The sequence below is a fragment of the Microbacterium sp. FG3 genome (genome assembly GCF_057809335.1).
Genome location: NZ_JBMDJT010000006.1, coordinates 54,972 through 104,906, shown reverse-complemented (window position 1 = coordinate 104,906; position 49,935 = coordinate 54,972). Strand labels below are relative to the sequence as shown.

Below are 49,935 nucleotides of genomic sequence, written 5' to 3'. Positions count from 1 at the left end.
TGCCGTCGTGATCCCAGACCCTCGTGCCCTCGCCGCCCGCGACCTCGGTGATGCCGTTGCTCATTCGCCGCCCTCGGTCGGGGTCACCTCGAGCGGCGTGTACGACTCGCCGCGCACGTCGATCCCCTCCTCCTCGAGCTCGGCGATCGCCTGCTCGATGTAGGTGTTGTCGTAGGCCGTCGCGGGCGGCTCCTCCGTGATGAGACGGGCGCCCTGCTCATTGACGGCACGGAGGGCGCCCTCCACCGTCGCGTCCCACGCGGCCGGATCGATGTATCCGATGCCGTTCTCGGCGGGCCAGATCAGCTTGTTCGTCTCGTTCGCCATCCACGTCTCGTGCCCGATCGGCCAGGCGGAGCCGGCGTCCACCGTGAGCTGCGCCGCCTCCTCGGCGTTGTCGCGGGCGTAGGCCCAGCCCTTGATCACGGCGCGCAGGAAGGCGACCGTCGTCTCGGCGTACTCCTCGTCGCTCTCGAGCCGCTCGGTGTCTGCCCAGATCGCGTCCTGCAGCATCGCCCCCTCGGTGTCCTCGTACGCGATGACGTTGAAGTCCTCGGGCTGGTAGAGCTCCCCCGTGTCCGGGTTCACCGTCTCGAGGAGCAGCGCGTACTCGTTGTACGTCATCGCCTGCGCGGCGTCGATGTCGCCCTGCAGGAACGCGTTCATGTCGAAGGACTGGGTGATGATCTCGACGCTCGACGCGTCGAGGCCCTCGGCCGCCATCGCCGCGAAGATCTCCCATTCGTTGCCGAAGCCCCAGGAGCCGATGCGACGGCCCTCGAAGTCGGCGACGGAGTCGATGCCGGAGTCCGCCCACGCGATCTGGAGGGTGCCCGAGCGCTGGAAGATCTGCGCGACGTTGGTGACGTCGGCGCCCTGCTCGATGGATCCGAGCACCTTCGGCACCCACGCGATCGCGTAGTCGACGTCGCCGGCGACGAGCGCGTCCTGCGGAACGATGTCGCCGCCCGACTCGACGATCTCGACGTCGAGGCCCTCCTCTTCGAAGAAGCCCTGCTCGAGCGCGGCGTAGTAGCCGGCGAACTGCGCCTGCGCGAGCCACTGCAGCTGCAGGGTCACGGGCGTCAGCTCCTCGCCGTCGCCCCCGCCAGCGGCCTCATCCGGCCCCGACGCGCAGCCGGAGAGGATGAGCGATGCGGCCGCACCGATCGAGGCGAAGGCGAGCAGACGACGTCGGGTCGAGGCTCTGTGGGAAGCGGGTGTGCTGTGGTTCATGGTGTTCCTTCCGAGATGGTTCTCTGCGAGAGAGGCGGGTGATGCTCGGTTGGTGCGGTGGTGCTTTCGCCGGTGGCGAAGATTCAGTGCCGGTGACGGCGCGCGAGCCGTTCGAGGCCGCTGGTGACGAGATAGAACAGCACGCCCAGCAGGATGGCGCCGACGACGAATGCCCAGCTCCGCGCGTACGCGCTCTGCGCGGCGTAGGTCGAGATGAGGCCGCCGAGGCCGCCGCGCGGGCCTCCGAAGTACTCGGCGACGAGCGCCGAGATCACGGACAGCGAGCTCGCGACGCGCAGTCCGGTGAGGATGTGCGGGGTCGCGGTCGGCAGCGTCACCGTGCGGAAGGCCTGCACGGGTGTGGCGGCGAAGACGTGCATCAGGTCGCGGTGCAGCGGAAGCGCCTGCCGCAGCCCGCGCAGGGTCCCCAGGAACACGGGTGTGAACGCGGCGATGCCCGCGATCACCTGGCGCCCCAGCTGACTGTCGGCGCCGAACATGGTGTTCAGGACCGGCGCCAGCGCGACGATCGGCACGACCGCGAGAGCGGCCACGAGGGGCGCCGTCATGCCGTCTATCGCGCGGCTGGCCGCGGCCAGGGCGGCCAGCAGCACGGCCACGAGCGAGCCGGCGACGAGGCCGAGCAGCGCGTTCAGCCCCGTGACGCGCGCGCCCTCGAGCACCGAGGGGAGGAACGCCGCGAACTCACCCGCGATGGCTCCGGGGCTGGGCAGCAGGTAGTCGTCGACGCCCACGACGCTGACGAGCAGCTGCCACACGCCGAGCACGGCCAGCCCCAGCGCCACGGGAGCGGCGACCACACCCCACCGCGCGGCGCCGCCCGCCGCCCGGATCCGGGGAGCGTCGGTCACGGATGCCGTCATCGCGTCTCCACTCCGCGCGCCAGCGCCCCCGGGCGCCCCTCACCCGCGTGCAGCGCCTCGCGCACGGCGGTGATCATCTCGAAGTAGCCCTCGTCCTCGCGCAGCTCTTCGGTGCGGTCGGACGTGCCGACCAGCCGCATCGAGACGACGTCGCTGATGCGGCCGGGGCGAGGCGACATCACCACGACGCGGTCGGAAAGGTACACCGCCTCGGGGATCGAGTGCGTCACGAACACCACGGCCGCGCTCGTCTCGGCGCAGATGCGCAGCAGCTCCGACTGCATGCGCTCGCGGGTCATCTCGTCGAGCGCCCCGAAGGGCTCGTCCATGAGCAGCAGCCGCGGCTTCTCGGCGAGCGCGCGGGCGATCGCCACGCGCTGCTGCATGCCGCCGGAGAGCTGGTCGGGGTGGCGGTCGGCGAAGTCCGCCAGGCCGACCATCTCGAGCAGTTCCGCGACACGCTCGCGGCGGTCCGATGCGCTCCAGCCGTGCAGCTGCAGCGGCAGTCCGATGTTGTCGGCGACGGTGCGCCACGGCAGCAGGCCCGCCTGCTGGAACGCGATGCCGTAGTCCTGATCGATGCGAGCCCTCGCCGCCGGCTTGCCGAACAGCTCCACGGATCCGTTCGTGGGCTGATCGAGATCGGCGATCAGCCGCAGCAGCGTGGACTTGCCGCATCCCGATGGCCCGATCAGCGAGACGAACTCGCCCGGCGCGATGGCGAGGTCCACCCCGCTGAGGGCGTGCACCGTGCCCGAGCGGGTGGCGAAGATCTTGTCGACGCCGGCGATCGCGACCGCCGACGTCCCAGGGTGCTGTTCGGTCGTCATCGGGACGACACCTCCACGCGTCGATAGTCCTTGAGGAGCCAGCCGGCGAGCGCGACCGAGCCGGCGGCGAGGAGGCCCAGTGCCACGGCACCGAAGATGGGTGCCCAGGCCTTGGGCGGATCGGACGAGGCCTGACCCGCGAACTGGACCACCATGCGGCCGACGCCGTCGCGCGCGCCGGTCGAGACCTCGGCGACGACGGCCCCCACGATGGCGTTCGCCGCCGCGAGGCGCAGCGCCGTGAGCAGGTGCGGGACGGCGGCGGGCAGGCGCAGCGCGAGCAGCGTGCGCCACCACCCGACGCCGTATGTCCGCATCAGCTCGAGATGGATCCGGTCGGGGGCGTCGAGCCCGCTCAGCGCCCCCACGGCCACCGGGAAGAACGCCAGATAGCTCGCGATGAGGGCCACGCTCATCCAGTCCTGCCACTCGAACGCGCCGATCTCGATGCGCGAGCCCCACGCACGCACGAGCGGCGCGAAGGCGATGAGGGGAACCGTCTGGCTGAGCACGATCCACGGCAGCAGCGCCCAGCGCGCCACGCGGAAGGCGAGCATCAGCAGCGCGAACCCCATGCCGACCACGACGCCGACGGCAAGACCAGCGGCCGCGGTGCCGAGCGTCACGAACGACGCCTGCGCGACCGCCCACCACAGCGCGTCGGCCGTGGCGGCCCGCGTCTCGCCGGCGAACAGTCGCGCCACCATGTCCCACACGTGGGGCATCGCGAGGTCGATCGCCCGCGGCAGCACCCGCACGCCGCCGATCACGACGCCGTCTTCCGGCCCGGTCAGCCGGTAGAGCTCCCACAGCGCGGCAAGCAGGATGATCCCGCCCGCGCCCCACGCCCACGCGCGGGCGCCGCGCCCGCGGTGGACACGCGCAGAACTCGTCGACACGGCGCTCATACCTTGGCCAGCACCCTCTCCCGCATGGCCGGGATCACCGTCTCGCCGTAGGCCCGGATCGTCTCCTCCTTGTTGTCGTGCTGGAGGTATCCGGCGAACTGGTGCACGCCGACCTCGCGGAGCTGCTCGAGCTTCTCGATGTGCTGCTCCGGCGTGCCCAGCACGCAGAATCGGTCGACGATCTCGTCGGGCACGAAGTCGACGTGGTCGTTGCCGGCCCTGCCGTGCGAGTTGTAGTCGTATCCCTCGCGCTTGTCGATGTAGTCGGTCAGCGCCTGCGGCACGGCCCCGTCGGCGCCGTAGCGGCGCACCACCTCGGCCACATGATTGCCGACCATCCCGCCGAACCAGCGGGTCTGGTTGCGCATGTGCTCGATGTCGTCGCCGATGTAGAACGGCGCGGCGACGCAGAAGGTGATCGCGTCGGGATCGCGGCCCGCCCGCTCGGCCGCCTCGCGCACCGCCGTGATCATCCACTTCGCGATGTCGACGTCGGCCAGCTGCAGGATGTACCCGTCTCCCACCTCGCCGGTCAGCTGCAGCGCCTTGGGCCCGTACGCGGCGACCCACATCTCGAGCTCGCTGCCGACGGACCATGGGAAGCGCAGCGTCGCGCCGTTGTGCTGCACCGCGCGGGAGCTCGCGAGCTCGCGGATGACGTGGATCGCCTCGCGCAGCTCCTGCAGCGAGGAGGGCCGCCCGTTCAGCACGCGCACCGCACTGTCGCCCCGCCCGATGCCGCACACCGTGCGGTTGCCGAACATCTCGTTGAGGGTCGCGTAGAGGGAGGCCGTCACCGTCCAGTCGCGGGTGGCGGGGTTGGTGACGAAGGGCCCCACCTTCACCTTGCGCGTGGCGGCCAGGATCTGGCTGAACACGACGTAGGGCTCCTGCCACAGCAGGTGGGAGTCGAAGGTCCAGACGTGGCTGAAGCCGTGGTTCTCCGCCTGGACGGCGAGGTCGACCACGCGCGACGCGGGCGGGTCGTTCTGCAGGACGATTCCGAAATCCATGTGTGTCGCCTCCGCTCAGCTCAGGTACTGGCTCAGGCCGCGCTTGATGTACCGGCCGTGACCCTTGCGGCCGATGTAGCCCCTGTCATCGACGATCACCTGGCCGCGCGACATGACGAGGTCCACATGGCCGTCGATCTCGAAGCCCTCCCAGGCCGAGTAGTCCATGTTCATGTGGTGCGTCTTGCCCACGCCGATCGAGGTGTGGCCATCGGGGTCGTAGACGACGATGTCGGCGTCGGCGCCGGGCTGGATGACGCCCTTGCGCCCGTACATCCCGAACATCCGCGCCGGCGTGGTCGAGGTGATCTCGACCCAGCGCTCCAGCGTGATCCGCCCCTCCACGACGCCCTGGTACATCAGGTCCATGCGGTGCTCGACGCTTCCGATGCCGTTCGGGATCTTCGCGAAGTTCCCGATCCCCATCTCCTTCTGCTCCTTCATGCAGAACGGGCAGTGGTCGGTCGAGACCATCTGGATGTCGTTCGTGCGCAGGCTGCGCCACATGGCGTCCTGGTGGCCGTCGTGGTGCGACCGCAACGGGGTGGAGCACACCCACTTGGCGCCCTCCAGCTCCCCCCACTCCGCGCTCTTCGCGGCCAGCTGCTCCTCGAGCGACAGGTAGAGGTACTGAGGGCAGGTCTCGCCGAACACGTTGTAGCCCGCGTCCCGCGCCGCGGCGATCTGCTCCACGGCCTGCTTCGCGCTCACGTGGACGACGTACAGTGGCGCGCCGGTGAGCCGCGAGATCATGATCACGCGGTGCGTCGCCTCCTCCTCCGTCTCCCAGGGACGAGTGAGGCCGTGCCACTCGGGTCCGGTGTGCCCGGCCTCGAGCGCCTGCTGCTGCAGCACGTCGATGATCGAGCCGTTCTCCGCGTGCATCATCATCATGGCGCCGTTCTCGGCGCCCTTCTGGAACGCGCGGAGGATCTGGCCGTCGTCCGAGAGGAACACGCCCTTGTAGGCCGTGAACAGCTTGAAGCTCGTCACGCCCTCGGCCACCAGCTCGTCCATGGCGTGCAGCGAGGACGTCTGCACGTCGGAGAGGATCTGATGGAAGCCGTAGTCGATCGCGCACTCCCCCGCGGCCTTCTCCTGCCACGCCTGGTACTGATCGAGGATGTTCTGGTCGGGGTACTGCACGACGAAGTCGACGATGCTCGTCGTCCCTCCCCATGCCGCCGCACGCGTGCCGGTCTCGAACGTGTCGCTCGCGAAGGTGCCGCCGAAGGGCATCTCCATGTGCGTGTGTGCGTCGATCCCGCCGGGGATGACGTACTTGCCCGTCGCGTCGATGACCCTGTCGACCGTGTGCGTCAGATCCGCCCCGACGATCTGAGACCCGGGCTCCAGCACCGCGACGATCCGCTCGCCGTCGACCAGCACGTCGGCGAGGCCGCGGCCGGTGGCGCTGACCACCGTTCCACCGGTGATGAGTGTCGTGCTCATGCGTTGCTCCTGTCAGGTGTCGGCTGCCTGGCCCGCGGCTCTCAGGGAGCGGGGATCGCGGTGTACGAGTCGGGGCGGCGGTCGCGGTAGAACTGCCAGCTGTCGCGCGCCTCGCGGATGAGCCCGAAGTCCAGGTCGCGCACGAGCAGCTCTTCGTGCTCGGACGATCCGTAGTCGCCCACGAGGTTGCCGCGCGGGTCGACGAACTGGCTCCTGCCGTAGAAGTCGACGGCGAGGTCGCCGTACTCGTTGTCCTCGCGACCGACGCGGTTCGGCGCCGCCACGAAGTAGCCGTTCGCGGCCGCGGCGGCCGGCTGCTCGATCTCCCACAGCCGGTTCGACAGGCCGGGCTTGGTCGCGTTGGGGTTGAACACGATGTCGGCGCCGTTCAGGCCCAGCTCCCGCCATCCCTCGGGGAAGTGGCGGTCGTAGCAGATGTACATGCCGACCTTGCCGATGGCCGTCTCGAAGACCGGGTAGCCGAGGTTGCCGGGACGGAAGTAGAACTTCTCCCAGAACTTCTCGACGTGCGGGATGTGGTGCTTGCGGTATTTGCCGAGCACCGTCCCGTCGGCGTCGACCAGAACGCTCGTGTTGTAGTACACGCCGGCCATGGCCTCTTCGTAGATCGGCAGGACCGTCACGATGCCGAGCTCCTTGGCCAGATCCGCGAAGCGCTGCACGATCGGCCCGTCGGCGGGCTCGGCATAGCGGTAGTACTTCTGATCCTGCGTGATGCCGAAGTACGGACCGTAGAACAGCTCCTGGAAGCCGATCGCCTGCGCGCCCTGGGCGGCGGCGTCGCGAGCGAACTGCTCGTGCTTGTCGAGCATGGACGCCTTGTCGCCCGTCCAGGTGGTCTGGCTGATCGCGACGCGAACTGTGGTCATCTCGGCTCCTCCGCGGTGTGACGCCGTCTGCCGGCTCGTGATTGCGTCACTGTCGCGCTTGGACATTTCTCTGAGATTTCGCTTTCCACCTCCCCCGTAAATTCGCGGTCCTGCCCGTGCAGCGCGGCCGCGTGCCGCTGCAGGATCGACACATGACACCCGTCGCCACGGCAGGAACGCTCGCGCAGCGCATCGAGAGCCCCACGCCGTCCGGGATCGCCGCCTCGCTCGCGCGGCTCGTCGCGGACGGCACGCTCGCCCCCGGCGACCGCCTGCCGACGGTGCGCGAGGTCGCGAGGTCGCTGGGAGTGAGCCCGGCGACCGTGTCGACCGCGTGGCGCGCCCTCTCGGGGGCGGGGACGATCGTCTCCCGCGGGCGCGCGGGGACCTTCATCCGCGCCACGACCGCGCGCGAGGTCGCCCCGCACACGCGCCGCCTCGCCGGACACGTCCACGCCACGCGGCTCGATCTCTCGCGGGGCACGCCCGACCCGCTGCTGCTGCCGCAGCTCGCTCGCGCCTTCACGCGTGCCGCACCGCAGGCGGTGACCGCCAGCTACCACGACGTCCCGCTGCTGCCACGGCTCGAGCGCCTGCTGCGCGAGCGGTGGCCGATCGAGGGGCACGCGCTGACCGTCGTCAGCGGCGCTCTCGACGGCATCGACCGCTCGCTGCAGCAGCTGACGCGCTTCGGCGACCGGGTGGTCGTCGAGCAGCCGACGTTCCCGCCGTTCTACGACCTGCTCGACGCACACGATCTGGGGATCGTGCCGGTCGCGGTCGACGAGCAGGGTGTGGTGCCGGCGGCGCTCGCCGACGCGATGTCGGTCGGGCCCCGCGTGCTCCTGCTGCAGCCCCGTGCGCACAACCCCACCGGCGTGTCCATGACCGCCGATCGCGCCCAGGAGCTCGCGGAGGTCATCCGTCGTTCCCCGCGGGGACGGAACATCACGGTGATCGAGGACGATCATTCGGGCTCGATCGCGCAGGCGGAGTCCGTCACGCTCGGCCGGCATCTGCCCGATCAGACCGTGCTCGTGCGATCGTTCTCGAAGTCGCACGGGCCCGATCTGCGCATCGCGGCGCTGAGCGGGCCGGCCGCGCTGATCGCCCGCATCGAGGGCCGTCGCACGCTCGGCCCCTGGTGGGTGCCGCGCCTCATCCAGCATGCGCTCGCCGAGCTGCTCACGGATGGCGAGTCGATCGCGGAGGTCGCGCGGGCACGGTCCGCGTACGCCTCACGGCAGCGGCGCTTCGCGGACGCGCTGGGCGATGTCGGGCGGACGACCATCGCCGACGGCATCAATGCGTGGGTGCCCGTCGACGACGAGAGGGCCGCGATCGTCGGCCTCGCCGCGCAGGGCATTCGCGTCGCGGCGGGAAGCGCGTTCTTCCGCGACCAGATCACGACGACGACCGACGGCCGTGACCGCATCCGCGTCACCGTGGGGATGATCACGACCGACGTCGAGGCGGTCGCTCAGGCGGTGTCGAGGGCGTCGGCCTCGGCGCCGGCGACCTCGTCGTAGTCGCCGTGCCACCGCTCGGGTCGGGGGCCGAGCAGCAGGATCCCGGCGCCCACCGCGGCCTCGAGGCCCACGGCGAGCGCGAGGGCACCCGGCTCCGGTCCCGCCTCCGCCAGGCGCCCCGGGCCCATGGCGCCGGACGCGGCCGCGGCCAGCGCCGCGGCGGCCGCCCCCGACAGCACCGCGATCCCGAGCGCCACGACCAGGCGCGGCAGCACGGGCTCGGGGGCGCGCGCTCCGGCGCCGCCCTCCTCGGCCGCGGCGGCGTCGAGCTCGACGACGAAGCGTGCGCGAGCCGCCCATCCCGCGATCGCGCCGAGCGCCACGGGGATGAGGGCGGCGAGCAGCAGCGGCGCCGCGCCGTGCTCGGGCAGCAGCCCGAAGATCGGCAGCGCGGGGACGACACCGAGATCCGTGCTCACGGGAGAGACGGTCGTGCCGGCGCCGACCGCGAAGCCGGGCCCGGCGATCCAGGACGCCGCCCAGACGAGCGCCGTCGGCAGGTAGGCGAGGTGGGCGAGGGTGAGGCCCGTGGCACCGAGCGCGTCCACGTGCGCCGCCTCGAAGAGCGAGACCACCTCGCCGCCACGGAGAACGACCGACAGTGCCAGCGCGACACCGGCGGCACCGAGGAGCCCCACGACGACGATCGCCGCCCCGCGGACCGCGAGCGCGGGCACCTCGCGCCACGCCACGGCGAGCCCGTCCAGCACGTCGTGCACGCGATCGATCGGTCCGCCGTCGCCCTCCCGCCAGGCCTCGGCGATGACGCCGCCGAGCGCGCCGGCGGCGTAGAGCAGCGTGGGCCAGAGCACCGCGGGGGCCGGGTGCACGACCGCCACGGGGTTGTCGGAGGTGAGCAGCACGATCGCCGCGATGAGCGCCGTGGTCGCCGCCCCCGCGACCGTGCCGGTGATCCAGGCGCCCGCCGCCACCGCGCGGCCCCCCGAGCGGGCGGCGAAGAGCACGACGAACCCGGCGAAGGCGAGGGGCGCGAGCGAGACCGCGAACGACGCGGCCTCCTGCGGCAGCGACGCGGCGGCGAGGAACTCGTCGCCGAGGGTCAGCTCGACGGGCACGAGCATGCCCAGCTGCCAGATGCGCGCGGTCGCCGGCCACAGCGCCTGCCAGTCGGCGCCGCCGCCGAACGAGAAGATCCACAGGAGCGTGAGGGGCGCGAGCACGACGCCGACGGCGACGGCCGCCGCGACGGCGGCGTCGATCGCGGCGAGCAGGGCGACGAGGAGGCGATGCATGGGCGCTACCGAGCCTAGGTCGCCCGGCCTCCGATCCCCTGCGCCCATGCCGGGAACGGTCCGGGCCGGTGTCAGTCCTCGGTGGGCTCGAGCAAGAAGACGGCGATCCTGCGATCCGTCTTCTTCTGGTACTCGGCGTAGTCGGGCCACACGGCGACCGCGCGCTCCCACCACTCGTCGTACTCGGCGCCGTCGAGCTCGCGCGCGAGGTAGTCGCGCTTGACCGCGCCGTCCTGCAGCTCGACGTGCGGGTTCGCGCGCAGGTTGAAGTACCACTGCGGCGGCTCCGGGGCCCCGCCCTTCGACGCCACGACGGCGTAGCGGCCCTCGTGCTCGACCCGCATGAGCGCGGTCTTGCGCAGGCCGCCGCTCTTGGCACCCACGGTCGTCAGCACGATGACCGGCACCCCGCGCAGCGTGTTCGCCTCGGCACCGTTCGTCGCTTCGTATGTCTCGGCCTGCGTGCGAGCCCATTCGGCGGTGCTCGGCAGGTACTCACCCTTCAGCGGCATGACTCCAGCGTAGGACGAATGCGAGGCACCCGATTCCTCCCCGCCGGACGGAGGCCCCAGCCTGACCTCATGACGGGCACCTATCGGCTCACTCCCCTGCGGCGACGGATCGACCGGATCATGGCCGCGCTCGGGCGGCGCGGACTCGCGCCCGGTGGCGTGGCATCGCTCACCGTCGCCGGCCGCGCCACGGGCGAGCCGCGCACCGTGCCCGTGACGCCGATCCTCGTGAACGGGCGCCGGTACCTCGTCGCGCCGTACGGACCGGTCGGGTGGGTCCACAACCTGCGCGCGGCCGGGGAGGCGACGCTGCACCGCGGCTCGCGCGTCGAGCGCGTCCGCGCCGAGGAGCTCGACACCCGCGCCGCGGCCCCCGTGCTGAAGGCGTACGTGCGCCAGGTGCCGATCGTCCGCCCGCACGTGGCGGCGGCTCCGGCCGCCGACCTCGCGGCGTTCGAGGAGATCGCGCCGGCTCACCCGGTGTTCGCGATCACGCCCGTCGGCTGACCCGGCGCGAGCGCGAGCGCGGGCACCGCCCCCCGGACGCGACGAAGGCCCCGCCCGGATCGGGCGAGGCCTTCGTGCGAGTGAGACTTACAGCGACTGCATGATCTCGCGCATGAGCGCGGCGGTCTCGCTGGGGGTCTTGCCGACCTTGACGCCGGCGGCCTCGAGGGCCTCCTTCTTCGCGGCGGCGGTACCGGCCGAGCCCGAGACGATCGCGCCGGCGTGGCCCATCGTCTTGCCCTCGGGGGCCGTGAAGCCCGCGACGTAGCCGACGACCGGCTTGGTGACGTTGGCCTTGATGTACTCGGCCGCGCGCTCCTCGGCGTCGCCGCCGATCTCGCCGATCATGACGATCGCCTTGGTCTCGGGGTCGTTCTCGAACGCCTCGAGCGCGTCGATGTGCGTCGTGCCGATGACCGGGTCGCCGCCGATGCCGATGGCGGTCGAGAAGCCGAAGTCCTTCAGCTCGAACATCATCTGGTAGGTCAGCGTGCCCGACTTCGACACGAGGCCGATGGGGCCCTTGCCCGTGATGTTGGCCGGCGTGATGCCCGCGAGCGCCTCGCCCGGCGTGATGATGCCGGGGCAGTTCGGCCCGATGATGCGCGTCTTGTTGCCCTTGGCCTTGGCGTGCGCCCAGGCCTCGGCGGTGTCGCCGACGGGCACGCCCTCGGTGATGACAACGAGCAGCGGGATCTCGGCGTCGATGGCCTCGATCATCGCGGCCTTCGTGAAGGCCGGCGGCACGAAGGCGACCGACACGTCGGCGCCCGTCTGCTCCATGGCCTCCTTGACCGATCCGAAGACCGGCAGCTCGACCTCGCCGACGCCCGGCTTCTCGTGCGTCACGGTGGTGCCGGCCTTGCGCGCGTTCACGCCGCCGACGATGTTGGTGCCCGCCTTGAGCATGAGCGCCGTGTGCTTGGTGCCCTCGCCGCCGGTGATGCCCTGGACGATGACCTTGGAGTCCTTGTTGAGGTAGATCGACATCTGTCTAGTCCTTTTCGATCCGGGGGCTCAGGCGTTCGCCAGCTCGGCGGCCTTGTCGGCGCCCTCGTCCATGCCTGCGGCGAGGGTGACGAGCGGGTGGTTCGCGGCGGCGAGGATGGCGCGGCCCTCCTCGACCTGGTTGCCGTCGAGGCGCACGACGAGCGGCTTGGTGGCCGCGTCGCCGAGGATCTCGAGGGCCTTCACGATGCCCTCCGCGACGGCCACGCACGAGGTGATGCCGCCGAAGACGTTCACGAACACGCTCTTGACCTGCTCGTCGCCGAGGATGACGTCGAGGCCGTTGGCCATGACCTGCGCGTTCGCGCCGCCGCCGATGTCGAGGAAGTTGGCCGGCTTCACGCCGCCGTGCTTCTCGCCCGCGTAGGCGACGACGTCGAGGGTCGACATGACCAGCCCCGCGCCGTTGCCGATGATGCCCACCTGACCGTCGAGCTTGACGTAGTTGAGGCCGTTCGCCTTGGCCTTGGCCTCGAGCGGATCGGCGGCGCCCTTGTCCTCGAGCTCCTCGTGCTCGGGGTGGCGCACCTCGGTGCCGTTGTCGTCGAGGGTGACCTTGCCGTCGAGGGCGATGATGTCACCGGCGCCGGTGCGGACGAGCGGGTTCACCTCGACGAGCGTGGCGTCCTCGCCCTTGTACACGTCGTAGAGCTTGACGAAGACGTCCGAGACCTTCTCGACGAGGTCCTCGGGGAAGTCCGCGGCGCGGGCGATCTCGACGGCCTTGGCCTTGTCGATGCCCTGCAGCGGGTCGACCTCGACCCGCGCGAGCGCCTCGGGCTTCTCGACGGCGAGCTGCTCGATCTCCATGCCGCCCTCGACGCTGCACAGCGACAGGTACGAGCGGTTCGCGCGGTCCAGCAGCACCGAGAAGTAGAACTCCTCGGCGATGTCGGCGCCCTGGGCGACCATGACGCGCTTGACGACGTGGCCCTTGATGTCGAGGCCGAGGATCGCCTTGGCCGCCTCGTACGCCTCATCGGGGGTCTTCGCGACCTTGACGCCGCCCGCCTTGCCGCGACCGCCGGTCTTCACCTGGGCCTTGACGACGACCACTCCGCCGATCTTCTCCGCCGCTGCCTTCACCTCCTCGGGGGTGTCGGCGACGATGCCGGCGAGCACCGGCACCTCGTACTTCTCGAAAAGGTCTCGAGCCTGGTACTCGTAGAGATCCACGTTGCAATCCTTATGTGGGCGACAGGGCCAGAGGCGTGGAAAACGTCTCGACGTCGAGCGAACTCGACCAAGACCCCAGCGTACTATCCCGCCGCGACGCGCCCGAACCCGCGAACCAGCCGCAGACACCGCGGCGACACGACGAACGCACCCGTCCCCGTGGGGCGCGGGTGCGTTCGGAGGGTCTGCGTCAGCGCTGTTCCTTGGCGCCGGAGCGCGCGTGGATGGGCAGCGCCATGGCGGCGCACACGAGCAGGATGCCGAGCGCGAAGACGACGGCCTGGAACGAGGGCACCATGAACGCGACGGCGAACGCCGCGAAGCCGGCGAGGAAGAGGATGCAGCTGATCAGGAACATCGCGCGCCTTTCTGGAAGTCTCCGACGATCCTACCGTGCGCGCGCAGGGGCATCCGGCTGTCGGATTCGCACAAACGGCGTGCGCGCGCCCACGCCGCGCCCTACCGTGTGGGCATGCCTGCGACGGGTGGAATGCCCTGCACCGACCGAACGGAGTGAGCAACGTGGCCACCGAGCTTCCCGGCGACCGTACCGAGCCGTACGACGTCACCTCTCCCCTCGACACCGACTACTACGCCGTCTTCGCCGACGTCTCCGGCGCGGATCGCGACGCGTGGGAGCGCGCGCGCACGCTCGTCGGCGAGTACTCGGATCGGATGGCGCAGGCGTGGGATCGCGCCGAGTACCCCGTGGAGGTGCTGCCGCGGATGGGCGAGCTGCACCTGCTCGGCGACGGCGTGGAGCACCCCGACCTCACGCCGATGTCGCCGCTCGCGGCCGGCCTGGTGAACATGGAGCTCTCGCGCGGCGACGGCTCGCTCGGCACGATCCTCGCGGTGCAGGGCGGCCTGGCCCTGCGCACCCTCGTCTTCTACGGCAGCGACGTGCAGAAGGACCGCTGGCTGCGCCCGCTGGCCACCGGAGGGGTGCTCGGGTCCTTCGCGCTCACCGAGCCGGTGCACGGATCCGACTCCACGTCGCTCGAGACGGTGGCGCGACGCGACGGCGGCGACTGGGTGATCTCGGGCGCGAAGAAGTGGATCGGCAACGGCGCCTCGGGCGGCATCACGTTCGTGTGGGCGCGGATCGACGACGAGACCGATACCGACCACGGCCAGGTCGGCTGCTTCCTCGTGGAGCAGGACGCGCCCGGCTACACCGGCACGGTGATCGAGGGCAAGGTCTCGCTGCGCGCGATCCACCAGGCGCACATCCGCCTCGACGGCGTGCGGGTGCCGGGCGATGCCCGCCTGCCCGGTGCGCACTCGTTCAAGGACACCTCGCGCGTGCTGTTCGCCACCCGATCCGGCGTGGCCTGGTCGGCGCTCGGCCACGCCACGGCGTGCTTCGAGACCGCGCTGGCGTACTCGACGCAGCGCGAGCAGTTCGGCAAGCCGCTCGCGCGGTTCCAGATGGTGCAGGAGCGCCTCACGCAGATGCTGGCCGAGCTCACGGCCATGCAGCTGTACTGCCGCCGCCTGGCCGACGTCGAGGCGTCCGGCGCCCTGCGGCCCACCCAGGCGTCGCTGGCGAAGTACCACAACACCCGCGCTGCGCGCCGGATCGCGCAGACCGCCCGCGACGTGCTGGGCGGCAACGGCATCCTGCTCGAGAACCGCGTCATCCAGCACATGGCCGACATCGAGGCGATCCACACCTACGAGGGCACCGAGAGCGTGCAGGCCCTGCTGATCGGCCGCGACCTCACGGGCATGGGCGCCTTCGCCTGACCGACCCGGCGCCCCTGGTCACGGGGCATCGCCGGCGGCAGGATGGGCGCATGCCCCACGACATCCCCGCGCCGATGCTCGCCAAGGCCGTGCCGGCGATCCCGGATCCGGCGAAGCACCCCGGCGGCCTGCTGTTCGAGCCGAAGTGGGACGGGTTCCTTCACTGAACCCGGGAAGGCCCGGTTGGACGTCAAGTGTGCGGCTCCGGGCGGAAGATCTCTTCCCAGGTGGTACCGAAGTCACGTGTCGTGACCACGCCACGTTGGTCGACGAGGGCGATCTCGTCGCCCGGCGTGACGGTGAGGGCCTGGGCGACACCTTCGTACTCGCCTCCGGTGGCCCACTCGCCGCTGGGGAGCTGGTAGACGAGTGTGTTGTCGAAGCTGGTGCCGACCAGTAGCCCCAGGCTGTTCGTCGCGATCAGAACCATCCGCGGCGCAGTCTCGTCGAGCTCGAACGTCGCACCCGCGTCACGGCTGACATAGAGCCCTTCGGGAGTGGTCGCGTAGACGGTGTCGGAATCGTCGGGGTCGGCGAGCATGTCGCGTGCGTCGACGCCGACTCCGTCGTTCCAGGTGCGCCCGCCGTCGTCGGAGCGGTAGACGATGCCGAAGTTGTTCGCGTAGATGCGATTCGGATCGGATTCGCTGATGGCGAGGTCGTGGAAGTCGGCCTCACCGGTGAATGCGACGTTCGTCCAGGTGCGGGCGTTGTCGTCGGAGCGGATGAGGCCGAGATTCTGGCCGGCGAAGTGGTCGGGGCTGTTCGGCCCGGGGTGTCCGGAGGCATAGAGCTGACCGTCGACGGCGGTGAACCCCATGGCGTCGAAGTCGTTGCCGGCGACCGGTCCGCTGAGCTCCGCCGAGCGGGTGAGGGCGTCGAGTTGGTAGATGCCGCCGTGGCTGGCGATGAGCAGACCGCCCGTCTCGGGGTCGGAGGCGAGCCCGTGGATGTGCTCGAGGGCCACCTTGGTGTCGTGGTCGGGGTCCTCGGCTCGGATCAGAGCGCAGCCGGTGAAGAGGGGCGCAGTCAGGGCGAGGGCGGCGAAGGCGGCCAGGCGCCGTCGGGGAATGGCGGGGGTGAAAGGCATGGGAGATCTCCGGAATGGTTTGGGCAGGGCGAAGCCGGTGACCACCCGGACGGGGTGGCCACCGGCGCGGCGGGTGCTCACAGCTGGGCGAGCAGCTCCTGCATCTCGGTGATCTCGGCGGTCTGGTCCTCGACGATCTTCTGCGCGAGGGCGACGGCGTCGGGGTTCTGGCCGTTGTCGATCTGGGCCTGAGCCATGTCGATCGCGCCCTGGTGGTGCATGATCATCTGCTCCAGGAACAGGCTCGATGCGCTTTCGCCGTCGGCTTCCTCGAGGGCGGCCATGTCCTCTTCGGACATCATGCCGCCGCCGTGGTCCATCCCACCCATGTCGGTGTCCTGGCCCCAGTCTTCGAGCCACTGGTTCATGGTCTCGATCTCCGGGCCCTGAGCGGCCTTGATGCGCTCGGCAAGCGCGACGACGTCCGGGTGAACCCCGTCCTTGGCCAGCAGAGTGTCGGACATCTCGATGGCCTGCTGGTGGTGCATGACCATCTCCATCGCGAACGTCACGTCCGCGTCGTTGAACACCGCGCCACTGGCCTCAGCGGAGGCGCTGGGCGAGCTGCTGGTGCCGCTGCCGTGGTCCATGCCTTCCATATCGGAGCCACCGGTGTCGCTGCAACCGGTCAGGACGAGCGCGGTCGCGAGGATGCCGGCGTGGAATGCAATCGTGCGGATCTTCATGAGGGTCTGTCTCCTAAGTCGTTGTTGAGGGGCGTGCCGAAGCACGGGATCTGCGACAGCAGATGACCCTCAGGTGCGACTGATGGAGAGGACGTTCAGATCGGGAGGAACCGGCGGCGCCTCCGTGAGCGTCGCCGTGGCATGTGGCGGCGCCTGAGCGCGCGCAATGGTGACGACCCGGCCGGGGCGAATGGCGAGGACGATGCTGACGGCGAGCAGGGCGAGCACGCACGCCATGAACGCCATCGCGTCCATGCCGCCCCCGCAGTCGCCCTCAGCGCAGGGATCCGCCGCGGAATGATCACCGGCTGTAGCCGCGTCCGGGCTCGCGACGTCGACCGTCGCGGGCTCACCGCCATGGTGCGTGCTCTCGCTGATCACCACGGGAGCGTGGTGGGTGCTGCCGCTGCTGAGCACGTGCATGCCGACGAGGCCAATCAGCACCCCGATGACGGCCGCGGCGGTGAGTAGGAAGGTGCGCGCCAGTGTGGCGCTCGGATGCATCGCCTGGCGCAGCGTCATCACGCTCATCAGCGCACCTCCCTTCCCGCTCACAATCTACGAAACCCGCCTGTCAGGCACCACGCAAGACCGCTGCAGCGGTGATCTCGGGGCGCATGTCCAGCCGGCGCAACAGCTGCGCGTTCAGCGCGACGACGATCGTCGACAGCGACATCAGGATCGCCCCGACCGACATCGGGAGCACGAACCCGAACGGGGCGAGCACCCCGGCGGCGAGCGGGACGGCGATCAGGTTGTAACCGGCAGCCCACCACAGGTTCTGCTTCATCTTCCGGTAGCTTGCCCGCGACAGCTCCATCACCGACAGCACCGATCGCGGGTCGTCGCTGGCGAGGATGACACCGGCGGAGGCGATCGCGACGTCGGTGCCCGCACCGATCGCTACACCCACGTCGGCCTGGGCGAGGGCGGGAGCGTCGTTGACGCCGTCGCCGACCATCACGACCTTGCGACCCTCCTCCTGCAGCTGCTTGACCTTCGAGGCCTTGTCCTCGGGACGCACGCCGGCGAAGAACCGGTCGATGCCAAGCTCCTCGGCCACGGAGGCGGCGACCGCTTCCGCATCGCCGGTGATCATCACGACCTGGACGCCGCGGACGTGGAGCGCCTCGATCGCCTCCCGGGACTCGCTGCGGATCTCATCGGCCAAGCGAAGCGCCCCGGCGACCTGACCGTCGATCAGGATGTGCAGGATGATCGCCCCCTCGCGGCGCCACTCGTCCGCGACGGGCAACTCGGCGGATCCCTCCTGCTCGAGCAGGTAGGGGCCGCCGACCTGTACCAGGTGCCCGTCGACGGTGGCGCGCACGCCGACCGCCGGTGAGGACTCGAACCCGGAGGATCCCGGCACCGCCAGTCGCTTCTCGCTCGCGCCGTTCACGATCGCGCGTGCCAGGGGGTGCTCGGAGTCCGCCTCGGCCGCCGCAGCGAGGGCGAGCAGCCGATCGGCGTCGATCCCGCCGGCGGGGTGCACCGCGGTGACCGCCGGAGCGCCCTTCGTCAGGGTGCCGGTCTTGTCGAACAGGACCGTGTCGATGGTGCGCATACTCTCCAGCGCCAACCGGTCCTTGATGAGCACTCCGCCGCGCGCGGCCCGCTCGGTGGCGATGGACACCACCAGCGGGATCGCCAGGCCCAGAGCGTGGGGGCAGGCGATCACGAGGACGGTGATGGTGCGGACCACGGCCTGATCTGGGAGGCCCAGCAGCGTCCATACCAGCGCGGTGATGACGCCTGCGATCAGGGCGAACCAGAACAGCAGCGCCGCGGCGCGGTCAGCGATTCGCTGCGCGCGGGACGAGGAGTTCTGCGCTTCGGCAACCAGCCGCTGGATGCCGGCGAGGGTGGTGTTCTCTCCGATCGCGGTGATCTCCACGCGCAGGCCCGAATCGGTCGCGACGGTGCCGGCGACGACCTGGTCGCCCTCGGAGCGGCGGACCGGGCGGGATTCGCCGGTGATCATGGCCTCGTCCATGCTCGCGGAGCCCTGCACGACCCGCCCGTCTGCGGGCACGCGGCCGCCCGGGCGGACCACCACGACGTCCCCGACACGCAGGTCGGCGGGGGCGACGGTGACGGTGGTGTCGCCCTCGATGCGCTCGGCCTCGTCCGGCAGCAGCGCGGCGAGGGAGTCCAGCGCGGACGTCGTCTGGGCAAGCGAGCGCATCTCGATCCAGTGCCCCAGCAGCATGATGACGATCAGCAGCGCGAGCTCCCACCAGAAGTCGAGCTCATGGTGCAGGACGCCCAGGCTCGCGCCCCACGAAGCCAGGAACGCGACCGTGATGGCCAGACCGATCAGCAGCATCATCCCGGGCTTGCGGGTGCGCAGCTCGCTGACCGCGCCGGTGAGGAAGGGCGCACCGCCCCACACGTACATCACCGTGCCGAGCACGGGTGAGATCCAGCTCACCCATGCGGCGTCGGGCAGCGCGTAGCCCAGCAGCATGGCGAACATGCCCGAGAACGCCACCACCGGCACGGCGAGGGCGAGCATGATCCAGAACAGGCGGCGGAACTGCCCCACGTGATCACCGTGACCGGCATGCCCGCCATGGCCGACGTGCCCGCCATGACCAGCGTGCGCGGCTTGACCGGGATGCGCGCCGTGATTGTGCTCCGCTTGATCGTGACCGCTGTGGTCCTGGCTGCCGTGCGCTGCCGGTTCGGTCGCGACGGCCTCACGCATCCCTTCGGCAGTCACCTCTGGATCGGCGTGATCCATGGTGTGGCCGTGATGGTCGTGGTGGTCGTGCTTGGTGTGGTCGTGCTGGCTCATCGGAGCCTCCTCTGCGAGTTGCCGCCGCGGGCGGCCGTGGAACCAAGAGTGGGGTGATGGCGCTCGGCCGTGTCAGGCGTCGCTGACGGTGTAGCCGGCCTCAGCGACGGCCGCGCGAAGTGCTGCGGTGTCGACGGGAGCGGAGGTGCGGACGGTGACTGTGGACGTGCCGCCGGCAGCGAGTGCGACGGACACATCGGCCACGCCAGGAACCGCGGACAGCTCTTCGGTGACGCTGGCAATGCAGTGCGCGCACGTCATCCCCTCCACCAGCAGCGTGGCCGACAGTCCCGCTTCCACGGGCAGCTGTTGCGTCGTCGAGGCGCTCGGGGCGGCGCAGCAGGCGCATCCGACGCCGGCGTCCTTGAGACCCAGCTCGACTCGTTCGATCGTCATGATGATGTCCTTCCGGTGACGTGGTTCACGAGCGCACCAGGCGCGCGATGGCGGCGTTGGCTTCGCGGATCTTCTCCTCCGCGCGATCCCCGCGACCTGTCCCTCCGCGCGGCGCAGCCTCTTCAGCAGCGCTTCCTTGTTGTCCGCGTACCCGTGCACGCGCCAATGATACATACCCCCACGGGGTATGCAACCCGGTGGGGGAATCTGTGCCGAGGCCCTACCGTGCCGAGGGTCGGGGAAGCGCCCCGATCGAGGAGAAGGAGGACGATATGACTGTTGCACAGCAGATGCTGACCACACACCCCCGGGCGGGCGCCGGCGCCGACACCGCGGCCTTGGTGCGCTGTATCGAGGCGTGCGTGGAGTGCGCCCAGGCGTGCACCGCGTGCGCAGATGCCTGCCTGAGCGAAGAGATGGTGGCTGACCTGACCGCGTGCATCCGCAAGAACCTCGACTGCGCCGACGTCTGCGCGACGACCGCCGCGGTCCTGTCGCGCCAGACCGGCTCGAACACCGACGTCCTGCGCGCCCAGCTCGAGGCATGCCGCGCGGCCTGTGCGTCGTGCGCGGCCGAGTGCGAGACGCACGCCCAGATGCACGAGCACTGCCGGGTGTGCGCCGAGGCCTGCCGCCGCTGCGAGCAGGCGTGCGCGGAGCTGTTGGGGGCACTGTGAGCCAGGCCGGGCACCACTCCGAGCACGAGGGCATGCCGCACTCGAAGCAGGGCGGGATGCAGCACGGGGGGATGGCGAGCTACGGCAAGCTCGCCATCTCCCTCGCACTCAGCTTCATCGTGATGTACCTGCTCACCTTCGCGATGATCAACGTCTTCGCCGACTTCCTGCCCAACATCAGCAACCTCTACATGGCGCTGATGATGGTGTTCCCGATGGGGATCATCATGATCGCCGTGATGTGGAAGATGTTCCCCAACAAGCCACTCAACATCGGACTGCTCGTCGGCTTCGCCGCGCTGTTCGTGGTGGCGTTCCTCATGGGCCGAGCAGAAGCATTCGTCGGGGATGACCAGTTCCTGCGGTCGATGATCCCGCACCACTCCCGCGCGATCCTCGTCTGCGAGCAGTCCAACATCACCGACTCCGAGATCGTCACGCTGTGTGAGCAGATCGTTCAGTCCCAGCAGGAGGAGATCGACCAGATGAAGGACATCCTCGAGCGGCTCAACGATTGAGAACGCGACCGGCGTCGGCGCCCCACCGCACACCTGGCCCCGACGCGAGCTGGTGGTCGACGTGCTTCACAAGGTTGTCTTCGCCGTCATCACGGGAATCGTCGCAGACCGGATGATCCGACCGCACTTGGTCTCCACCAGGGGGCGAACCAGCCACTGACCAGGGCGACGCGCGAGGCGCGTTAGCACGCCTTCCTTCCGCTAGGGCTATGCGAGGGAGAGGAAGAGTTTCTCGAGTTCTTCGGGGCGTGTGGCATCTTCTGCGTCTGGGTCGGCGAGGCACTCGCGGAGGGCGCTTGAGATGACGAGGAAGCCGGCCCTGTCGAGCGCCTTCGAGACGGCGGCGAGCTGCTGCACGACGTCGCGGCAGTGGGCGTCCTGTTCGACGGCGGTGATGACCGCTGCCAGCTGCCCGTGTGCTCGGCGGAGCCGGTTGACGACCTTGCGCTTTGCCTCCTGGTCGTGCTCCGGTGCCGCGTCCGCGAGTGTGGGTGTGCTTGCCATGAGAGGTCCTTTCGTGAGCCCGAGTTGACAACCAGCATACCCCCGGGGGTATAGTTGGGCTACCGGCGGCGGATACTCCCCCGGGTATAGCGAAGGGGTGCGCAGATGTGCCGAGCAGTGATGTGCCGCACGTGCGGCAAGACGACATGGGCCGGCTGCGGCCAGCATGTCGCGGCGGTGAAGAGCAGCGTCGCGAGCTCCGACTGGTGCGGTGGTCAGCACACCGCCGCGGAGCTGGAGGCGGCACAGGCGAACCGCGGCGGGTTCTGGTCACGCCTGTTCGGACGCTGAGGTCGGAGGACGCGCATGCCTACAAAGAACCTGACTGCTGAGACGTTCGAGAGCACCGTCACCGCCACCGGCATCGTGCTCGTGGACTTCTGGGCTGCCTGGTGCGGCCCGTGCCGCGCCTTCGCGCCCGTGTTCGAGTCCGCCTCGAACCGCCACCGCGACGTGGTGTTCGCAAAGGTCGACACCGAGGCTGAGCCTGAACTCTCGGCGGCTAACCGCATCACCTCGATCCCGACGCTCATGGTGTTCCGCGACGGAGTGCTCGTGTACTCCCAGCCCGGCGCGCTCCCGACACCGCAACTCGAGCTGCTGATCCAGAAGGCGCGTGAACTCGACATGGACGAGGTTCACCGGCAGCTCGCGCAGCGCACCGCCTAACCAACTCACACAGACTAAGAGCCCCGAAAGGAACACCATGTGCGCACGAATCATCTGCCCTGCGTGCGGCAAGCCCACGTGGGACGGCTGCGGCCAGCACATCGAGCAGGCCCTCGCAGGAGTCCCCGAGAACGAGCGCTGCTCATGCAACTGATCACGGATCACGAGGAAAGGAGCGATCGCGATGCTGCTTGAGCGCATCTACGACGAAGACCTCGCACAGGCCAGCTACCTGATCGGCTGCCAGCGCAGCGGCGAGGCCGTCGTGGTGGACCCACGACGCGATATCGGCGCTTATCTGGATCTCGCCGGCAAGCACGGCATGCGCATCGTCGCAGTGACCGAGACGCACATCCATGCCGACTACCTGTCCGGCACGCGCGAGCTCGCTGCGCACACCGGCGCGACCGCGTACGTATCCGACGAGGGCGGCCCGGACTGGACGTATGGGGCAGGCTTCGACACCGCCGTGCGCATGAAGCACGGTCACCAGATCACGCTGGGGAACGTCACGCTGGAAGCCGTTCACACCCCCGGACACACTCCCGAGCACCTGTCCTTCCTCATCACCGACGGCGCTCAGACCAACGAACCCGGCTACATGCTCACGGGCGACTTCGTCTTCGTCGGAGACGTCGGCCGGCCCGACCTGCTCGACGAGGCAGCCGGAGGCGTAGACACCCGCTTCGCAGGCGCCCACGCACTGTTCGCGAGCCTGCGCGATCACTTCCTCACACTTCCCGACTACGTGCAGGTGCTTCCCGCGCACGGATCCGGATCCGCCTGCGGAAAGGCGCTGGGAGCGATCGCCGCCTCCACGGTCGGGTACGAGCGTCGCTTCTCCTGGTGGGGTTCGTACCTCGCCAACGACGACGAGCAGGGCTTCGTCGAGGCGCTGCTGAGCGACCAGCCCGATGCCCACGCCTACTTCGCGCGGATGAAGACACAGAATCGTGTGGGACCGGCCGTGATCGGAGAGTTGCCGACGCTGAGCGAGTACACGACAGCCGAGCTGCTCGTCGCCCTGGCAGAGGATCGGGTGATCTTCGTCGACACCCGTCATCACAGTCAGGTGCACGAAGGAACGGTCGCGCGTTCGCTGAACGTGCCGGGCGAAGCCAAAGCGGCCACCTACGGATCGTGGGTCTACGACCCCGAAACCGAGTTCCGGCCCCTCGTGTTGCTGGCCGACTCCCGGGCCGCCGCAGAGCGGATCCGCGACCACCTCATCCGGGTCGGCATCGACAACGTACAAGGCTTCATCACGACCATCGAGGGTCTTTCATTGGTGCGTCCCAAGACTGTCGCGCCGGATCGGCTCGGTCAGATCGATCGCGCGCTTCTGCTGGATGTGCGCAACCGGACGGAGTTCGCCGCCGGCCACATCCCCGGCGCCGACCAGATGTCCGGCGGTCGCGTCATGTGGCACACCGACGGACTGCCTGAGACCGGCACCATCGTGACTTACTGCCAGAGCGGTGTCCGCAACAGCGTCACCGCGAGTGCCCTGCGGCGGGCCGGCTACGACATCGCCGAACTAGAGGGCAGCTACGCCGCATGGTCGGCGCTACCCGACGCAACCCGACCGGCCGCCTGACTCCCGCGGTGGGACCTCGATGAACTCGGATGATGGTCAACGCCGCGCCCGAGGTGGTCTCGAATCAGACCGACACAACGGTCTCGTATCCGGTTGACATAGCCAGGTGGTGTTAAGCACCTCCGTGAGGCGAAAATCGACCGGCTTCTCGAGCTGCTCGTACGTGCATGTCGTCGGGTCTCGGTCCGGACGCCACCGCCGGAACCTGGCCGTGTGTCGGAACCGGTCTCCCTGCATGTGGTCGTACGCCACTTCGACGACCAGTTCGGGGCGAAGCGGGACGAAGGAGAGGTCTTTGCCCTGGCTCCACCGGCTTTGAGTGCCCGGCATCCGGTCTTCCGTCGCAGTTCCAGCAGCGCCGGGCTGCACCCACGGATGGTCGTCCGTGCCGGCCTCCAGGTGCTTCAGTTCCTCGATCAGCGCCGCCCGCCGCGCTGTCGTGAACGAAGCGGAGACGCCAACATGCTGGAGTCGCCCGCCGTCGTACAGTCCGAGCAGGAGTGACCCGAGGAGCGGCTTGCTCGGTGTCGAGCTCTTGTGAAGCCTGTAACCGGCGACCACGCAGTCGGCTGTGCGCTCGTGCTTCACCTTGAACATCACTCGCTTATCCGGCTGGTACACGGCATCGAGCGGCTTGGCGACGACACCATCCAATCCAGCGCCCTCGAACCGGGTGAACCAGTCCTGCGCGCGGGAGAGCTCGGACGTCTTCGGGGTCAGGTGGATGGGAGCGTCGGCATCGACGAGCGCATCCTCGAGCCGCTGACGGCGCTCTCCAAAAGGAAGCGCCATGAGGTCGTCGTCCTCCTCGGCGAGGAGGTCGAACGCGATGAAGGATGCCGGCGATTGCGCAGCGAGAAGCTTGACGCGGCTGGCTGCAGGGTGAATGCGTTGCTGCAGCAGATCGAAGTCCAACCGCTCACCGCGGATGATGACGATCTCTCCGTCCAGCACGCACCGTTCGGGCGTCGTGTTCTTCAGTGCCTCGACCAGCTCGGGGAAATAGCGGGTCATGGGCTTCTCGTTGCGGCTGCCAAGGATGATCTCGTCGCCGTCGCGGAAGACTATGGTCCTGAATCCATCCCATTTGGGCTCGACGTGCCCCAGATCGGGGATCGACGAGACCGCTTTAGCGAGCATCGGCGCGACGGGCGGCATCACTGGCAGGTCCATGGAAACATCCTGGCCGCATCTGCAGCTTTCGTCGCGATACTCAGCTGCCCGGAACCGCTTCGCTGGCGCGCTGCTTGGCAAGAGCCTCGTCTCGGCGTCGACGGATGTGCACCAAGCTCTCCTCGAGGGCGGCTACCTCGCCGAGCCAGACGTGCCGTCTGGCTTCCTCGAGACGTCCCTCGGCGTTGACCGCCATCTCTTCAAGGCGCGGGCTCTGTCGCGGGTCCACGTCCAGGAAGCGGCATTTCGCGCACGCGCTTTCGTGCACGCACGGCGTCGCGTACGGCCGGTGACAGTCGCCGAGCGCGACCTTGCGCAGCAGGAAGTGCTGCTCGAAGTCGCCCCACTCCGCCTCCGTCGCCTGTCGGAACTCGCCCTCGGGTCGCGCGCCCCGACGCCGTTCGATGAAGCCCTCGACTACGCCACCCCAGCCGAGGTCGAAGCCACCTACTATCAATCACGAGAAGCCGCCCCGGCGCTCACATAGCGATCGGAACAGAACCCAGGGCGGTTCACGCCACCCAAATCGACCGCACCCCACCCCCGCACAAAGCGCCCACTATGTCCTGAGACTCAACCGTCCACTAAGTCCTGAGACTTCACAGTGTGCAGACGCCGCTGTCTCGGCGCACAGATGCTGTCTCGCTGAGAGGGGGCGGATCAGCGGGACGGGGGCGTGCTCATCCACTCCGGGTCGATCTTGGGCAGGCGCTTCACGCGCGGGCGGCGCTTGGGCCGCTCGGGGATGAGCGCGCGCATCTCGTCGACCTTGCCCCAGCACAGCAGCCGGTCCTCGGCCTCGAGCACGAGGCGGCCGGGCGGATTCGGGATGACCGACGAGCCGCGGTGCAGCGTGAGCACCGAGATGTCGCGCTGCCACAGCCCCGACTCGCGCAGCGTCTTGCCGACGAACTCCGCATCGCCGTGCACGACGATCTCGGCCACGCCGTAGCCGGTCGAGACGGCGAGCCGCTCGCGCACGTCGATGTGCGGGAACGCCACCTGGCCCGCGATGTAGTCGATGATCGCGCCCGCCACGTCGAGCCGCGTGGCCGTCTCGATGCCCTGCAGGCCCGGCGAGGAGTTCACCTCCATGACGAGGGGGCCCTCCGCCCCCTCGAGCATGTCGACGCCCGCCACCTTGAGCCCCATGATCTGCGCCGCCCGCACGGCCGTGCGCTCGTACTCCTCATCCAGCTCGACGCGCTCGACCGAGCCGCCGCGGTGCACGTTGGAGCGGAACTCGTCGCCGCTCGCGGAGCGCCGCATCGCCGCAACGACCCGGTCGCCCACGACGAGCGCGCGGATGTCGCGGCCCCTCGACTCCTTCACGAAGCGCTGGATGAGCACGTTCTGGCGCGCGGACTGCAGCGTCTCGATGATCGCCTCGGCCACCTTGTTGTCGGGGGCCAGGATGACGCCGATCCCCTGCGTGCCCTCGATGAGCTTGATGACGACGGGGGCGCCGCCGACGCGCTCGATCGCCGGGATCACGTCGGCGCGGTCGCGCACGAACGCGGTGGCGGGCATCGCGATGCCGTGGCGGGAGAGGATCTGGTTGGCGCGCAGCTTGTCGCGCGAGTTCGAGATGCCGCCGGCGGTGTTGGGCGTGTACACGTCCATCTGCTCGAACTGCCGCACGACGGCCGTGCCGTAGTACGTGATGGAGTTGCCGATGCGCGGCACGATCGCGTCGTAGTCGCGCAGCCGCTTGCCGCGGTACTGCAGATCGGGGTCGTCTCCCGACAGGTCGATCGCGAAGCGCAGGGTGTTGAGCACCTTCACCTCGTGGCCGCGATCGAGCGCGGCGGCGCGCAGTCGCTGGGTGCTGTAGCTGCGCGGCGCGCGGGAGAGGATGGCGATTCTCACGTGGTGATTCCCAGGATTCGGACGGACGGTGCGGTTTGATGGTTGCCGTGCCCCGCTCCCATCATCCACCCTCGCGCCTCGTCGGCTGGCGCGAATGGGTGAGTCTGCCCGGAACGGGCGTGGAGTGGCTCAAGGCCAAGGTCGACACGGGCGCGCAGACCTCGTCGCTGCACGCCTTCGGGCTCAAGGAGTTCACGCGCGACGGCCAGCCGTGGGTGCGCTTCGAGGTGCACCCCTGGCAGCGCAGCTCGGCCGACGCCGTCACGCTGGAGCTTCCCGTGCACGACCGCCGCAGGGTGCGCAGCTCGTCGGGCCACTCGCAGAAGCGCTACGTCGTGCTCATGGACGTGCGCCTGCTCGATGAGGTGATCCGCGCCGAGGTGACCCTCAGCCGCCGCGACGCCATGGGCTTCCGCATGCTCATCGGGCGCGAGCTGCTGCGCAAGGGCTTCCTCGTCGACGCGCATCAGTCCTACCTGGGCGGCAGGCCGCCCAAGGCCGTGCGCCGCGCCAACCGCAGCACCGATGACGCGGAACCGCAGCAGGACGCACCCTGAACGCGGAGCCGTTCCGCAACCGATCTCCGCATCGGATCGGTATCGGTTCTCCTCGTGAGGCGGTGTGAGCCGGCCCGCGCTCGATAGCGTGGCAGCGACATCACCACAGGGGGGACTCTCATGAGCACGAACACGCCTTCGACGCCTGCCGGCTGGTACCCGAGCGAGCGCACCGGTCAGCTGCGCTACTGGGACGGCGCGCAGTGGACCGAGCACTACCAGCCCGCCGCGCCGGCACAGCCCGCACCGCCGCAGCCGGCCGCGCCGCAGCAGCCCGCGGCACAGCAGCCCGCGGCGTGGCAGCAGCCCGCGGCACAGGCGCCCGAGGCGGGCGTTCCCGGCATCCCGTCCCCCCAGCAGTTCGCCACCACCGGCCGGCCCGCCGCGTACGGCCAGGCCCCGTCCGGCGACGTGCCCGCGGCCGCACCCGGGTACGGGCAGGCGCCCGCCGCAGCCGGAGCACCGTACGGCCAGGCATCGGCGTACGACACCGCCGCCCCGGCGTTCGCGGGCACCGCGCCGGCCCCCGGGCGGAAGAAGGGCCTCGGCAAGGGCGCGATCGCGGGCATCGTCGCGGGCGCCGTGGTCGTCGCCGGCGCCGCCGTCTGGGGCGGCGTCGTGCTGTTCGGCGGGCTGGGCGGCGCGGGCGGCTGCCCCACCCCCGACGCGGCCCTCTTCGACGGGCTCACCGAATCCGGCGGCGCGGAGGGCGTCTCGGCGGCCGAGCTCGCCGACGCCTCCGCGCTCTCGCCGGACGAGATCCAGTCCCTGTTCGGCGACGCCTGCGTGTACACCGCGTCGGGCGAGATCGAAGGCGCGCTGGGCTCGCCCGCGACGGGCGAGATGACCATCGCGCTGAGCTCGGACGGCGCCGTCGACCCCGCGTCCGTCGCCGACACGTTCGAGGCGGCCGGATGGTCCGACCTCGGCGCGCTCGCGGCGCTCGGTGGCGAGGACACCGGCGGCATGGGCATGTGGATCGAGGGCGACATGGCCTCGCTCATCACGAGCGAGACGACGGCCATGACGATGGCGATCGGCATGGAGTTCGAGGCGGCCAAGGAGCAGATGAGCGATGAGGAGCTGCAGGAGCTCGAGTCGCGCTTCCCCGGCCTGGACTACATGCTCGTGGTGGTCACCACCAGCGAGTGACCCGGGCCCGCCCGTCACTCCTTCTTCGCCCGGCTCGGCTGGACCCGCGGCGGCTCGCCTGGCATCTTCGGGAAGTCGGGAGGGAAGGGCAGCTCGCCGAGCCCGTCGGCGAGGTCCCGCTCCCACCACTCCAGCAGGGTGTCGATCCGGGCCGGGCTCTCGTCGATCCCGGCCCACGGATCGCCGACCTCCTCGAGGCGGCGGGGCACGGTGCGGATCGTGAACTCGTGCGGCTCGAGGCCGTCCAGCTCCTCCCACGTCACCGGCGTCGACACGGTGGCCGCCGGCAGGGGGCGCGGGCTGTAGGCGCCGGCCATCGTGCGGTCGCGATTGGCCTGGTTGAAGTCCACGAAGATGCGCTCTCCGCGCTCCTCCTTCCACCAGCTCGTCGTGACGCGATCCGGCATCCGGCGCTCGAGCTCGCGGCCCGCGGCGATGACCGCGTGCCGCACGTCGAGGAACTCCCACTCCGGCACGATCGGGCAGAACACGTGCAGGCCGCGATTGCCGCTCGTCTTGAGCCACGGCTCCAGTCCCGCCTCGTGCAGCACCTCGCGCAGGCCGTGGGCGGCCCGCACGGCGTCGGCGAAGTCGGTGCCCGGCTGCGGGTCGAGGTCGATGCGCAGCTCGACCGGCCGGTCCGTGTCGCTCGTCCGCGAGGCCCAGGGATGGAACACGACGGTGTTCATCTGCGCCGCCCACACGACGGCGGCCGGTTCGGTGAGCACCAGCTGCGGGTGACGGCGGCCGCTGTTGTACGTGACGGTGACCGCCTCGACGTAGTCGGGCGCGCCCTTGGGCGGGTTCTTGGAGAAGAAGCTCTCGCCCTCGATCGACTCGGGGAAGCGCTCCAGCGACACCGGCCGCCCGCCGTTGTGGGCGAGGAACGGATCGGCCACGGCGATGAGGTAATCCGCCAGCTCGCGCTTGGTGATGCCCGCCTCGGGCCACAGCACGCGGCCGGGGCTCGACAGCGAGACCTCCCGCCCGCCGGCCTCCAGGGTGATCCGCTCCGACGCCATGCCCCGAGGCTAGGGGCCGGGCCCGCGCCGGCGAAAGGGCTTGACGCCGCGGTCAGTCGGCCAGGGCCAGAACCGGGGCGAGCTCCTCGCGCGTGAGGGTCATGAGCGGACCGGCGGGATCGATGATGATGCCGCCCACCTGCGGGTTGTCGCGCAGGGCCCGCGCGATCTTCTCGACGGCCAGGGGCAGCGCCTTCTCGTCGCGGCCGAGCGCCGCGATCTCGAGCGGGTGCGAGAACACCTGCAGCAGCCGGGTGCCGTCGGCCAGGCGCGCCTCCGCGATCCCGAGCTTCTCGCTGTCGTTCTGCGAGGGCCCGACCGCCACCCACAACGGCGGGCGCTCCGCCAGCAGGGTGGCGAGACGGTACGGCGTGTCGGCCTGCCGCGGCTCGGCGAGCAGCGACTTGACGCGCGCCTGCGGATCGGCCTCGGCGAAGGCCTTCTCGAGCACCTGGCGGGGCAGCACGGCGCGGCGCGGCGACTGGTTGTCGAGGATGAGGCCCGCGTAGGTGCCCTCGAGCAGGTGCCGCACCAGCGCGGCGACCGGCTGGCCGATCGCGGAGGTCTGCGTGTCGCCGTCGGCCGTGACGGCCTCGCGCAGCGCGCGGCCCGAGCTGTAGGCGAGCATGTAGTCCTTGTCGCCGGCGTGCGCGACACCGAAGGTGATCTGCCCACCGTCGGCGAGCTGCTGACGCGCGTCGCCCTGCACGCGCAGGTAGAGGTTGCCCTGCATCGCCTGGCGGACGACGCCCAGCACCTGGGCGCCCGAGGGCTTGTCGGGCAGCGCCGCGAGCGCGTCGCGCACGAGCGCGTTGTCGCGCAGGCCGGGCACGGTCTCGTGCTCCGTCGGCGGCGCCGCGGGCGCGAACGGCAACCCGGGGCGCGCGTTCGAGCGGGGCGTGGCCTGCATGCGCATGCGCGGGTCGGCCGCGGCGCGCGCGACGAACGGATCGGCGCGCGGGCTGCCGTCGCGGGGCGCGGGCGGCTCGACGGGGGCGCCGGTGCCGCCGAGTCCCGTGAACGACGACATCGAGATGCTCACGTTCGGGGTGTCCGCGGGGGCCGGTGGGGCGTCGGCGGGGGCCAGGGACGCGTCGGCGGCCGACCGCGCGGCGTCGCCCTCCGGGCGTTCCGTCTCGCTCGCCTCGACCGCCTCGTCCCTCCTCGGGTCGCGGTCGTCCTTCTTCTTGCGTGAGAACAGGCCCATGCGCCCAGCGTACGTGGCATGGGTGACGCGCGGGGCGCGCTCCCCGGCGCCTCAGAGCTTCGCGATGGGCGCGACCTTGATGAGCAGCTTCTTCGCCCCGGCCCTGTCGAACCGCACGTGGGCGATGCGCTTGGCGCCCTCGCCCGTGACGGCGTCGACGCGCCCCTCGCCGAAGTCGTCATGCCGGATGCGGTCGCCGGGCGCCAGCTCGAGGTCGCCGTTGTCGCGCACCTTGTTCGTGACGAGCCCGGGGAACCGATCCATCGCCGTGGACTTCGGCTTCAGCCCGCCGCCGGCCGGCAGCGGCTTCGCGCCCCACCGGTCCGCACCGGACGCGGGCCGGCGCGCGTTCAGCGCGCGCGGCTGCGTGCCGCCGCGCCCGTTCACGTCGCCCGGCGACTGGCGCCAGTCGATGAGGTGGGCCGGGATCTCCTGCAGGAACCGGCTGGGCATCGCCACCGACACCTCGCCGAACTGCGCGCGCGTCATCGCCAGCGAGAGGTACAGCCGCTTGCGGGCGCGCGTGATGCCGACGTAGAACAGGCGCCGCTCCTCCTGCGGCCCGCCCGGCTCGCCGGCCGAGATCCGGTGCGGGATGAGGTCCTCCTCCACGCCCGTGAGGAAGACGTGGTCGAACTCGAGGCCCTTGGCCGTGTGCAGCGTCATGAGCGACACCGATCCGGACTCGTCGTCGAGGTCGTCGCTGTCGGCCACGAGCGCGACCTCGGTGAGGAAGTCGAGCAGCGTGCCCTCGGGGTTGTTGCGCGCGAACTCGCGCGTGACGGCCACGAGCTCGTCGAGGTTCTCGACGCGGGCCTCGTCCTGCGGGTCGCGCGAGGCGCGCAGCGCGTCGTAGTAGCCCGATCTGTTCAGCAGCAGCTGCAGTCCCTCGGTCACCGCCGTGGGCGGTGCCGCCTCGCCCGAGGCGGGCAGCATGATCTCGGTCGCCTCGCGCAGCACGGCGTCGAGGTGGGCGATCGCGGCCTGCAGCTTGGGCCCCACGCCCAGCTCCGCCGCGTTCGAGAGGGCGTCACGGAACGTGATGTCGTGGTCGGCGGCGAACTGCGCGATCCCCGTCTCGGTGACCGCGCCGATGCCGCGCTTGGGCTTGTTCAGGATGCGCCGCACGGCCATCTCGTCGGCGGGGTTCGCCACGGCGACGAGGTACGCCAGCGCGTCCTTGATCTCGGCGCGCTCGTAGAACTTGGTGCCGCCCATGATCTTGTAGGGCACGGCGGCGCGGATGAAGATCTCCTCGAGCGCGCGGGACTGCGAGTTGGTGCGGTAGAACACCGCGATGTCGCCGTAGGCGGCGCCGGCGCGGTGCAGCGCCTCGATCTCGTCGGCGACGAACTGCGCCTCGTCGTGCTGCGAGTACCCCGTGAAGCCGACGACCTTCTCGCCCGTGCCGGCGTCGGTCCACAGGCTCTTCGCCTTGCGGTCGAAGTTGTTCGCGATCACCGCATTGGCCGCATCGAGGATGTTCTGGGTCGAGCGGTAGTTCTGCTCGAGCAGCACCACCTTGGCGCCGGGGAAGTCGCGCTCGAACTCGCTGATGTTGCGGATGTCGGCGCCGCGGAACGCGTAGATCGACTGATCCGAGTCGCCCACCACCGTGAGCGACGCCGCCTCTCCCTCGTCCATGAGGGCCAGCATCCCGCCGCCCACGTCCTCGGAGGACTGGATCGGGCGCGTGAGCTCATGGATGAGCGCGTACTGCGCGTGGTTCGTGTCCTGGTACTCGTCGACGAGGATGTGCCGGAACCGCTTGCGGTAGACGTCGGCCACCTGCGGGAAGGCGCGGAACAGGTACACCGTCTGCGCGATGAGGTCGTCGAAGTCGAAGGCGTTGGCCCGGCGCAGCTGCCGCTCGTAGTCGCGGAAGACGTCGATGAACACGCGCTCGGCGGGATCGTCGTGGCTCACCGTGCGGGCGTACGCGTCGGCGTCGGACAGCTCGTTCTTGAGCTTCGAGATCTTCGACTGCACCGCGGCGGGGGTCAGGCCGAGCGCGTCGGCCTCGTGCTCCTTGACGAGCCGCTTGATGAGGGCGCGCGAGTCGCCCGAGTCGTAGATCGTGAACGCCTTCGTGAAGCCGAACTGCTCGGCCTCGCGGCGCAGGATGCGCACGCACGCCGAGTGGAACGTCGAGATCCACATGCCGCGGGCGCTGTCGCCCACCAGCTGCTCGACGCGCTCGCGCATCTCCTGCGCGGCCTTGTTCGTGAACGTGATGGCGAGGATCTGCGACGGCCACGCCTCGCGCGAGCGCAGCAGCGACGCGATCCGGTGCGTGAGCACCCGCGTCTTGCCCGATCCCGCACCCGCGACGATGAGCAGCGCGGGCCCGCGGTACTCCACCGCCTCGCGCTGCTGCGGGTTGAGGCCGTCCAGCAGCGGATCGCCGGCCGGGCCGGATCCGTGCACGATGAGGGGCGAGGAGGCGTCTGACATGTCCCCTCAAGTCTAGGTTCGGGCACCGACGCCGCCGCCCGCGGCGCCGGATCCGGCGCACGGCCGGCACCTCGCGACCCCGGGGAAGCCGCGCGCGGCCGGGATACCACCCGATTCACGGGTTGCGGCATATCGCGGGGCGATACCGTCGAGGGATGAGCACGCGCATGCCGCCGGCGATGGGTCCGCTGGAGCCCGAAACCCAGCGTCTGGGCGACGCCGTGTTCGAGCGGATCGGCGATGCGATCGTCGAGGGGCGCCTGCAGCCGGGCGAGCGGATCCGCGATGTCGACATCGCCGCGGAGCTCGGCGTCTCGCGCATGCCGGTGCGCGAGGCGCTGCAGCGGCTGGAGCGACTCGGCCTCGTGGAGATGTCCGCCAGCCGGTTCACGCGCGTCACCGAGATCTCCGGAGAGGACGTCGACGCGGCGATGGAGTACCTCGGCTATCAGGTGGGCATCGCGGTGCGGATGGCGGCGCGCATGCCCGATGAGGAGCTGCGGCAGACGGTCGACCTCGCTCGCGAGACCGCGTCCCTGTGCCGGTCCACGCCGTCCGCCGACTCCATCGAACCGCCGCTCGAATCCGTGTTCGCGATCTACGACGCGGCCGGCGCCCTGTACTCCCGCCTGGCCGACTGCTGCGGCAATCCCGTGTTCATGCGCGCCTACCGCGACGCGTGGATCGTCCTGCGGCGCGCCCAGCGCGGCAGGCCGCGCCTCATCCAGACGCCCTCGGCGATCGCCGAGGCGTTCGACCGTCTGGCGGACGCGCTCGAGCGGCGCGACGCGTCCGGCTCGGAGGGGATCATCCGGAGCGTCTTCCGCCTGGACGACGCTCCCGCGCCCGCCGGCTGAGCGCGCGGATCAGCGGAAGAACGCGACGCCGAGATCCGTGTGGTCGACGAAGACGCCGTCGACACCGCTGTCGCGGATGATCCGCCACTCGGCCTCGTAGTCGCCGAACGCCGCCTTCCCCCCGCCGGAGCGGAACTCGCCCACGAGGAACGCGTTCTCCGGTCGGCAGGTCCACGTGTACACGCGCAGACCGCGCGCGTGCGCGTCGGCGACGACGGACGAGGGCCCCGTGGCGCGCCCGCGCCGGTCCGGCGCGAGGATCATCCTCTTGTCCACGCTGATGCCGTCCACCCGCCCCACCAGGCGGTCCAGTCCCTCCGGGCGTGCCGTCGCCGCGTACGTCGGCGCGTCCGCGCCGTGCGCCGCGACGAGGTCGGCCGGGCTGCCCTTCGCCTCGAGCAGGTAGACGAACGACGCCGTGAGCCCGGCCTCGCGCAGGCGCGTGAGCACCGTGGATTCGAACGACTCCACCACGAGCGGCCGGCGCCCGTCGTCCCAGCCCGCGGCGCGCAGGTCGCGGAGGATGAGCGGCACGAGGTCGAGCCCGACGGAGGCGAAGTACGTGGCGTGCTTCACCTCGAGCACGACCGCGATCTCCCGGCCGTGCGCGAGCGAGGCGCGGGCGGTCAGCTCGAGCAGGTCGGTGAGGCGCAGCATCGGCTGCGTGTCGTCGAAGCTCGCGCTCGCGGGGCGCAGCTGCGGGATGCGCTCCCGGCACCGCAGCGCCGCCAGCTCCTCCCACGTGAAGTCCTCGGTGAACCAGCCCGTCAGCCGCGCGCCGTCCACCGTCTTCGTGGTGCGGCGATCCGCGAACTCGGGGCGGTCCGCCACGTCGGTGGTGCCCGAGATCTCGTTCTCGTGCCGCACCACGAGCACGCCGTCGCGCGTGGCGACGACGTCGGGCTCGACGGCGTCGCAGCCCATCTCGAACGCCAGCTCGTACGCCGACGGCGAGTGCTCGGGCCGGTAGCCGGACGCGCCGCGGTGCGCGACGACGAGCGGCGGACGAGGCGACATGGTCCCCAGGCTAATCCGGGCGCTTCCGCGCGCGGGCGCCGCGGAGAAGCGCGCGGTGGGGAAAACCCCCGAAGCCCGTTGCGCCGTGGGCGAAATCCCCGAAGCCCCAGGCGCGCCATAGGGATCGCCATTACTGTGGAAGGAGGGCGCCGCGGCCGGCGCCGAACGAGACCTTGGAGTGTGACCGATCATGGCCAGCCCCGGATTCAACAACCCCGTCTTCCAGGCGCCGCAGTCGCGGCAGGGCGGTTACGGAACGCCCCTGCAGCCGCCCGTGGCGCAGCAGCAGCCGAACGCCGGCGCCGTGCAGGCCGGGCAGTTCTCGCACATGGGCGTGGACGCCGCCGCCCAGGCCCGTATGGAGGGCGCGTACGCCTCCCCCACCGCCGGCTCGCTCGAGACCGGACGCATGACCGTCGAGGACACCGTCATCAAGACGGTCGTGCTCTTCGGCGCGATGCTCGTGTTCGCCGCCATCGGCTGGGTGTGGACGCTCGGCGGCAGCCTCAACCCGCAGGCCGTCGGCGCCGTGAGCTTCGTGCCGTGGATCGTGGGCGCGCTCGGCGGCTTCGTGCTCGGACTCGTCAACTCGTTCAAGAAGCAGCCCAGCGCCCCGCTCATCTTCGCGTACGCCGCGTTCGAGGGCCTCTTCGTCGGCGGCATCTCGACGTTCTTCGAAGCCATCTGGCCGGGCATCGTCTTCCAGGCGACGCTCGCCACCGTCTCCGTGATCGGTGTGACCCTGGCGCTCTTCGCCAGCGGCCGCATCCGCGCGTCGGCGAAGGCGACGAAGATCTTCATGATCGCGATGATCGGCTACCTCGTCTTCTCGCTGCTCAACGTCGTGCTGATGTGGACCGGCGTGAACACCGACCCGTGGGGCCTGCGCTCGGCTGAGTTCATGGGCATCCCGCTCGGCCTCATCATCGGCATCCTCGTCGTCTTCATGGCGGCGTACTCGCTCGTGCTGGACTTCGACATGATCCAGCAGGGCGTGCGCAACGGCGCCCCCCGCAAGTACGGCTGGATGGGCGCCTTCGGCATCATGGTCACCGTCGTGTGGCTGTACATCGAGATCCTGCGCATCATCGCGATCCTGCGCGGCAGCGACTGAGTCGCCGCTCTCCGCGAAGGCCGTCCCCTCGGGGGCGGCCTTCGTCGTCTCCGGGCGTCGTCTCCGGGATCCGCCGAGGGCTGATCCGCCCGGGGCGGATTCCCGCACGCGGCCGGCGCGGGCGGCGCACGCTGGGCACATGGCAGAAGACAGCACCGTCCCCCGGTTCACCGCAGACGCCCGGCGCGAGCTCTATCACCACCGCGTGCTCGTGCTCGACGGTCCGCTCGACGACGACAACGGCACCCTGCTCGCCACGCAGCTGCTGGCGCTGGCGGCCGAGGACCCGGCCGGCGACATCGCCCTGTGGATCCACTCCCCCGGCGGCTCCGTGCCGTCGATGCTCGCGATCCGCGACATCATGCGGCTCGTGCCGTGCGACGTGGCGACGCTCGACCTGGGCATGGCCTACAGCGCGGGGCAGTTCCTGCTCTCGGCGGGCGCGAGGGGCAAGCGGCGCGCGCTGCCGCACGCCAAGGTGCTGCTGCACCAGGGCTCGGCGGGCATCGGCGGCACCGCCGTGGACGTGGAGGTGCAGGCCGAGGACCTGCGCCAGATGCGCGACACCGTGCTGGGCCTGATCGCGGAGGACACGGGGCAGCCGGTGGAGCGCGTGTTCGAGGACTCGCTGCACGACCACTGGTACTCGGCGCAGGAGGCGCTCGAGTACGGCTTCATCGACGCGATCGTGAGCGACTTCGACGACATCATGCCGCGCCGGCGGCGGCCCCTCGGGCTCGGGGCGGATCTCGGCGCCAACGACGAGGAGGGCGCCCGATGAGCGGCTACACGATCCCCAACGTGATCACGCGGGACGCCCGCGGCGAGCGGATCATGGACGTCTACTCGCACCTGCTGAGCGAGCGGGTCGTCTACCTCGGCACGGGCATCGACGCCGGCGTGGCCAACGCGCTCATCGCGCAGCTGCTGCACCTCGAGGGCTCCTTGAGCCCGCGCTCGACCTCCGACAGGTACTGCACCGAGACGCCTGCCCGCGCGGCGACGTCGGCGAGCGTCTCGCCGCGCTCATGGCGTCGGCGGCGCAGCTGCTCCCCCACCAGATGGCGCCACAGCGGATCGATCCGCGGGGCGCGGCGGGCGTCGGGAGCGGGGAACGGGATCGGCTCGGCCATGTCCACACGGTAGGCGGCGCCGCGCGGCCCGCACAGCCCGTTCCGCTCACGGCAGAACGGCGGATCCCGCTCAGCGCCGCGGCGGGCCCGACAGCGCGGCGCGCACGGCGTCGCCGAACGCCCGCAGCGACGGCTCGAAGCCCTGCGCCGCGGCCGAGGCGTAGGCCTCCTCCTCGAGGGCGGCGCGGTCCGGCGCCGTGAGGATCGCGCGGAGGGCACCGGCGAGCGCGGGGATGTCGCCGTCCGGCACGACCGTGCCGCCGCCGTGGGCGAGCATGTCGCGCGGGCCGTACGGAATGTCGTAGGCGACCACCGGCACGCCGTGCGCGAGGGCCTCGACGACGACGAGGCCCTGCGCCTCGTTCGTGCTCGTGAGCAGCAGCGCCTGCGCGCGGCCGAGCGCCGGCAGCGGGTCGGGGTCGTAGCCGTGCCACGTCACGGCGTCGGCGATGCCGAGCTCCGCCGCGAGCGCCTCCAGCATCTCGCGCTCGGGCCCGTCGCCGTGCACGTGCAGGTGCGCGTGCGGCACGTCCGCGCGGACGAGGGCGAGCGCGCGCAGCGCGTGGTCGACGCGCTTGCGCGGCGACAGCGAGTTGAGCATCGCCACGCGGCCGGGCTCGCGCGGCTCGTCCGAGCGCGTGACCGGCGGCGCGGGATGCGGCGCCACGAACGAGCGGGCGACGTCCGGCCCGAAGCGCCGCTCCACGTCGGCGCGCTGGCTGGGCGTCAGCCACGTGACGGCGTCGTATCGGTGGGCGGTGCCGAGCCAGCTCGCCCAGGCGTCGGCCATCGGCGCGTCCCAGGTGTGCGGGGGCAGGGTGTGGTTGGCGTGCGTCTCGTGCACGATCCGCAGGTCGGCGTCGAGCGCCGGGGCGGCGTCGGCGACGAGCACCTCGCCGATCTGTCGCGCCTCGCACACGACCACGGGCACGAGGCCGGTCGCGGTCGCCGCCTCGCGCGCCATCCGGTTGAGCCACACCCGGTACAGCGCGCCGAAGCCCGGCAGCCAGCCGGCGGGCTCCCCCGCATCGTCGTACACGGTGACGGCGGCGTCGCTGCGCATCCAGGCGGGGTCGCCCGTCACGACCGGCAGCCCCACCAGCGGCGCGCCCGCGTCGTCGCGCACGAGATTCTCGGCGAAACCGGACTCCGGTGCCGGCAGCGGCCGCGCGGCCCCGAGCAGCCAGGACCGGTCGGCGCGCAGGTCGTCGTACACATTGCGGAACGCGCGGCCGTCGTCGATGAGGCCCCGCCGCGCCCACTCGTCCCGGATCCGGTCGTTCTCGTCCCGCGTCGCGACGTTGACCGTGAGCACGAGCGACTCCCCGCCGGCCCGCCGCAGGTCGCGCGCCCGCCGCATCACGGCGACGGCGAACCCGGCGTCGAGCCGCGGATCCACCCGCCCGGCCACGAGCAGGTACACGGCCGGCGGCACGAGATCGTTCACGCCCCCATCCTCTCCCGCGAGACAGCTTTCCCGCGCCGAGACAGCGTCGTCACGCCGCTGTCTCGGCGCACAGTAGCTGTCTCGCCGAGTCAGCCACGCGGGAGGGTCACTCCCACTCGATGGTCCCCGGGGGCTTGGAGGTCACGTCGAGCACGACGCGGTTGACCTCGCTCACCTCGTTCGTGATGCGGTTGGAGATCTTCGAGAGCACGTCGTACGGCAGGCGCGTCCAGTCGGCCGTCATGGCGTCCTCGCTCGACACCGGACGCAGCACGATCGGATGGCCGTAGGTGCGGCCATCGCCCTGCACGCCCACGCTGCGCACGTCGGCGAGCAGCACGACGGGGCACTGCCAGATCTCGCCGTCGAGGCCCGCCTTCGTCAGCTCCTCGCGGGCGATGGCGTCGGCCTCGCGCAGGATCTCGAGACGCTCGCGCGTGACCTCGCCGATGATCCGGATGCCCAGGCCCGGGCCGGGGAACGGCTGGCGGCCGACGATCGCCTCGGGGATGCCCAGCTCGCGGCCGATCGCCCGGACCTCGTCCTTGAACAGCGTGCGCAGCGGCTCGATGAGCTCGAAGTCGAGGTCCTCGGGCAGCCCGCCCACGTTGTGGTGGCTCTTGATGTTGGCCGTGCCGGCACCGCCGCCCGACTCGACGACATCCGGGTAGAGCGTGCCCTGCACGAGGAACCGGATCGGCTCGCCCTCGGCCTTCGCCTCGGCCACGAGGTCGCGCTGCACCTGCTCGAACGCGCGGATGAACTCGCGCCCGATGATCTTGCGCTTCTCCTCCGGATCCGTCACGCCCGCGAGGTGGCCGAGGAACGTGTCGGCGGCGTCGACCGTGATGAGCCGCACGCCCGTGGACTCGACGTAGTCCTTCTCCACCTGCTCGCGCTCGCCCTTGCGCAGCAGCCCGTGGTCGACGAACACGGCGGTGAGCTGGTCGCCGACGGCGCGGTGCACGAGCGCGGTCGAGACCGCGGAGTCCACGCCGCCCGAGAGCGCCGAGATGACGCGGGCGGATCCGACCTGCTCGCGGATGCGCGCCACCTGCTCCTCGATGACGTTGCCGCTGTTCCAGTCGGCGGGCAGGCCCGCGGCCTTGTGCAGGAAGTTCTCGATGACCTTCTGGCCGAAGTCGGAGTGCTTCACCTCGGGGTGCCACTGCACGCCGTAGAGGCAGGCGTCCGCGTTGCCGAAGGCGGCCACGGGCGTCGCGGCGGTCGAGGCGAGCACCTCGAAGCCCTCGGGCGCCTGACGCACCTGGTCGCCGTGGCTCATCCACACGTTCTGCGCGGCCGGCTGCCCGCCCAGCAGCACGCCGCCGTCGCCGACGAGGGTCGCGTCGGTCGCGCCGTACTCGCGCAACCCGGTGTTGGCGACCTCGCCGCCGAGGGCCTGCGCCATCACCTGGAAGCCGTAGCAGATGCCGAGGGTCGGGATGCCGAGGTCGAAGATCGAGGCGTCGAAGCTCGGCGCCCCCTCGGCGTAGACCGACGACGGCCCGCCGGAGAGGATCAGGGCGACGGGGTTCCTCGCCTCGACCTCCGCCCGCGTGATCGTGTGCGGCACGAGCTCGCTGAAGACGCCGGCCTCGCGCACGCGGCGTGCGATCAGCTGCGCGTACTGCGCGCCGAAGTCGACGACCAGGACCGGTCGCTGGGCGGTGTCGGCGCTCATCGGCCGGCCTCCTCGGGGGTTGCGGACGCCGTGGCGCCCTCGGTCGCGGCGGCCTTGGCCGCGCGCTTCTCGGCAGCACGCTGCTCGCGCTCGGCGAGGTAGCGCTTCACGTCACGGGCGACGATGCCCTCCATCACGAACGACAGGAACGGCACGACGCCGCCGCCGGCGAGCATGAGGAAGCGGCCGAAGCCCCAGCGCATCAGGCTCCACAAGCGGAAGCAGGCGAACAGGTACACGACGTAGAACCAGCCGTGCACGATCAGGATCCCGAGCGACAGGTTGATGCCGTCGCCCGTGGAGACGATGTCGCAGCCGCCGGCGCCCATCGCGAACTGCGAGTACCAGAGGCAGTCGGCGCTGGGCAGTACCTCGGCGAACCAGAGGAAGCCGCCTGATCCGCCCAGGAAGAGCTCCACGTGCAGGGGCGTGTACTTCAGGATCATCTCGGCGACGAGCAGCAGCAGGCCGATGCCGGTGATCACCGAGCAGATCTGATAGAACCGCAGCGCGCCTCGGATTTTGGGGAACGAAGCGAGCCGGGGTTGCGCCATGCACCCATTCTAGGCGGGCGAGCCTGGGCCTCCGCCGCCCGCCGATCGGCGCCGGAGCGGCGGCACAAGCGGCGCCGCTAGAGATCGTCCTCGTCGTCGAGCGCGTCGGGGTCGACGCCCTCGATCTGCTCGAGCTCGCGCTCCCACGCGTCGCGCGCGAGGCGGTACCAGAGGTAGAACGCGAAGCCCGCGAACACGGCCCACTCGATCGCGTAGAAGATGTTGAGCCAGTTGATCGGGCTGCCCAGCTCCGGCGCCGGCGACGAGATCGCCTCGAGCCCCGCGTCGCCGATGCCACCGGTCGGATCCGCCGAGGTCAGGTACGGGCGGTACACATCGCCCGTCACCTCGCCCCACTGCCCCAGCAGCGCGGCCGGCGACATTCGCGTCATCTCGTACGGATCGTCGCCCGTGGCGACCGCGGGACCCTCGTCGGAGATGATCCGGCCTGTCAGCTCGACGGTCTCGCCCGCGTCGGCGAGGGCGGCCAGCTCGCCGGCCGCGTCCTCGGCACGCTCGCGCGAGGCGGTCCAGCCGATCGCGACCGCGAGCGACGAGCCGTCCTCGAGCTGCAGGCGGCCGGTGACCCAGTACCCCTCGACGTCGTCGTTGAAGCGCGACGACACGAGGAGGAAGTCATCCGGATCCCACGCGCCGGCGACCGCCACGCGCTGGCCGACGAGAGGCTCCTCGAGGTACGCGCCCGGCCGGACGACGTCGTCGATCGGGAGGACCTCCTCCGTGGCGCCGGGCTCGGGCGGATCAGTGTCGATCGCGCTCGAGAGCTGCCACTGCCCGAGCCACGCGAACACGCCCGCGACCACCAGGCACAGCGCGAGCATCGCGAGCCAGCGGGGCCGCAGCATGACCTCACGCAGCGTCGGCGGGAAGTCCAGAGCCTCCGGCGACTCCGGCGACGGCTCCAGCGACGGGTCTGTCATCCGCATCAATACGGCGCGACGACCACGTCGACGCGCTGGAACTCCTTGAGGTCGGAGTACCCCGTCGTCGCCATGGACTTGCGCAGCGCGCCGATCAGGTTGGTGGTGCCGTCGGCCACGGGCGCCGGACCGTACAGGATCTCCTCGAGGGCCGCGATGCGCTCCACGCGCACCCGGCGGCCGCGCGGCAGCTTCGGGTGGTGCGCCTCGGGGCCCCAGTGGTAGCCCTGGCCGGGCGCATCGGTGGCGCGGGCCAGCGCCACGCCGAGCATGACCGCGTCGGCGCCCATCGCGAGCGCCTTGACGATGTCGCCGGAGGTGCCGACGCCGCCGTCGGCGATGACGTGCACGTAGCGCCCGCCCGACTCGTCGAGGTAGTCGCGGCGCGCGCCGGCGACGTCGGCGACGGCCGTCGCCATGGGCGCGTGGATGCCGAGGGTCGCGCGGGTCGTCGACGCCGCTCCCCCGCCGAAGCCGACGAGCACGCCCGCCGCGCCCGTGCGCATGAGGTGCAGCGCCGCCGTGTACGTGCTCGCCCCGCCGACGATGACCGGCACGTCGAGGTCGTAGATGAACTTCTTGAGGTTCAGCGGCTCGGCCACGCTAGAGACGTGCTCGGCCGAGACGGTCGTGCCGCGGATGACGAAGAGGTCCACGCCGGCGGCGACGACGGTCTCGTACAGCTCCTGCGTGCGCTGCGGCGTGAGCGAGCCGGCCACCGTCACGCCGGCCGCGCGGATCTCCTCGAGGCGGGCGCGCACGAGCTCGGGCTTGATCGGCTCGGCGTACATCTGCTGCATGCGGCTGGTGGCCACCTGATCCGGCAGCGAGGCGATCTCGTCGAGCAGCGGCTGCGGATCCTCGTACCGGGTCCACAGCCCCTCGAGGTCGAGCACGCCGAGCGCGCCGAGCTGGCCGAGCATGATCGCGGTGCGCGGGCTCACGACGGAGTCCATCGGGGCGCCGAGCACCGGGATGTCGAACTGGAAGGCGTCGATCGCCCACGCGGTCGACACGTCCTCGGGGTTGCGCGTGCGCCGCGACGGCACCACGGCGATGTCGTCGAACGAGTACGCCCGACGAGCGCGCTTGGCGCGGCCCAGCTCGATCTCCATGCTCACCCGCTCAGCCTACCCGCCGCCGTTCCGCGCCCGCCCGGAAGCGCGGGCTCAGGCGCCGAGGGTGCCGAGGTACAGCTCTGTGACCTTCGGGTCGCTGAGCAGGTCGCGGCCGGTGCCGGTGTAGGCGTCGCGGCCCTGGTCGAGCACGTAGCCGCGGTCGCAGATCTGCAGGCAGCGACGCGCGTTCTGCTCCACCATGATGCACGTCACGCCGGCCTTGTTGATCTCCGAGACGCGGATGAACGCCTCGTCCTGCCGGACCGGCGAGAGGCCGGCGGAGGGCTCGTCGAGCAGCAGCACCTTCGGATCCATCATGAGCGCGCGGCCCATGGCCACCATCTGCCGCTCGCCGCCGGACAGGCCCGAGGCCCGCTTCTTCAGCCCGGCGCCCTTCGCGAGGTCGGGGAAGATGCTCATGACGAAGTCGACGCGCTCGTCGAACATCTTCGGCTTCTGGTAGGCGCCCATCTGCAGGTTCTCGGCGATGCTGAGCGAGGGGAAGACGTTGTTCGTCTGCGGGATGAAGCCCACGCCCTTCGCGACGAGCTTGTCGGCCTTCAGCCCCGTGATGTCCTCTCCCGCGAGCATGACGCGGCCGCCGCGGATCTTCACCTGGCCGAAGATCGCCTTCAGCAGCGTGGACTTGCCGGCGCCGTTCGGTCCGATGATCCCGATCAGCTCGCCCTGGTGGGCCGTGAGCGTCGCGCCGTTGAGGATGTTCACGCCGGGCAGGTAGCCCGCGTGCACGTCGTCGACCAGCACGACGGGGGTCTGCTCCGCGGTCACTTCTCGTCCTCCTTCTCGGCCTCGGCCTCGATCTCCGCGACCGTGACGTGCGCGGAGGCCTCCGCATCCGTCGTCGGATCGGCCTCCACGACGGGGATGCGCCCGGTGACGACCCCCAGGTCCAGCTCCTGGTGGGCGCCGAGGTAGGCGTCGACCACGGCGGGGTTCTTCATGACCTCGTCGGGGGCGCCCTCGGCCACGACCTTGCCCTCGGCCATCACGATCACCCAGTCGGCGATGTGGCGGACCATGTGCATGTCGTGCTCGACGAACAGCACCGTCATCCCCTCCTCCTTGAGGTCGAGGATGTGGTCGAGCAGCGACTGGGTGAGGGCCGGGTTCACGCCCGCCATGGGCTCGTCGAGCATGACGAGCGTGGGGTCGGTCATGAGGGCGCGCGCCATCTCGAGCAGCTTCTTCTGCCCGCCCGACAGGCCGGCGGCCAGGTCGTCGCGCTTCGCGTCGAGCTTGAACTTGACGAGGAGCTCCTCGGCCCGCCGCTCGATCGCCGCGTCCTGCGAGCGCCACAGCGCCGGGATCAGGCTGTGCCAGAAGCGCTCGCCCGCCTGACCCGTGGCGCCGAGCTTCATGTTGTCCATCACGCTCAGGCGGCCGAGCGCCTTCGTGAGCTGGAACGTGCGCACCAGGCCCATGCGCGCCACCTTGTGCGCCGGCACCCTGGCGAGGTTGCGCCCGTCGAACGACCACGTGCCCGAGTTCGGCCGGTCGAAGCCCGTGAGCAGGTTGAACAGCGTCGTCTTGCCGGCGCCGTTGGGCCCGATCAGCGCCGTGATGACGCCGCGCGGGATCTCGAGGTGCTCCACGTCGACGGCGGTGAGGCCGCCGAAGGTGCGCGTCACGCCGTCGGCGACGATGATCGGATCGGTCTTCCTCACGCCGGGCGCGACCTCGCCGATGTGCAGGTTCGTCGTCTTCGGCCGCTGCGCGGGGGCCGTCGCCGGCCGCGGCTCCTGCGGGCTGTTCTCGCCCGGCGTGCTGTCAACGGACAAAGGTCAGCTCCTTCTTGTCGCCGAGGATGCCCTGCGGCATGAAGATCACCAGCAGCATGAGCGCCACCCCCACGAGGATGAACCGCAGCGTGCCCGCCTGGGTGGACGACATGAACGGCAGCACGCCGGCGTCGACGAGGGCGGGCAGGAAGTTGGCGAGGAACGTCTGGATGACCCAGAAGATGAGCGAGCCGAGCACGGGGCCGAACACGGTGGCGGCGCCGCCGAGCAGCAGCGCGGTCCACACGAAGAACGTCAGCGACGTCACGTACACGCCGGGGGCGACCGCCGCCGGCAGCGCGTAGACGACGCCGCCGGCCGCCATGATCACGCCGCCGAGCACGAGCGACTGCATCTTGTACGAGAACACGTTCTTGCCGAGGGAACGGATCGCCTCCTCGTCCTCGCGGATGCCCTTCATGACCCGGCCCCAGGGACTGCGGGTGAGCATCCACACGACGAGCACCGCGAACGCCAGCGTGAGCAGGCCCATGATGCGCACCCACCAGCCGGTCTCGTTGTAGGTCCACGGCCCGAAGCCGTACGTGCCCTCGGGGATGGGGTTCGACTCGCGGAAGCTGCCGTGGTAGCCGGCCAGGCCGTCGGCCGATCCCGTGACGTCCTCGAACTGCGTGGTGAGGAACAGCAGGCGCAGCACCTCGGCCGCCGCGATCGTGGCGATGGCCAGGTAGTCGCCGCGCAGGCGCAGCGTCGGGATGCCCAGGATGAGCGCGAACACGGCCGCCGCCGCGAGCCCCACGAGCGCGGCGAGCCACCAGGGGAAGCCGAAGGTGAGGATCGAGATCGCGTACCCGTAGGCGCCGAGGGCCATGAAGCCCGCCACGCCCATGTTGAGGAGCCCGCCGTATCCGAAGTGCATCGCCAGGCCCAGCGCGGCGAGGGCGTAGCCCATCGTCGCGGGGCTCAGGATCGAGGAGAGCGTGTTGTCGAAGATCTGCAACCAGTTCATGAGCCGCGCCTATCCGATTCGCTCGCGGCGGCCGAGGATGCCCTGCGGCCGGACCAGAAGGATGATGATGAGGACCACCAGCGCGCCCGCGTACCGCAGGTCGGCCGGGATGAACAGGCTCGAGACCTCGACGAGCATGCCGATGATGAGCGCGCCGACGAGCGCGCCGAAGGCCGTGCCGAGACCGCCGAGGGTGACGGCCGCGAACACGAGCAGCAGCACCTGCGCGCCCATGTCCCAGCGGATGCCGGGCCGGTAGTAGGCGTACAGGATGCCGGCGAGGCCGGCCAGCGCACCGGCGATGATCCAGACCACGCGCACGACGTGGTCGACGTCGATGCCCGAGGCAGCCGCGAGCGACGGGTTGTCGCTGATCGCCCGCGTGGCCTTGCCCAGCCGGCTGCGGGTGAGCCAGAGCGCGAACGCGACGATCACGACGATCGAGATCGCCATCGAGACGAGGTCGTTCAGCGTCGTCGTGATCGCCCCGAACAGCGGGATCGACACCGCGGGCACCATGGGCGGCAGCTGCTGCGTGCCGCCGCCGATGAAGTACTGGAACACGTAGCGCAGGGCCAGCGAGAGACCGATCGACAGGATCATCAGCTGCACGACGCCGGTGCCCCTGCGCCGCAGCGGACGCCAGATGGCCAGGTCGAGGACGAACCCGAGCAGCGCACTGAGGACGATCGCGATGGGGATGCCCACCCAGATCGGCAGCGCGAGCGACGCCGGCCCGACGAGGGCCAGTGCGGCGACCGCGCCGAAGGTGACCATCTCGGCGTGGGCGAAGTTCGAGATGCCCGTCGTGCCGAACACGAGCGAGAGCCCGACCGCCGCGAGCCCCAGCATGAGACCGAAGTTGAGGCCGATGAAGAGCCGCTGCACGAGCTGGTCGACGAAGCTCGTCGTGTTGCGCTCGCCCTCGCCGATGAAGAAGTTCATCGTGAGGCGGCCGCCCTGGCCCATCTCCGAGGTCGTGACGTTGTTCTCGCCGTCGCCGTCCGCGTCCTCGAGCACCGCGATCCCCTCGGGGAGCGTCGACTCGTCGAGGGTCACGGTGTACTCGGCGCCCCGCTCCGGCACCTTCACCGACCAGCGGCCCTCCGCGTCGGTCTCGACCTCCTGCTCACCGCCGGGGCCGTCGACCGTCAGCTCGACGCCCTCCAGCGGCTCGCCGTCGAGCTGCACGTTGCCGCTCACGGTGTAGGGGTCGCCGTCGGCGGCGTGCGCCGGCTCGGGAGCCAGCAGCAGCGCCAGGAAGGCGGCCAGCATCGTGGCCAGCGCGACGAGGGCACCGAAGCGCCTGCCCCGCGCGGGGACGGTCGTGGAATTCATGGATCCTCCGGGTCCGGCACCAGCGCCCGCTCGGGATGTCTGCCGGACGCCGCTGTCCGACGGTAGAACCCTAATATGACGGCGGTGTTTCCAGCGCAGGCACGATGACGAACGGTGACGGAATATCCGCAGCATCGCGCGCCTTAGACTCTCTACAGCGGGATGGCCCCGATCCCGCATCGCGCAGGAGAGGCTTCGCATGACCGACCACGACCCCTTCGGCTTCGTCGGACTGACGTACGACGACGTGCTGCTCCTGCCGGGGCACACCGACGTCATCCCGAGCGAGGCCGACACCTCGTCGCAGCTCACCAAGCGCATCCGGGTGAATCTGCCGCTGCTGTCGGCGGCCATGGACACGGTCACCGAGTCGCGCATGGCCATCGCGCTCGCGCGCCAGGGCGGCATGGGCATCCTGCACCGCAACATGTCGATCGAGGACCAGGCGGCCGCCGTCGACCGCGTCAAGCGCAGCGAGTCGGGCATGATCACCGACCCGATCACGACCACGCCCGACGCGACGATCGAGCACGTGAACGCCCTCTGCGCGAAGTACCGCGTCTCGGGCCTGCCCGTCGTGGACGAGGCCGGCAAGCTCGTCGGCATCGTCACCAACCGCGACATGCGCTTCGTCTCGGACTTCGAGCGCCCCACCACGCTCGTGAAGGACGTCATGACGAGCGAGGGCCTCGTCACGGGCCACGTCGGCATCAGCTCCGAGGAGGTCGTGGCGCTGTTCGCCAAGCACCGCGTCGAGAAGCTGCCGCTCGTCGCCGAGGACGGCACGCTCGCGGGCCTGATCACCATCAAGGACTTCGACAAGAGCGAGAAGTACCCGCTGGCCACCAAGGACGACCAGGGCCGCCTGCGCGTGGGCGCGGGCATCGGCTTCTTCGGCGACGCGTGGGAGCGCGCCGAGGCGCTGCGCGACGCGGGTGTCGACGTCATCGTCGTCGACACCGCCAACGGCCAGTCGCAGGGCGTGATCGACATCGTCACACGCCTGAAGGCCGACCCGAGCTTCGCGCACATCGACGTGATCGGCGGCAACGTCGCCACGCGCGAGGGCGCCCAGGCGCTCGTGGATGCGGGCGTGGACGCCGTCAAGGTGGGCGTGGGCCCCGGCTCGATCTGCACGACGCGCGTCGTCGCGGGCGTGGGCGTGCCGCAGATCACCGCCGTGTACGAGACGTCGCTGGCCGCGCGCCCCGCCGGCGTGCCCGTGATCGCGGACGGCGGTCTGCAGTACTCGGGCGACATCGCCAAGGCCCTCGTGGCCGGCGCCGACACCGTGATGCTGGGCTCGCTGCTGGCCGGGACCGACGAGTCGCCCGGCGAGCTCGTGTTCCAGAACGGCAAGCAGTTCAAGCAGTACCGCGGCATGGGATCGCTCGGCGCGATGCAGACGCGCGGCAAGAAGACGTCGTACTCGAAGGACCGCTACTTCCAGGCCGACGTGCCCAGCGACGACAAGCTCATCCCCGAGGGCATCGAGGGCCAGGTGCCCTATCGCGGCCCCGTCTCGGCCGTCGCGTACCAGCTGGTCGGCGGCCTGCGGCAGTCGATGTTCTACGTGGGCGCGCGCACGATCGACGAGCTGAAGGCGCGCGGCAAGTTCGTGCGCATCACGCCCGCGGGCCTCAAGGAGTCGCACCCGCACGACGTGCAGATCGTCGTCGAGGCCCCCAACTACAAGTCGGGTCGCTGATCCCGCCGGATCGCGACGATCCCGCAGCAGCGGACGCCGAAGCGGCCCCGTCCTCATCGAGGGCGGGGCCGCTGTCGTCGTGCCGGGTCAGCTCGCCACGGCCGCGGGCTGCCGCCGGCGCGCGTAGCGCTTGAGCGCGACGACCGCGAAGCCGCCGACGAGCACTCCCGCGAGCAGGGCGATCGCGAACCCCCACAGCGGGTCGATCGCGAAGAACACGAACACGCCGCCGTGCGGGGCGCGCGAGCCGACGAGCAGCAGGGTGCTGAGGAAGCCCGTCACGGCGCCGCCCAGCATCGAGGCGGGGATCACGCGCAGCGGGTCGGCCGCGGCGAACGGGATCGCGCCCTCCGAGATGAACGACAGGCCGAGCAGCCACGCCGCCTTGCCGTTCTCGCGCTCGGGGGCGCTGAACCCGCCGCGGTCGAGCACCGTGGAGGCGAACGCCATCATGAGCGGCGGAACCATGCCCGCCGCCATCACGGCCGCCATGATGTAGTACGGCACGGGGTTGGCGCCCGACGCGTCGCCCAGGCTCGCGACGGCGAACGCGTACGCGACCTTGTTGATCGGGCCGCCCAGGTCGAAGCACATCATGAGGCCCAGGATCACGCCGACGAGCGGCAGCAGGCCCGACGCGGCCAGCGCGTTGAGGCCGTCGGTGAGGGTGCCCATCAGGGCCGCGATCGGCGCGGCGAGGAAGAGGATCAGCAGGCCGCTCGCGAAGACCGATCCCAGCAGCGGGATGATCACCACCGGCATGAGCCCGCGCAGCCAGCGCGGCACCGACAGCGAGCCGAGCCACATCGCCGCGAGTCCCGCGAGCACGCCTCCCACGATGCCTCCGATGAAGCCGGCGCTCGTCAGCACCGCCACCGAACCGGCGACGAAGCCGGGCGCGATGCCGGGGCGGTCGGCCAGCGCGTAGGCGATGTAG

Annotated in this window: 52 protein-coding genes and 2 pseudogenes (1 of these 54 cut by a window edge); 19 read left to right on the top strand and 35 right to left on the bottom strand. The window is 70.7% G+C overall.

Annotated elements, in window-relative coordinates:
* Positions 1–60: 60 nt before the first annotated feature.
* The 7 genes from ACODR5_RS03850 to ACODR5_RS03820 all read right to left on the bottom strand — a co-directional run bounded on the left by ACODR5_RS03850 (position 61) and on the right by ACODR5_RS03820 (position 7,213).
* Positions 61–1,236 carry an ABC transporter substrate-binding protein gene (locus ACODR5_RS03850; protein ID WP_488982782.1) on the bottom strand — a complete coding sequence of 392 codons (1,176 nt, stop codon included), beginning with the start codon at positions 1,234–1,236 and terminating at the stop codon, positions 61–63.
* A gap of 83 nt (positions 1,237–1,319) precedes the next feature.
* Positions 1,320–2,108: an ABC transporter permease gene (locus ACODR5_RS03845; RefSeq protein ID WP_488982781.1), complete on the bottom strand. Its 789-nt coding sequence runs from the start codon at positions 2,106–2,108 to the stop codon at positions 1,320–1,322.
* 8 nt (positions 2,109–2,116) lie between these two features.
* Positions 2,117–2,950, bottom strand: a complete 834-nt coding sequence (locus tag ACODR5_RS03840; RefSeq protein WP_488982780.1) for an ABC transporter ATP-binding protein — start codon at positions 2,948–2,950, stop codon at positions 2,117–2,119.
* A complete protein-coding gene (locus ACODR5_RS03835) occupies positions 2,947–3,858 on the bottom strand; it encodes an ABC transporter permease (RefSeq protein WP_488982779.1) in 912 nt (303 codons plus the stop codon). The genes ACODR5_RS03840 and ACODR5_RS03835 overlap by 4 nt, the downstream gene beginning before the upstream one ends.
* Positions 3,855–4,871 carry a TIGR03842 family LLM class F420-dependent oxidoreductase gene (locus ACODR5_RS03830; RefSeq protein ID WP_460815929.1) on the bottom strand — a complete coding sequence of 339 codons (1,017 nt, stop codon included), beginning with the start codon at positions 4,869–4,871 and terminating at the stop codon, positions 3,855–3,857. The genes ACODR5_RS03835 and ACODR5_RS03830 overlap by 4 nt, the downstream gene beginning before the upstream one ends.
* Positions 4,872–4,886: 15 nt before the next feature.
* Positions 4,887–6,323, bottom strand: coding sequence for a dihydropyrimidinase (hydA, locus tag ACODR5_RS03825; RefSeq protein ID WP_488982778.1), 1,437 nt, complete (start codon positions 6,321–6,323; stop codon positions 4,887–4,889).
* 41 nt (positions 6,324–6,364) lie between these two features.
* Positions 6,365–7,213: a nitrilase-related carbon-nitrogen hydrolase gene (locus ACODR5_RS03820; RefSeq protein ID WP_449853465.1), complete on the bottom strand. Its 849-nt coding sequence runs from the start codon at positions 7,211–7,213 to the stop codon at positions 6,365–6,367.
* A 152-nt stretch (positions 7,214–7,365) separates the two neighbouring features.
* On the opposite strand from ACODR5_RS03820, the gene ACODR5_RS03815 reads away from it, so the two are divergent.
* Positions 7,366–8,742, top strand: a complete 1,377-nt coding sequence (locus ACODR5_RS03815) for an aminotransferase-like domain-containing protein (protein ID WP_460815923.1) — start codon at positions 7,366–7,368, stop codon at positions 8,740–8,742.
* Here the strand turns inward: ACODR5_RS03815 and ACODR5_RS03810 are convergent.
* Both ACODR5_RS03810 and ACODR5_RS03805 read right to left on the bottom strand, forming a co-directional pair.
* The gene (locus ACODR5_RS03810; protein WP_449853467.1) at positions 8,694–9,995 is read right to left on the bottom strand and encodes a cell division protein PerM; all 1,302 of its coding nucleotides are present in this window, start codon (positions 9,993–9,995) and stop codon (positions 8,694–8,696) included. The two genes, ACODR5_RS03815 and ACODR5_RS03810, sit on opposite strands and share 49 nt — an antisense overlap.
* A gap of 71 nt (positions 9,996–10,066) precedes the next feature.
* A complete protein-coding gene (locus tag ACODR5_RS03805; protein WP_488982777.1) occupies positions 10,067–10,507 on the bottom strand; it encodes a nitroreductase family deazaflavin-dependent oxidoreductase in 441 nt (146 codons plus the stop codon).
* A gap of 69 nt (positions 10,508–10,576) precedes the next feature.
* On the opposite strand from ACODR5_RS03805, the gene ACODR5_RS03800 reads away from it, so the two are divergent.
* Complete coding sequence (locus ACODR5_RS03800; RefSeq protein WP_488982776.1) at positions 10,577–11,014, top strand: nitroreductase family deazaflavin-dependent oxidoreductase; 438 nt, start codon at positions 10,577–10,579, stop codon at positions 11,012–11,014.
* 87 nt (positions 11,015–11,101) lie between these two features.
* On the opposite strand, the gene sucD is transcribed toward ACODR5_RS03800, so the two are convergent.
* From sucD to ACODR5_RS03785, 3 genes are all read right to left on the bottom strand, one after another.
* Complete coding sequence (gene sucD / locus ACODR5_RS03795) at positions 11,102–12,004, bottom strand: succinate--CoA ligase subunit alpha (protein ID WP_449853470.1); 903 nt, start codon at positions 12,002–12,004, stop codon at positions 11,102–11,104.
* Positions 12,005–12,031: 27 nt separating this feature from the next.
* Positions 12,032–13,198, bottom strand: coding sequence for an ADP-forming succinate--CoA ligase subunit beta (sucC, locus tag ACODR5_RS03790; RefSeq protein ID WP_460815918.1), 1,167 nt, complete (start codon positions 13,196–13,198; stop codon positions 12,032–12,034).
* A 190-nt stretch (positions 13,199–13,388) separates the two neighbouring features.
* Positions 13,389–13,556, bottom strand: a complete 168-nt coding sequence (locus ACODR5_RS03785; protein ID WP_449853472.1) for a hypothetical protein — start codon at positions 13,554–13,556, stop codon at positions 13,389–13,391.
* 164 nt (positions 13,557–13,720) lie between these two features.
* Between ACODR5_RS03785 and ACODR5_RS03780 the strand changes: the two genes are divergently transcribed.
* A complete protein-coding gene (locus ACODR5_RS03780; RefSeq protein ID WP_488982775.1) occupies positions 13,721–14,947 on the top strand; it encodes an acyl-CoA dehydrogenase family protein in 1,227 nt (408 codons plus the stop codon).
* 50 nt (positions 14,948–14,997) lie between these two features.
* Positions 14,998–15,105, top strand: a pseudogene (locus ACODR5_RS03775) (ATP-dependent DNA ligase); the annotation flags it as partial.
* A 32-nt stretch (positions 15,106–15,137) separates the two neighbouring features.
* Here ACODR5_RS03775 and ACODR5_RS03770 read toward each other — a convergent pair.
* The 4 genes from ACODR5_RS03770 to ACODR5_RS03755 all read right to left on the bottom strand — a co-directional run bounded on the left by ACODR5_RS03770 (position 15,138) and on the right by ACODR5_RS03755 (position 19,241).
* Positions 15,138–16,037: a F510_1955 family glycosylhydrolase gene (locus tag ACODR5_RS03770; protein WP_488982774.1), complete on the bottom strand. Its 900-nt coding sequence runs from the start codon at positions 16,035–16,037 to the stop codon at positions 15,138–15,140.
* Positions 16,038–16,114: 77 nt separating this feature from the next.
* Positions 16,115–16,723 (bottom strand): DUF305 domain-containing protein, encoded by a 609-nt coding sequence (locus ACODR5_RS03765; protein ID WP_488982773.1) that lies wholly within the window; start codon positions 16,721–16,723, stop codon positions 16,115–16,117.
* A gap of 69 nt (positions 16,724–16,792) precedes the next feature.
* A complete protein-coding gene (locus ACODR5_RS03760; RefSeq protein ID WP_488982772.1) occupies positions 16,793–17,254 on the bottom strand; it encodes a DUF6153 family protein in 462 nt (153 codons plus the stop codon).
* 43 nt (positions 17,255–17,297) lie between these two features.
* Entirely contained in the window at positions 17,298–19,241 is a 1,944-nt protein-coding gene (locus ACODR5_RS03755; RefSeq protein WP_488982787.1) for a heavy metal translocating P-type ATPase, read from the bottom strand.
* A gap of 30 nt (positions 19,242–19,271) precedes the next feature.
* On the opposite strand from ACODR5_RS03755, the gene ACODR5_RS03750 reads away from it, so the two are divergent.
* The gene (locus ACODR5_RS03750) at positions 19,272–19,580 is read left to right on the top strand and encodes a hypothetical protein (RefSeq protein WP_488982771.1); all 309 of its coding nucleotides are present in this window, start codon (positions 19,272–19,274) and stop codon (positions 19,578–19,580) included.
* Positions 19,581–19,595: 15 nt separating this feature from the next.
* Here the strand turns inward: ACODR5_RS03750 and ACODR5_RS03745 are convergent, their stop codons facing one another.
* Entirely contained in the window at positions 19,596–20,078 is a 483-nt protein-coding gene (locus tag ACODR5_RS03745) for a cation transporter (RefSeq protein WP_488982770.1), read from the bottom strand.
* Between the two features lie 113 nt (positions 20,079–20,191).
* Here ACODR5_RS03745 and ACODR5_RS03740 point away from each other — a divergent pair, with 113 nt between their 5' ends.
* Both ACODR5_RS03740 and ACODR5_RS03735 read left to right on the top strand, forming a co-directional pair.
* On the top strand, positions 20,192–20,596 hold the full coding sequence (locus tag ACODR5_RS03740; protein WP_460815906.1) for a four-helix bundle copper-binding protein: 405 nt from the start codon (positions 20,192–20,194) through the stop codon (positions 20,594–20,596).
* Positions 20,593–21,114: a DUF305 domain-containing protein gene (locus tag ACODR5_RS03735; protein WP_233441183.1), complete on the top strand. Its 522-nt coding sequence runs from the start codon at positions 20,593–20,595 to the stop codon at positions 21,112–21,114. Before ACODR5_RS03740 ends, ACODR5_RS03735 begins: the two co-directional genes overlap by 4 nt.
* 207 nt (positions 21,115–21,321) lie before the next feature.
* Here the strand turns inward: ACODR5_RS03735 and ACODR5_RS03730 are convergent, their stop codons facing one another.
* Complete coding sequence (locus tag ACODR5_RS03730; RefSeq protein WP_055988447.1) at positions 21,322–21,618, bottom strand: metal-sensitive transcriptional regulator; 297 nt, start codon at positions 21,616–21,618, stop codon at positions 21,322–21,324.
* A gap of 105 nt (positions 21,619–21,723) precedes the next feature.
* On the opposite strand from ACODR5_RS03730, the gene ACODR5_RS03725 reads away from it, so the two are divergent.
* The 4 genes from ACODR5_RS03725 to ACODR5_RS03710 are packed head-to-tail and all read left to right on the top strand — an operon-like array spanning position 21,724 to position 23,884.
* Positions 21,724–21,909: a DUF8730 family Cys-rich protein gene (locus ACODR5_RS03725; protein ID WP_055988449.1), complete on the top strand. Its 186-nt coding sequence runs from the start codon at positions 21,724–21,726 to the stop codon at positions 21,907–21,909.
* A 15-nt stretch (positions 21,910–21,924) separates the two neighbouring features.
* Complete coding sequence (gene trxA, locus ACODR5_RS03720) at positions 21,925–22,287, top strand: thioredoxin (protein ID WP_055988450.1); 363 nt, start codon at positions 21,925–21,927, stop codon at positions 22,285–22,287.
* Between the two features lie 37 nt (positions 22,288–22,324).
* A complete protein-coding gene (locus ACODR5_RS03715) occupies positions 22,325–22,441 on the top strand; it encodes a hypothetical protein (protein ID WP_488982769.1) in 117 nt (38 codons plus the stop codon).
* Positions 22,442–22,471: 30 nt separating this feature from the next.
* A complete protein-coding gene (locus tag ACODR5_RS03710; RefSeq protein ID WP_055988452.1) occupies positions 22,472–23,884 on the top strand; it encodes an MBL fold metallo-hydrolase in 1,413 nt (470 codons plus the stop codon).
* A gap of 36 nt (positions 23,885–23,920) precedes the next feature.
* Here ACODR5_RS03710 and ACODR5_RS03705 read toward each other — a convergent pair whose 3' ends face one another.
* The gene (locus ACODR5_RS03705) at positions 23,921–25,057 is read right to left on the bottom strand and encodes an ATP-dependent DNA ligase (RefSeq protein ID WP_488982768.1); all 1,137 of its coding nucleotides are present in this window, start codon (positions 25,055–25,057) and stop codon (positions 23,921–23,923) included.
* On the opposite strand from ACODR5_RS03705, the gene ACODR5_RS03700 reads away from it, so the two are divergent.
* Positions 25,056–25,544, top strand: coding sequence for a hypothetical protein (locus ACODR5_RS03700; RefSeq protein ID WP_460815900.1), 489 nt, complete (start codon positions 25,056–25,058; stop codon positions 25,542–25,544). The two genes, ACODR5_RS03705 and ACODR5_RS03700, sit on opposite strands and share 2 nt — an antisense overlap.
* A 173-nt stretch (positions 25,545–25,717) precedes the next feature.
* Here ACODR5_RS03700 and ACODR5_RS03695 read toward each other — a convergent pair whose 3' ends face one another.
* Positions 25,718–26,926: a RimK family alpha-L-glutamate ligase gene (locus tag ACODR5_RS03695; RefSeq protein ID WP_460815898.1), complete on the bottom strand. Its 1,209-nt coding sequence runs from the start codon at positions 26,924–26,926 to the stop codon at positions 25,718–25,720.
* A gap of 38 nt (positions 26,927–26,964) precedes the next feature.
* On the opposite strand from ACODR5_RS03695, the gene ACODR5_RS03690 reads away from it, so the two are divergent.
* Entirely contained in the window at positions 26,965–27,483 is a 519-nt protein-coding gene (locus tag ACODR5_RS03690; RefSeq protein WP_460815896.1) for an ATP-dependent zinc protease family protein, read from the top strand.
* Between the two features lie 120 nt (positions 27,484–27,603).
* On the top strand, positions 27,604–28,635 hold the full coding sequence (locus ACODR5_RS03685) for a DUF2510 domain-containing protein (protein WP_488982767.1): 1,032 nt from the start codon (positions 27,604–27,606) through the stop codon (positions 28,633–28,635).
* A 14-nt stretch (positions 28,636–28,649) separates the two neighbouring features.
* Here ACODR5_RS03685 and ligD read toward each other — a convergent pair whose 3' ends face one another.
* The 3 genes from ligD to ACODR5_RS03670 are packed head-to-tail and all read right to left on the bottom strand — an operon-like array spanning position 28,650 to position 33,318.
* Complete coding sequence (ligD, locus tag ACODR5_RS03680) at positions 28,650–29,657, bottom strand: non-homologous end-joining DNA ligase (protein ID WP_488982766.1); 1,008 nt, start codon at positions 29,655–29,657, stop codon at positions 28,650–28,652.
* 52 nt (positions 29,658–29,709) lie between these two features.
* The gene (locus ACODR5_RS03675; RefSeq protein ID WP_488982765.1) at positions 29,710–30,864 is read right to left on the bottom strand and encodes an SseB family protein; all 1,155 of its coding nucleotides are present in this window, start codon (positions 30,862–30,864) and stop codon (positions 29,710–29,712) included.
* 51 nt (positions 30,865–30,915) lie between these two features.
* A complete protein-coding gene (locus ACODR5_RS03670) occupies positions 30,916–33,318 on the bottom strand; it encodes an ATP-dependent helicase (protein WP_488982764.1) in 2,403 nt (800 codons plus the stop codon).
* Between the two features lie 155 nt (positions 33,319–33,473).
* Here ACODR5_RS03670 and ACODR5_RS03665 point away from each other — a divergent pair, with 155 nt between their 5' ends.
* On the top strand, positions 33,474–34,175 hold the full coding sequence (locus ACODR5_RS03665) for a GntR family transcriptional regulator (RefSeq protein ID WP_488982763.1): 702 nt from the start codon (positions 33,474–33,476) through the stop codon (positions 34,173–34,175).
* 9 nt (positions 34,176–34,184) lie between these two features.
* Here ACODR5_RS03665 and ACODR5_RS03660 read toward each other — a convergent pair whose 3' ends face one another.
* Positions 34,185–35,192, bottom strand: coding sequence for a glycerophosphodiester phosphodiesterase family protein (locus tag ACODR5_RS03660; RefSeq protein WP_488982762.1), 1,008 nt, complete (start codon positions 35,190–35,192; stop codon positions 34,185–34,187).
* 190 nt (positions 35,193–35,382) lie between these two features.
* Here ACODR5_RS03660 and ACODR5_RS03655 point away from each other — a divergent pair, with 190 nt between their 5' ends.
* From ACODR5_RS03655 to ACODR5_RS03645, 3 genes and pseudogenes are all read left to right on the top strand, one after another.
* Positions 35,383–36,306 carry a Bax inhibitor-1/YccA family protein gene (locus ACODR5_RS03655; protein WP_488982761.1) on the top strand — a complete coding sequence of 308 codons (924 nt, stop codon included), beginning with the start codon at positions 35,383–35,385 and terminating at the stop codon, positions 36,304–36,306.
* Between the two features lie 139 nt (positions 36,307–36,445).
* Positions 36,446–37,087 (top strand): ClpP family protease, encoded by a 642-nt coding sequence (locus ACODR5_RS03650; protein ID WP_488982760.1) that lies wholly within the window; start codon positions 36,446–36,448, stop codon positions 37,085–37,087.
* A pseudogene (locus ACODR5_RS03645) lies at positions 37,084–37,257 on the top strand (ClpP family protease); the annotation flags it as partial. The gene ACODR5_RS03650 and the pseudogene ACODR5_RS03645, both read left to right, overlap by 4 nt.
* Here the strand turns inward: ACODR5_RS03645 and ACODR5_RS03640 are convergent.
* The 10 genes from ACODR5_RS03640 to ACODR5_RS03595 form a co-directional block, all read right to left on the bottom strand.
* Positions 37,179–37,439 (bottom strand): helix-turn-helix domain-containing protein, encoded by a 261-nt coding sequence (locus tag ACODR5_RS03640; RefSeq protein WP_488982786.1) that lies wholly within the window; start codon positions 37,437–37,439, stop codon positions 37,179–37,181. The pseudogene ACODR5_RS03645 and the gene ACODR5_RS03640 sit on opposite strands and share 79 nt — an antisense overlap.
* 70 nt (positions 37,440–37,509) lie before the next feature.
* Positions 37,510–38,886 (bottom strand): glycosyltransferase, encoded by a 1,377-nt coding sequence (locus ACODR5_RS03635; protein WP_488982759.1) that lies wholly within the window; start codon positions 38,884–38,886, stop codon positions 37,510–37,512.
* Between the two features lie 106 nt (positions 38,887–38,992).
* Positions 38,993–40,570 carry a glutamine-hydrolyzing GMP synthase gene (gene guaA, locus ACODR5_RS03630; RefSeq protein WP_488982758.1) on the bottom strand — a complete coding sequence of 526 codons (1,578 nt, stop codon included), beginning with the start codon at positions 40,568–40,570 and terminating at the stop codon, positions 38,993–38,995.
* Positions 40,567–41,124 carry a DUF3817 domain-containing protein gene (locus ACODR5_RS03625; protein WP_460815874.1) on the bottom strand — a complete coding sequence of 186 codons (558 nt, stop codon included), beginning with the start codon at positions 41,122–41,124 and terminating at the stop codon, positions 40,567–40,569. The genes guaA and ACODR5_RS03625 overlap by 4 nt, the downstream gene beginning before the upstream one ends.
* A gap of 77 nt (positions 41,125–41,201) precedes the next feature.
* Complete coding sequence (locus ACODR5_RS03620; protein WP_488982757.1) at positions 41,202–42,065, bottom strand: SURF1 family protein; 864 nt, start codon at positions 42,063–42,065, stop codon at positions 41,202–41,204.
* Between the two features lie 5 nt (positions 42,066–42,070).
* A complete protein-coding gene (locus ACODR5_RS03615; RefSeq protein WP_449853571.1) occupies positions 42,071–43,180 on the bottom strand; it encodes a GuaB3 family IMP dehydrogenase-related protein in 1,110 nt (369 codons plus the stop codon).
* 54 nt (positions 43,181–43,234) lie between these two features.
* Positions 43,235–43,972, bottom strand: coding sequence for an ABC transporter ATP-binding protein (locus ACODR5_RS03610; RefSeq protein WP_449853493.1), 738 nt, complete (start codon positions 43,970–43,972; stop codon positions 43,235–43,237).
* On the bottom strand, positions 43,969–44,982 hold the full coding sequence (locus tag ACODR5_RS03605; RefSeq protein WP_488982756.1) for an ABC transporter ATP-binding protein: 1,014 nt from the start codon (positions 44,980–44,982) through the stop codon (positions 43,969–43,971). Before ACODR5_RS03605 ends, ACODR5_RS03610 begins: the two co-directional genes overlap by 4 nt.
* Positions 44,972–45,952 (bottom strand): branched-chain amino acid ABC transporter permease, encoded by a 981-nt coding sequence (locus tag ACODR5_RS03600; RefSeq protein WP_449853494.1) that lies wholly within the window; start codon positions 45,950–45,952, stop codon positions 44,972–44,974. The genes ACODR5_RS03605 and ACODR5_RS03600 overlap by 11 nt, the downstream gene beginning before the upstream one ends.
* A 9-nt stretch (positions 45,953–45,961) precedes the next feature.
* Positions 45,962–47,290, bottom strand: coding sequence for a branched-chain amino acid ABC transporter permease (locus ACODR5_RS03595; protein ID WP_488982755.1), 1,329 nt, complete (start codon positions 47,288–47,290; stop codon positions 45,962–45,964).
* 199 nt (positions 47,291–47,489) lie between these two features.
* Between ACODR5_RS03595 and guaB the strand changes: the two genes are divergently transcribed.
* Positions 47,490–48,998, top strand: a complete 1,509-nt coding sequence (gene guaB / locus ACODR5_RS03590; protein WP_488982754.1) for an IMP dehydrogenase — start codon at positions 47,490–47,492, stop codon at positions 48,996–48,998.
* An 87-nt stretch (positions 48,999–49,085) separates the two neighbouring features.
* Here the strand turns inward: guaB and ACODR5_RS03585 are convergent, their stop codons facing one another.
* A protein-coding gene (locus ACODR5_RS03585) for a PTS fructose transporter subunit IIABC (RefSeq protein WP_488982785.1) crosses the window boundary here: on the bottom strand, positions 49,086–49,935 show its end. The gene runs 1,199 nt beyond the window's last position; 850 of the gene's 2,049 nt are visible here — the last part of the coding sequence; the start codon falls outside the window, past its right edge; its stop codon occupies positions 49,086–49,088.

Coding starts and splice junctions, on each gene's coding strand:
- ACODR5_RS03655 (WP_488982761.1), top strand. CDS start 35,383: ATGGCCAGCCCCGGATTCAACAACCCCGTCTTCCAGGCGCCGCAGTCG.
- ACODR5_RS03685 (WP_488982767.1), top strand. CDS start 27,604: ATGAGCACGAACACGCCTTCGACGCCTGCCGGCTGGTACCCGAGCGAG.
- ACODR5_RS03625 (WP_460815874.1), bottom strand. CDS start 41,124: ATGGCGCAACCCCGGCTCGCTTCGTTCCCCAAAATCCGAGGCGCGCTG.
- ACODR5_RS03700 (WP_460815900.1), top strand. CDS start 25,056: ATGGAAACATCCTGGCCGCATCTGCAGCTTTCGTCGCGATACTCAGCT.
- ACODR5_RS03620 (WP_488982757.1), bottom strand. CDS start 42,065: ATGACAGACCCGTCGCTGGAGCCGTCGCCGGAGTCGCCGGAGGCTCTG.
- ligD (WP_488982766.1), bottom strand. CDS start 29,657: ATGGCGTCGGAGCGGATCACCCTGGAGGCCGGCGGGCGGGAGGTCTCG.
- ACODR5_RS03810 (WP_449853467.1), bottom strand. CDS start 9,995: ATGCATCGCCTCCTCGTCGCCCTGCTCGCCGCGATCGACGCCGCCGTC.
- ACODR5_RS03730 (WP_055988447.1), bottom strand. CDS start 21,618: ATGGCAAGCACACCCACACTCGCGGACGCGGCACCGGAGCACGACCAG.
- ACODR5_RS03770 (WP_488982774.1), bottom strand. CDS start 16,037: ATGCCTTTCACCCCCGCCATTCCCCGACGGCGCCTGGCCGCCTTCGCC.
- hydA (WP_488982778.1), bottom strand. CDS start 6,323: ATGAGCACGACACTCATCACCGGTGGAACGGTGGTCAGCGCCACCGGC.
- ACODR5_RS03760 (WP_488982772.1), bottom strand. CDS start 17,254: ATGAGCGTGATGACGCTGCGCCAGGCGATGCATCCGAGCGCCACACTG.
- ACODR5_RS03850 (WP_488982782.1), bottom strand. CDS start 1,236: ATGAACCACAGCACACCCGCTTCCCACAGAGCCTCGACCCGACGTCGT.
- ACODR5_RS03710 (WP_055988452.1), top strand. CDS start 22,472: ATGCTGCTTGAGCGCATCTACGACGAAGACCTCGCACAGGCCAGCTAC.
- ACODR5_RS03815 (WP_460815923.1), top strand. CDS start 7,366: ATGACACCCGTCGCCACGGCAGGAACGCTCGCGCAGCGCATCGAGAGC.
- ACODR5_RS03740 (WP_460815906.1), top strand. CDS start 20,192: ATGACTGTTGCACAGCAGATGCTGACCACACACCCCCGGGCGGGCGCC.
- ACODR5_RS03615 (WP_449853571.1), bottom strand. CDS start 43,180: ATGGAGATCGAGCTGGGCCGCGCCAAGCGCGCTCGTCGGGCGTACTCG.
- ACODR5_RS03820 (WP_449853465.1), bottom strand. CDS start 7,213: ATGACCACAGTTCGCGTCGCGATCAGCCAGACCACCTGGACGGGCGAC.
- ACODR5_RS03800 (WP_488982776.1), top strand. CDS start 10,577: ATGACGGGCACCTATCGGCTCACTCCCCTGCGGCGACGGATCGACCGG.
- ACODR5_RS03650 (WP_488982760.1), top strand. CDS start 36,446: ATGGCAGAAGACAGCACCGTCCCCCGGTTCACCGCAGACGCCCGGCGC.
- guaB (WP_488982754.1), top strand. CDS start 47,490: ATGACCGACCACGACCCCTTCGGCTTCGTCGGACTGACGTACGACGAC.
- sucD (WP_449853470.1), bottom strand. CDS start 12,004: ATGTCGATCTACCTCAACAAGGACTCCAAGGTCATCGTCCAGGGCATC.
- ACODR5_RS03755 (WP_488982787.1), bottom strand. CDS start 19,241: ATGCTCGCCCTCGCCGTGCCGGTGGTGGCGTTCTCGGGCATGTTCGCC.
- ACODR5_RS03690 (WP_460815896.1), top strand. CDS start 26,965: ATGGTTGCCGTGCCCCGCTCCCATCATCCACCCTCGCGCCTCGTCGGC.
- ACODR5_RS03830 (WP_460815929.1), bottom strand. CDS start 4,871: ATGGATTTCGGAATCGTCCTGCAGAACGACCCGCCCGCGTCGCGCGTG.
- ACODR5_RS03715 (WP_488982769.1), top strand. CDS start 22,325: ATGTGCGCACGAATCATCTGCCCTGCGTGCGGCAAGCCCACGTGGGAC.
- trxA (WP_055988450.1), top strand. CDS start 21,925: ATGCCTACAAAGAACCTGACTGCTGAGACGTTCGAGAGCACCGTCACC.
- ACODR5_RS03725 (WP_055988449.1), top strand. CDS start 21,724: ATGTGCCGAGCAGTGATGTGCCGCACGTGCGGCAAGACGACATGGGCC.
- ACODR5_RS03835 (WP_488982779.1), bottom strand. CDS start 3,858: ATGAGCGCCGTGTCGACGAGTTCTGCGCGTGTCCACCGCGGGCGCGGC.
- guaA (WP_488982758.1), bottom strand. CDS start 40,570: ATGAGCGCCGACACCGCCCAGCGACCGGTCCTGGTCGTCGACTTCGGC.
- ACODR5_RS03660 (WP_488982762.1), bottom strand. CDS start 35,192: ATGTCGCCTCGTCCGCCGCTCGTCGTCGCGCACCGCGGCGCGTCCGGC.
- ACODR5_RS03595 (WP_488982755.1), bottom strand. CDS start 47,290: ATGAATTCCACGACCGTCCCCGCGCGGGGCAGGCGCTTCGGTGCCCTC.
- ACODR5_RS03600 (WP_449853494.1), bottom strand. CDS start 45,952: ATGAACTGGTTGCAGATCTTCGACAACACGCTCTCCTCGATCCTGAGC.
- ACODR5_RS03705 (WP_488982768.1), bottom strand. CDS start 25,057: ATGGACCTGCCAGTGATGCCGCCCGTCGCGCCGATGCTCGCTAAAGCG.
- ACODR5_RS03765 (WP_488982773.1), bottom strand. CDS start 16,723: ATGAAGATCCGCACGATTGCATTCCACGCCGGCATCCTCGCGACCGCG.
- ACODR5_RS03670 (WP_488982764.1), bottom strand. CDS start 33,318: ATGTCAGACGCCTCCTCGCCCCTCATCGTGCACGGATCCGGCCCGGCC.
- ACODR5_RS03785 (WP_449853472.1), bottom strand. CDS start 13,556: ATGTTCCTGATCAGCTGCATCCTCTTCCTCGCCGGCTTCGCGGCGTTC.
- ACODR5_RS03840 (WP_488982780.1), bottom strand. CDS start 2,950: ATGACGACCGAACAGCACCCTGGGACGTCGGCGGTCGCGATCGCCGGC.
- ACODR5_RS03675 (WP_488982765.1), bottom strand. CDS start 30,864: ATGGGCCTGTTCTCACGCAAGAAGAAGGACGACCGCGACCCGAGGAGG.
- ACODR5_RS03640 (WP_488982786.1), bottom strand. CDS start 37,439: ATGGCCGAGCCGATCCCGTTCCCCGCTCCCGACGCCCGCCGCGCCCCG.
- ACODR5_RS03805 (WP_488982777.1), bottom strand. CDS start 10,507: ATGCCGCTGAAGGGTGAGTACCTGCCGAGCACCGCCGAATGGGCTCGC.
- ACODR5_RS03665 (WP_488982763.1), top strand. CDS start 33,474: ATGAGCACGCGCATGCCGCCGGCGATGGGTCCGCTGGAGCCCGAAACC.